Origin of the sequence: Paenibacillus sp. GXUN7292, assembly GCF_050864975.1 — a bacterium.
Classification (GTDB): Bacteria; Bacillota; Bacilli; order Paenibacillales; family Paenibacillaceae; genus Pristimantibacillus.
Genome location: NZ_JBOZWO010000013.1, coordinates 1 through 57,671 on the forward strand (window position 1 = coordinate 1; position 57,671 = coordinate 57,671).

45 protein-coding genes and 5 tRNA genes (1 of these 50 running past the window's edge) are annotated in these 57,671 nt (G+C 43.7%); 38 read left to right on the plus strand and 12 right to left on the minus strand.

Features of this window, described 5'->3' with window-relative positions:
* Positions 1-668 precede the first annotated feature (668 nt).
* The 14 genes from ACRRU2_RS12560 (at position 669) to ACRRU2_RS12625 (ending at position 24,076) form a co-directional block, all read left to right on the plus strand.
* Entirely contained in the window at positions 669-2,357 is a 1,689-nt protein-coding gene (locus ACRRU2_RS12560; protein WP_432502074.1) for a glycoside hydrolase family 10 protein, read from the plus strand.
* Positions 2,358-2,476: 119 nt separating this feature from the next.
* On the plus strand, positions 2,477-3,469 hold the full coding sequence (locus ACRRU2_RS12565) for a LacI family DNA-binding transcriptional regulator (protein WP_331699933.1): 993 nt from the start codon (positions 2,477-2,479) through the stop codon (positions 3,467-3,469).
* 67 nt (positions 3,470-3,536) lie between these two features.
* The gene (locus tag ACRRU2_RS12570; protein ID WP_331699934.1) at positions 3,537-4,532 is read left to right on the plus strand and encodes an N-acetylglucosamine kinase; all 996 of its coding nucleotides are present in this window, start codon (positions 3,537-3,539) and stop codon (positions 4,530-4,532) included.
* A gap of 14 nt (positions 4,533-4,546) precedes the next feature.
* A complete protein-coding gene (locus tag ACRRU2_RS12575; RefSeq protein ID WP_331699935.1) occupies positions 4,547-5,875 on the plus strand; it encodes a 6-phospho-beta-glucosidase in 1,329 nt (442 codons plus the stop codon).
* Complete coding sequence (locus tag ACRRU2_RS12580) at positions 5,875-6,801, plus strand: ABC transporter permease (RefSeq protein ID WP_331699936.1); 927 nt, start codon at positions 5,875-5,877, stop codon at positions 6,799-6,801. The genes ACRRU2_RS12575 and ACRRU2_RS12580 overlap by 1 nt, the downstream gene beginning before the upstream one ends.
* A gap of 27 nt (positions 6,802-6,828) precedes the next feature.
* A complete protein-coding gene (locus ACRRU2_RS12585; protein ID WP_331699937.1) occupies positions 6,829-7,722 on the plus strand; it encodes a carbohydrate ABC transporter permease in 894 nt (297 codons plus the stop codon).
* A gap of 32 nt (positions 7,723-7,754) precedes the next feature.
* Positions 7,755-9,410, plus strand: a complete 1,656-nt coding sequence (locus tag ACRRU2_RS12590; protein WP_432502077.1) for an extracellular solute-binding protein — start codon at positions 7,755-7,757, stop codon at positions 9,408-9,410.
* A 181-nt stretch (positions 9,411-9,591) separates the two neighbouring features.
* Positions 9,592-14,460: an endo-1,4-beta-xylanase gene (locus tag ACRRU2_RS12595; RefSeq protein ID WP_432502079.1), complete on the plus strand. Its 4,869-nt coding sequence runs from the start codon at positions 9,592-9,594 to the stop codon at positions 14,458-14,460.
* A 144-nt stretch (positions 14,461-14,604) separates the two neighbouring features.
* A complete protein-coding gene (locus ACRRU2_RS12600; RefSeq protein ID WP_432502081.1) occupies positions 14,605-16,356 on the plus strand; it encodes a sensor histidine kinase in 1,752 nt (583 codons plus the stop codon).
* Positions 16,349-17,911: a response regulator transcription factor gene (locus ACRRU2_RS12605; protein WP_432502083.1), complete on the plus strand. Its 1,563-nt coding sequence runs from the start codon at positions 16,349-16,351 to the stop codon at positions 17,909-17,911. Before ACRRU2_RS12600 ends, ACRRU2_RS12605 begins: the two co-directional genes overlap by 8 nt.
* A gap of 183 nt (positions 17,912-18,094) precedes the next feature.
* A complete protein-coding gene (locus ACRRU2_RS12610) occupies positions 18,095-19,402 on the plus strand; it encodes an ABC transporter substrate-binding protein (protein WP_331699943.1) in 1,308 nt (435 codons plus the stop codon).
* A gap of 154 nt (positions 19,403-19,556) precedes the next feature.
* Positions 19,557-20,480: a carbohydrate ABC transporter permease gene (locus ACRRU2_RS12615; RefSeq protein WP_432502085.1), complete on the plus strand. Its 924-nt coding sequence runs from the start codon at positions 19,557-19,559 to the stop codon at positions 20,478-20,480.
* Position 20,481: 1 nt separating this feature from the next.
* The gene (locus ACRRU2_RS12620; protein ID WP_432502087.1) at positions 20,482-21,309 is read left to right on the plus strand and encodes a carbohydrate ABC transporter permease; all 828 of its coding nucleotides are present in this window, start codon (positions 20,482-20,484) and stop codon (positions 21,307-21,309) included.
* A gap of 16 nt (positions 21,310-21,325) precedes the next feature.
* The gene (locus ACRRU2_RS12625) at positions 21,326-24,076 is read left to right on the plus strand and encodes a glycoside hydrolase family 78 protein (RefSeq protein ID WP_432502089.1); all 2,751 of its coding nucleotides are present in this window, start codon (positions 21,326-21,328) and stop codon (positions 24,074-24,076) included.
* Positions 24,077-24,667: 591 nt separating this feature from the next.
* Here the strand turns inward: ACRRU2_RS12625 and ACRRU2_RS12630 are convergent.
* From ACRRU2_RS12630 to ACRRU2_RS12660, 7 genes are all read right to left on the minus strand, one after another.
* Complete coding sequence (locus ACRRU2_RS12630; protein WP_432502091.1) at positions 24,668-25,126, minus strand: nucleoside deaminase; 459 nt, start codon at positions 25,124-25,126, stop codon at positions 24,668-24,670.
* Between the two features lie 20 nt (positions 25,127-25,146).
* Positions 25,147-26,097, minus strand: a complete 951-nt coding sequence (gene arcC / locus ACRRU2_RS12635; RefSeq protein ID WP_432502093.1) for a carbamate kinase — start codon at positions 26,095-26,097, stop codon at positions 25,147-25,149.
* 107 nt (positions 26,098-26,204) lie between these two features.
* Positions 26,205-27,653 carry a cytosine permease gene (locus tag ACRRU2_RS12640; protein ID WP_331699949.1) on the minus strand — a complete coding sequence of 483 codons (1,449 nt, stop codon included), beginning with the start codon at positions 27,651-27,653 and terminating at the stop codon, positions 26,205-26,207.
* A 64-nt stretch (positions 27,654-27,717) separates the two neighbouring features.
* On the minus strand, positions 27,718-28,893 hold the full coding sequence (locus tag ACRRU2_RS12645) for a tetratricopeptide repeat protein (RefSeq protein WP_331699950.1): 1,176 nt from the start codon (positions 28,891-28,893) through the stop codon (positions 27,718-27,720).
* Complete coding sequence (locus tag ACRRU2_RS12650) at positions 28,890-30,320, minus strand: DUF1116 domain-containing protein (protein ID WP_432502096.1); 1,431 nt, start codon at positions 30,318-30,320, stop codon at positions 28,890-28,892. Before ACRRU2_RS12650 ends, ACRRU2_RS12645 begins: the two co-directional genes overlap by 4 nt.
* Before the next feature lie 6 nt (positions 30,321-30,326).
* Positions 30,327-31,871 (minus strand): acyl-CoA synthetase FdrA, encoded by a 1,545-nt coding sequence (fdrA, locus tag ACRRU2_RS12655; RefSeq protein ID WP_432502098.1) that lies wholly within the window; start codon positions 31,869-31,871, stop codon positions 30,327-30,329.
* Between the two features lie 15 nt (positions 31,872-31,886).
* A complete protein-coding gene (locus ACRRU2_RS12660; protein ID WP_432502100.1) occupies positions 31,887-32,648 on the minus strand; it encodes a DUF2877 domain-containing protein in 762 nt (253 codons plus the stop codon).
* A gap of 488 nt (positions 32,649-33,136) precedes the next feature.
* On the opposite strand from ACRRU2_RS12660, the gene ACRRU2_RS12665 reads away from it, so the two are divergent.
* Both ACRRU2_RS12665 and ACRRU2_RS12670 read left to right on the plus strand, forming a co-directional pair.
* Positions 33,137-34,831 carry a PucR family transcriptional regulator gene (locus tag ACRRU2_RS12665; protein WP_432502102.1) on the plus strand — a complete coding sequence of 565 codons (1,695 nt, stop codon included), beginning with the start codon at positions 33,137-33,139 and terminating at the stop codon, positions 34,829-34,831.
* Positions 34,832-35,025: 194 nt separating this feature from the next.
* Complete coding sequence (locus tag ACRRU2_RS12670; protein WP_432502104.1) at positions 35,026-35,778, plus strand: uracil-DNA glycosylase family protein; 753 nt, start codon at positions 35,026-35,028, stop codon at positions 35,776-35,778.
* Between the two features lie 95 nt (positions 35,779-35,873).
* Here ACRRU2_RS12670 and ACRRU2_RS12675 read toward each other — a convergent pair whose 3' ends face one another.
* Positions 35,874-36,239, minus strand: coding sequence for a hydrolase/acyltransferase (locus ACRRU2_RS12675; RefSeq protein ID WP_331699956.1), 366 nt, complete (start codon positions 36,237-36,239; stop codon positions 35,874-35,876).
* A gap of 262 nt (positions 36,240-36,501) precedes the next feature.
* Positions 36,502-36,708, minus strand: a complete 207-nt coding sequence (locus ACRRU2_RS12680) for a hypothetical protein (protein ID WP_432502106.1) — start codon at positions 36,706-36,708, stop codon at positions 36,502-36,504.
* A 318-nt stretch (positions 36,709-37,026) separates the two neighbouring features.
* Here ACRRU2_RS12680 and ACRRU2_RS12685 point away from each other — a divergent pair, with 318 nt between their 5' ends.
* The 6 genes from ACRRU2_RS12685 (at position 37,027) to ACRRU2_RS12710 (ending at position 38,596) form a co-directional block, all read left to right on the plus strand.
* Positions 37,027-37,494, plus strand: coding sequence for a SprT family protein (locus ACRRU2_RS12685; protein ID WP_331699958.1), 468 nt, complete (start codon positions 37,027-37,029; stop codon positions 37,492-37,494).
* Positions 37,495-37,533: 39 nt separating this feature from the next.
* A tRNA-Asn gene (locus ACRRU2_RS12690) sits at positions 37,534-37,609 on the plus strand.
* A 5-nt stretch (positions 37,610-37,614) separates the two neighbouring features.
* Positions 37,615-37,705 (plus strand) — tRNA-Ser (locus tag ACRRU2_RS12695).
* Positions 37,706-38,267: 562 nt separating this feature from the next.
* A tRNA-Glu gene (locus ACRRU2_RS12700) sits at positions 38,268-38,342 on the plus strand.
* Between the two features lie 47 nt (positions 38,343-38,389).
* Positions 38,390-38,465: transfer RNA gene (locus ACRRU2_RS12705), tRNA-Lys, on the plus strand.
* 45 nt (positions 38,466-38,510) lie between these two features.
* Positions 38,511-38,596, plus strand: a tRNA-Leu gene (locus ACRRU2_RS12710).
* A gap of 212 nt (positions 38,597-38,808) precedes the next feature.
* On the opposite strand, the gene ACRRU2_RS12715 is transcribed toward ACRRU2_RS12710, so the two are convergent.
* Both ACRRU2_RS12715 and ACRRU2_RS12720 read right to left on the minus strand, forming a co-directional pair.
* Positions 38,809-40,002, minus strand: a complete 1,194-nt coding sequence (locus tag ACRRU2_RS12715; RefSeq protein ID WP_432502109.1) for a tyrosine-type recombinase/integrase — start codon at positions 40,000-40,002, stop codon at positions 38,809-38,811.
* A 40-nt stretch (positions 40,003-40,042) separates the two neighbouring features.
* Positions 40,043-40,618 (minus strand): helix-turn-helix domain-containing protein, encoded by a 576-nt coding sequence (locus ACRRU2_RS12720; protein WP_432502111.1) that lies wholly within the window; start codon positions 40,616-40,618, stop codon positions 40,043-40,045.
* A gap of 169 nt (positions 40,619-40,787) precedes the next feature.
* Here ACRRU2_RS12720 and ACRRU2_RS12725 point away from each other — a divergent pair, with 169 nt between their 5' ends.
* From ACRRU2_RS12725 to ACRRU2_RS12785, 13 genes are all read left to right on the plus strand, one after another.
* Entirely contained in the window at positions 40,788-41,030 is a 243-nt protein-coding gene (locus ACRRU2_RS12725; protein WP_432502113.1) for a helix-turn-helix transcriptional regulator, read from the plus strand.
* A gap of 255 nt (positions 41,031-41,285) precedes the next feature.
* Positions 41,286-41,618: a hypothetical protein gene (locus tag ACRRU2_RS12730; protein WP_432502116.1), complete on the plus strand. Its 333-nt coding sequence runs from the start codon at positions 41,286-41,288 to the stop codon at positions 41,616-41,618.
* 68 nt (positions 41,619-41,686) lie between these two features.
* Positions 41,687-41,986 carry a hypothetical protein gene (locus tag ACRRU2_RS12735; RefSeq protein WP_432502119.1) on the plus strand — a complete coding sequence of 100 codons (300 nt, stop codon included), beginning with the start codon at positions 41,687-41,689 and terminating at the stop codon, positions 41,984-41,986.
* Positions 41,983-42,216, plus strand: coding sequence for a hypothetical protein (locus tag ACRRU2_RS12740; RefSeq protein ID WP_432502122.1), 234 nt, complete (start codon positions 41,983-41,985; stop codon positions 42,214-42,216). Before ACRRU2_RS12735 ends, ACRRU2_RS12740 begins: the two co-directional genes overlap by 4 nt.
* Positions 42,217-42,227: 11 nt before the next feature.
* On the plus strand, positions 42,228-42,467 hold the full coding sequence (locus ACRRU2_RS12745; RefSeq protein WP_432502124.1) for a hypothetical protein: 240 nt from the start codon (positions 42,228-42,230) through the stop codon (positions 42,465-42,467).
* Positions 42,468-42,480: 13 nt separating this feature from the next.
* Complete coding sequence (locus ACRRU2_RS12750) at positions 42,481-42,672, plus strand: helix-turn-helix domain-containing protein (protein ID WP_432502126.1); 192 nt, start codon at positions 42,481-42,483, stop codon at positions 42,670-42,672.
* A 5-nt stretch (positions 42,673-42,677) separates the two neighbouring features.
* The gene (locus tag ACRRU2_RS12755; protein WP_432502128.1) at positions 42,678-45,062 is read left to right on the plus strand and encodes a phage/plasmid primase, P4 family; all 2,385 of its coding nucleotides are present in this window, start codon (positions 42,678-42,680) and stop codon (positions 45,060-45,062) included.
* A gap of 359 nt (positions 45,063-45,421) precedes the next feature.
* A complete protein-coding gene (locus tag ACRRU2_RS12760; RefSeq protein WP_432502130.1) occupies positions 45,422-45,649 on the plus strand; it encodes a hypothetical protein in 228 nt (75 codons plus the stop codon).
* A 680-nt stretch (positions 45,650-46,329) separates the two neighbouring features.
* Positions 46,330-46,893: a hypothetical protein gene (locus tag ACRRU2_RS12765; RefSeq protein WP_432502132.1), complete on the plus strand. Its 564-nt coding sequence runs from the start codon at positions 46,330-46,332 to the stop codon at positions 46,891-46,893.
* A 119-nt stretch (positions 46,894-47,012) separates the two neighbouring features.
* Positions 47,013-48,131 carry a hypothetical protein gene (locus ACRRU2_RS12770; RefSeq protein ID WP_432502134.1) on the plus strand — a complete coding sequence of 373 codons (1,119 nt, stop codon included), beginning with the start codon at positions 47,013-47,015 and terminating at the stop codon, positions 48,129-48,131.
* A 45-nt stretch (positions 48,132-48,176) separates the two neighbouring features.
* On the plus strand, positions 48,177-48,722 hold the full coding sequence (locus tag ACRRU2_RS12775) for a stalk domain-containing protein (RefSeq protein WP_432502136.1): 546 nt from the start codon (positions 48,177-48,179) through the stop codon (positions 48,720-48,722).
* Positions 48,723-48,772: 50 nt separating this feature from the next.
* Positions 48,773-49,234 carry a hypothetical protein gene (locus ACRRU2_RS12780; protein ID WP_432502138.1) on the plus strand — a complete coding sequence of 154 codons (462 nt, stop codon included), beginning with the start codon at positions 48,773-48,775 and terminating at the stop codon, positions 49,232-49,234.
* Between the two features lie 161 nt (positions 49,235-49,395).
* Entirely contained in the window at positions 49,396-49,941 is a 546-nt protein-coding gene (locus ACRRU2_RS12785) for an NYN domain-containing protein (RefSeq protein WP_432502140.1), read from the plus strand.
* Positions 49,942-49,981: 40 nt separating this feature from the next.
* Here the strand turns inward: ACRRU2_RS12785 and ACRRU2_RS12790 are convergent, their stop codons facing one another.
* Positions 49,982-50,728 carry a DUF5131 family protein gene (locus ACRRU2_RS12790; RefSeq protein WP_432502142.1) on the minus strand — a complete coding sequence of 249 codons (747 nt, stop codon included), beginning with the start codon at positions 50,726-50,728 and terminating at the stop codon, positions 49,982-49,984.
* 125 nt (positions 50,729-50,853) lie between these two features.
* On the opposite strand from ACRRU2_RS12790, the gene tcmP reads away from it, so the two are divergent.
* The 3 genes from tcmP to ACRRU2_RS12805 all read left to right on the plus strand — a co-directional run.
* The gene (gene tcmP / locus ACRRU2_RS12795; protein ID WP_432502144.1) at positions 50,854-52,041 is read left to right on the plus strand and encodes a three-Cys-motif partner protein TcmP; all 1,188 of its coding nucleotides are present in this window, start codon (positions 50,854-50,856) and stop codon (positions 52,039-52,041) included.
* Between the two features lie 852 nt (positions 52,042-52,893).
* Complete coding sequence (locus tag ACRRU2_RS12800) at positions 52,894-53,712, plus strand: alpha/beta hydrolase (RefSeq protein ID WP_432502146.1); 819 nt, start codon at positions 52,894-52,896, stop codon at positions 53,710-53,712.
* A gap of 358 nt (positions 53,713-54,070) precedes the next feature.
* Positions 54,071-57,671, plus strand: the 5' portion of a protein-coding gene (locus ACRRU2_RS12805; RefSeq protein ID WP_432502148.1) for an S-layer homology domain-containing protein. Its footprint extends 2,327 nt past the window's final position; only the first 3,601 of its 5,928 coding nucleotides appear in the window; its start codon is at positions 54,071-54,073; its stop codon lies off the right edge, out of view.

Consider the following 57,671-nt stretch of genomic DNA (forward strand, 5'->3'; position numbering starts at 1 on the left):
GAAATTTCATATACAATACGCTGAAATGCCCCAAAAAACACAAATGTATATGAAATATCATACAGAATCGGTCGGTGCTACCTCGAAATAGCTAAATGTATATGAAATTTCATATACAATAGGCTGAAATGCCCCAAAAAACACAAATGTATATGAAATATCATACAGAATCGGTCGGTGCTACCTCAAAACAGTTAAATGTATATGAAATATCATATACAATACGCTGAAATGCCTTGAAAAACAGAAATGTATATGAAATATCATACAGAATCGGTCGGTGCTACTTCAAAACAGCTAAACAACAGTGGCCGGAATCCCAAACTTGATCGCAGTAGTATTCCAAGCAGTAACATCCATTCTATTGCTTCTTGTTGCCCTATTCACAATTAATCGGTACCCTCCACAGTTCCACTACAAATTTTAATTGACGGATAGCGCGAGCGATGGTAATATCTAACTAAAGTTTAAACCTTTAAACTTTTATAACGTAAATGACCAACAAGACCAATCAAACGAAGAAAGCTGTTCTCTTATTGATTAATGTGTAGAAATATGTTGTTACTTGCAACAATTATGCCTATTACATTGATCAAGCAATTCGTATCAAGCATTTTTTTTAACTTGAAAGTTAAAGCCTTTAAACTTTTGTGAAGGGTGAGATGCTTATGGCGATTAGAAAAGGAAAGCTGATGAGGTTCGGTCTTATTCTGCTTGTAATCTGTTTTGTAATGCCAATGTACGCTCCAGCTGCAAGTGCAGCTAATACACCATTCGAAACAGAAGTTATTGTGAGGACAGTCAATCAGTTTAAAAATGCGGCAGACGTCACAACGTTTATCAACAAGGCCGTACAGTATAATGTCGACGTTATTAATTTGAATGTGAAGCAGGATGAGGATGACGAGGTGCCTTCAGGCTATGTATTTTACGACAGCGATATTGCGCCGATCGCCCCTGGCTATGCCACATTCGATGCTCTGCAGCACGTTATTACGGCAGCGCATGCCAACAACATTAAGGTCAGGGCATGGATACCGCAATTTCATGATCAGGCTGCCTTCAATTTTAACCCCGGCTGGCAAATGTATTCGCTAGTCGGCGGTGTCGCCAAACCGTTCAAAGGGTCGGGAGGCGACGAATATTTTGTCAATCCGATCCATCCCGATGTGCAGGCCTATCAGCGCTCCATCATTTCGGAGGTTGTAAGCAATTATGATGTCGACGGGGTTGTACTGGATTGGCTGCGATTTGATGATTACAACATGGATGTGAGCAGCTACACGGTAAATTTGTATCAGAGCCTGTATGGCTATTCGCCGCTCACGATCAATTTTGCGACAGATTCTACCCGCAGACAGGAGTGGAACGCATGGCGAACAGATAAAATCGGACAGTATGTCGCCGATGTGCGGGATGATATCGAAGCGGTGAAGCCGGGGCTGGAGCTAGGCGTATATATTTTGCCGCCTGAATTTACTGAGGTAGGGCAGGATGTATCGAAATTTCATGAATCGATAGATTTTGTTGCTCCGATGGCTTATTTCGATGATTGGGGCTTTACTCCGGATTGGGTGTACGGTACAAACGGGATTTTGGCGGATACAGCGGATTTAGCGGGTTCGGCCGTGCGCATCGTCCCGGCGCTCGATGATGATTGGACGACTGCTCAGTACAATCAGGTGTACGGCGGCATTCGAGATAACTATCCGAATGTTACACATTTATCATTTTTCTCTTATGGGGCATGGAGCGATACGACGCTGAGTCAAATAAACACGCGAAGAACCTGGCCGGATAATGGAGAGTATGATGCTGCGCTTCCTGCCGGCTGGAAAGCAAGAAATATCGGTTTAACAGCGGGCACAGCTTCCTACAGCAGCGGAGATTTTACGCTTACGAGCAAGAGCTCCGACATTTGGGGCACACAGGATAAGCTTAATTTTATTTATCAGACGATGACGGGCGATGGAACGATTGTTGCCAAAGTGAATGCTATGAGCAATATGAACAGCTGGGCTAAAGCTGGAGTCATGATGAGAGATACGCTGAATCCATCTGCAAAGCATGCAGATATGCTTATGACGCCTAGCAATGGCGCGACGTTCCAGTATCGCTCTGCAACCGGCGGCAGCATGACGGATGTCCTTTCATCTGCCAGTGTGCCGCGCTGGGTAAAGCTGGAGAGATCGGGCAATCAGTTTATCGGTTATATATCGTCCAACGGCACGAGCTGGACCGAGGTGAGCAGAAAAACGATTGCGATGAACAGTTCCGTGTACGTAGGCATTGCGCTGAGCAACCCAGGCAGCTCATCCTCGAACAAAGCCATGTTCAGCCAGGTCCAAATCTATTAAAAATTAGGATTCAAAACGCATCCATTCCCGAATTGACAACATTCGGGATGGATGCTAGCATCACAATTAAAGTTAAAACCTTTTAACTTTAATTCGGATTAAAGGAGAAGGCTGTATAGATGAACATTTATGATGTAGCAAAAAAATCAGGATTATCCGTTGTAACGGTTTCCAGGGTCATTAACAATTCCCCAACTGTGCGTGAAGGAAATAGACAAAAAGTACTAAAGGCGATGGAAGAGCTGAATTATCAGCCCAACTCGGCAGCACAGAGCTTAGTGCGCGGCAAGACAGGAATCATCGGCATGTCGATCACAAATTTGAATGACTCCTTTTATGACCGGGTTATTAAAGTCGCCAATCGCAAGCTGGCGGATCAAGGCTACTTTTTAGCATTGTCTATTTTGGAAAATGAAGGAGAAGGCGATATCAACAATTTTTTGTTTCAAAGAGACCGCGTGGACGGCATTATATTGCTGTCGCCTATCGAAGAGGAGCAGTACGTTGCCGAGCTGAAAAAGAAAAAAATCCCGTTTATTTTGCTGGATAACCAATTTGAGCACGACGATGTATCCAGTGTTGTTGTAGACAATTTCAAAGGGGGCTATGATGCGACGAAGCATTTGATTGAACTGGGACATACAAAAATCGCGCATATTGGGGGCCCAACTATTTTTCTAAGCGTTACAGAGAGAAAGAAAGGCTATGTGCAGGCTCTTGCCGATGCAGGACTGGCGCCATTTGCCATTGAATATAGCGGTTTTACCGTAAGCAATGGCTATGAGGTCGCGAAAAAATGGATAAGGGAGGATGCCTTGCCTACAGCCATTTTTGCAGGGGATGACTTTATCGCGCTGGGCGTCGTCCATGCACTGCGTGAGGAAGGCATCAAGGTGCCGCATGATATATCAGTAGTCGGTTTTGATGATCAGCAGCTCGCCGCAGAGTTTTTTCCGCGGCTGACAACGGTGCGGCAGCCAGAGGCGCAAATGGCGAGCATAGGTGTAGATTTGCTGCTGAAGCAAATTAATGGCCAGCTCGAGAAGCCGACGGTAACTAAGCTTAGCCCTCAGCTGCTTGTTAGAGAGTCTAGCGCTTATCTGAAAATATAATGTTTGAAGAAATTATGAGTCCGCGAAAGAGAACGACAGAAATAAATATTTAGGAGTGACTGAGCCTGTGAAATATTATTTGGGAGTCGATGCGGGTGGCAGCAAGACTTACGCAGTAATTGCCGATGAGCTGGGCCAAGTAGTCGGAATGGGAAAAGGAGGGAATGGCAATCATCAAACGAATCGCAAGCAGGCGGAAATTAGCTTGAACGAAGCGGTGGCCGGCGCGCTTGATGAAGCAGGCTTAACCGCCCAGCAAATTGCCCTTGCCTGGTTTGGCCTTGCCGGAGCAGATCGTGAAAGCGATTTCCGTATTCTTCGGCCGATTATTGCGGGGCTGAAGCTTCCGAAAACCGAAATATCATGTGATACAACGATTGCTTTGCGGGCAGGGACAGAGCATCCGTACGGCATTGTGCTTATTTGCGGCTCTGCAGTTAATTGCTCAGGAGTAAACCGGGCTGGCGAGACGTTCCAATGCGGAGGCTTTGGCTATCAATTCGGCGATTTCGGCGGCGGATATGATCTTAGCGTAGAAGTGTTCCGCAGTGTTATTCGCGCATTTGAAGGCAGGGAAGCTGAGACGCATCTATCAGATAAGCTTATCAAGCTGCTCGGGTACGCCAGCGTTGCAGAGCTAAGGGACGATTTTCTCGATCATTCCAGAAGCTTGCCGGTCAGTGCAGCAAGGCTGCTGTTTCAGGCTGCGGAGGAAGGGGATGCAACAGCAACCAAGCTGCTCATTAAACAGGGGGAGGAGCTTGGGCTTGCAGCATTAGCTACGATTAACCGCTTGAATATGAGCGGGGAAGCGTTTGATATTGTGCTCGCAGGCAGCTTGCTTGCAAAAGGCGATCGAGCAGGAATTATCCGTTCAGCTATTGAGAAAAAGGTCAAGCTGGCAGCCCCTGACTGTAAACTCAAGGCTTTGGATAAGGAGCCGGTTATCGGAGCGGTCATTTTGGCCATGGAGAGCAGTGGCTTGCAGCTGGACCGGGAGCGAATAGAAAGGCTTTCGCAAACGCAGCTTGGTTATATTCGAAAAATTCAAAATATTCAATAAAGGAATGGTTTGGCATGAAGAAAGCGTTGAAGCTGGTCGTTATTGGCGGCGGTTCCTCCTATACGCCGGAGCTGATGGAAGGTGTCATACAGCACTACAAGGAGTTGCCCGTAGAGGAAATATGGCTGGTTGATATTGAGGAAGGAATCGAGAAGCTTCATATTATTACGGAGCTGAGTAAACGCATGGTTGCAAAGTCACAGCTGCCGATTAAAGTGTACGGCACAACGAACCGCAGGGAAGCGATTGCCGGTGCTGATTTTGTTTGTACACAAATCAGAGTTGGTATGCTGGAGGCACGCAAATGGGATGAACGGATTCCTATTAAGTATAATGTCATTGGCCAGGAAACGACAGGCCCCGGCGGCATGATGAAAGGACTGCGCACGATTCCGGTCATCCTTGATATTTGCAAGGATATGGAGGAGCTGGCGCCGGACGCCTGGCTGCTTAATTTCACGAATCCGGCAGGGATGGTAACCGAGGCTGTGCACAAGTACTCATCGATTAAAAGTGTAGGCTTATGCAACTCGCCGATCGGCTTCAATAAGTGGCTGATGGAATTTTTCAAGCTTCCAGCCGAGCGCATTTATGCTGAGTTTGTAGGCATCAACCATTTGCACTGGGTGTCGGATGTCGTAATTGACGGGCAAAGCAAGCTGCAGGAGCTGATCGATTATCCACAAAGCTATAAAGCCGCCAATGTACCTTTTGAAGCTTGGAGCCACCGCTTTCTTGATTCCTTGCAAGCGATTCCATCTTATTATTTGAGCTACTTCTATATGACAGATAAGCTGCTGAAGGAGCAGCAGGAAGCAGCGAAGCAAAGCGGCTCGCGGGCTGAGGTTGTCAAAAAAGTAGAGGAAGAGCTGTTTGAGCTGTACCGCAATGTCGAGCTGGAGGAAAAGCCGAAGCAGCTGGAGCAGCGCGGCGGCGCTTACTATTCTGAGGCGGCAGTGCTGCTCATGCGTTCGATTTATAACGATGCCAGAGATATTCAAACGCTCAACGTAAGAAATGGCCGTATTATCGATTTTTTGCCGGAGGATGCTTCAATCGAAGTCAATTGCATCGTTACAAAGCAAGGGCCTATCCCGCTGCCTCTGCGTAAAATTCCGCCATCCGTCAAAGGCTTGCTGGCTGCTGTTAAGCAATATGAAAGCTTGGCGATTGAAGCAGCTGTACACGGCGACCGGAAAATAGCCTTGCAGGCGATGGTTCATCATCCGCTGGTGCCTTCTGTCGAAATAGCGGAGCAATTGCTCGATGAGATGCTCAAGCAAAATAAGCAATATTTGCCGAAATTTCAATGGGCCGCACAAGGCAGGGAGGACGAAAGCTGATGAAGGCAGCCCCTAAGCCGAGTAAACTGAACAAGTTTTGGAAGCAGTGGGATTTGCAATCTATGGTTTTGCCAGGCGTTATCTTTATATTCATTTTCAGCTACATTCCGATGTACGGGATTGTAATGGCTTTTCAGCAGTACGATATTTTTGCAGGAATATGGAAGAGCGAATGGACGGGGCTGGCCAATTTTCGGATGTTTTTCAATGCGCCGGAGTTTCTTAACATTATGCGCAATACAATTGCGATCAGCTTGTTCAAGCTCGTTATCTCTTTCCCTGCGCCTATCATTCTTGCGCTCATGCTCAATGAAGTAAGGCATATGGCGTTTAAGAGAATGATTCAAACAATAAGCTATCTGCCATATTTTTTGTCGTGGGTTATTGTGTCTGGCTTCGTGTTCTCTCTCCTCTCGGTTGATAATGGCACAATCAACATTCTTCTTCAGAAGCTCAATCTGATTGAGCATCCAATTAACTTCTTAGCGATTCCGGAATATTTTTGGACCATATTAGTAAGCGTAAATGTTTGGAAGGAAGTCGGCTTTGCCAGCATTGTCTATCTTGCAGCTATTGCAGGCGTAGATCCGACGCTGTATGAGGCTGCTTCCATCGACGGCGCAAGCCGATTGAAGCAAATTTATTTAATTACGCTGCCCAGCATAGCGCCTATCATTATTATTTTTATGATTTTAGCTATCGGCAATATTTTAAGCGCTGGCTTTGAGGATATATTGCTGCTTGCCAACAATCCTATTTTGCGGGAATACTCCGATGTTATTGATACTTACGTATACCGTGTCGGCATATTGAATTCGCGCTTCTCGTATGCCACAGCAGTGGGGTTATTTAAAGCGGTTATTAGCGTTAGCCTGCTCATTATTGCCAACAAAATAGCACGCAGAGCAGACGTCAGCCTTTGGTAGAAGTCTGTATTCTTAGGGGAGTGATTCATGATGCGGCTTAGTCTCGGAGACAGAATGCTGCAAAGAACAATCTACGTTTTTCTCACGCTGCTCGCCATCGTCATGCTCTATCCGTTCTGGAACTCGCTCGTCATTTCCTTCAATCTGGGAAGCGACACATCGCTTGGCGGAGTTACGCTATGGCCAAGGGCATTCACGCTGGAAAACTACTATATCGTTTTTCGCGATCAGAGGCTGCTGAATTCCTTCTGGATTTCCATTGCAAGAACATTAGCCGGGACGGTATTATCCGTATTTTTCACTGCGCTGCTTGCTTATGGCATGTCCAAAAAAGTGCTCTATTTGCGCAAATACTACATGGTTTTCTTTATCGTTACGATGTTTTTCAGCGGCGGCCTTATTCCTACCTTTATGCTTGTCCGTTCACTTGGCATGCTGAACACATTTTGGGTTTTTATTATTCCTGCTCTAATCAGCGTGTATCATATGATCGTGATTCGCACCTTTTTCTCGGCATTGCCTGATGGATTGGAGGAGTCTGCAAAAATAGACGGCTGCAGCAACTACGGCATTTTCTTTCGTATCGTAGTGCCGATCTCAGGCCCTGTGCTGGCGACCATCTCGCTGTTTACGGCGGTTGGGCACTGGAATGACTGGTTTACAGGGGCGATCTATGTGTCCAAGGATCATTTGCTGCCTATTCAGACGCTGCTCCGGCAAATTATGAATTCGAATATTATGACTGAAATATCCTCGTCCAATGCAATTGCGCTCGATCATATGAACCGTAATCGAACGGTTACGACCAAGTCATTGACGATGGCTACTATGATGGTTGCTACTATTCCGATTATTTTGACCTATCCGTTTTTACAGAAATATTTTGTCAAAGGGGTATTGATCGGGTCGATGAAGGAGTAGCTTCAATAAATTAATGGAAAGTAGGGGAAAAGATGACTAAAAAATTAAAGTGGGTGTCATTTGTTATTGCTGCCTTGCTTGTTTTCCTTGCTGCTTGCTCCAACAATGGGGGAGGCAAGGAGCCGAGCGCAGCGCCGCCGGCAACTGGCGGGCCTACGAGCGATGCCGGAGATGTGGAAAACAATTTAGGCGTTAAGCCTGTAACCTTCAGCTTCTACGGCCATTATGACTGGATGACGACGGCACCCTGGGGAGACAATGAGGCGACGAAATGGATACAGGAAAATTTAAAAGTGAATGTGAATCCCGTACAGGCAGGCGGAGCGCCTGAAGAGAAGCTCAACACGATGATCGTCGGCAACGATTTGCCGGATGTCATTTTTACAGATCGCGGAGCGGTAGTCGAACGCCTGATAAAGGCCGGCAAGCTTGTTGCACTCGACGAATATTACGATAAATACCCGAATTTCAAAAAGTATGTGAAGGAATCTACCTTTAACCTGCTTCGTTCCGAAGACGGTAAAATCTATCAAATTCCGAACTGGTACACAGCCGGCACCTTTGGCAACGGGGGCTGGATGGTAAATAAAGATATTTACAATGAGCTTGGCGGACCTAAGCTGGAAACCTTTGATGACTTATATGATTATTTATTGCAGGTTCGGGACAAGTATCCGAATGTTGTGCCTTTGGAGGTTGGCGAGAAGGGTGCCGGACTGGACATTATGTATGGCGGCTTTAAAGAAAATGCGACCAGTCATGATATCGGTCTCAAAGGGTATCCGGACGGCGACAAGCTGGTATCCATCTTTGAGGATCAAGCATATAAAGAGCTGGTGCTCTACATTAACAAGCTGTTCCGAGAAAGACTAATTACGCAGGACGCGCTGCAGCAAACACAGGATGCCGTGAAGGAAAAGGTGAATACGGGCCGTGTAGCCGTCATGATCGAATCCAATATTACGACTTACGGCGCTGAGGGTCATCGTGCACTGACCAATGCGAATCCAGACAGCGGCTATGAAATTATTTGGCCGATCCGCAAAGCGGGATTAGATAAGGATAAAATTTTTGTTAGCGGCTTTGAGAGCTTGGGCTGGAACGTAAATGTCATTACTACTGAAGCAAAAGATCCGGAAGCGATTTTTGCTTACTATGATTGGATCACCGGACCTGAAGGGCAAAAGGTACTGTTCTTCGGACCTAAAGGCTTGTTCTGGGATGAGGAAAATGCGGACGGCTCGCCAATTCCGAATGAAGCGTACAAAACGGGCGATGTCAACGAACGTACAGAGAAGATGAGAAAATTCGAGGACTTCAACTGGGCGGGCAATACGACATTTATTGATACAGCCAAAATGAGCCTGGAGATGGCACTCTCCGAAAATCAGCGTTCATGGGAGACGATCGCGCAATCTACTGTAACATGGGCGACTAGCAAGGACGTGACGGAATATGTGAATACGGAGCCGATTCCTGAAACAGAAATTGGCGTCATTTTACAAAATGTGAATGATATCTATACAGTAGCCTTTGCCAAAATGGTACATGCAAAGTCGGATGAGGAAGTGCTTGCTGTGCTGGAGCAGGCGAAAAAAGATTCAAACAAGGCAGGCCTTGATAAGCTGCTGCAATTCCGCACTGAAAAGTGGCAGGAGAACGTACAAAAAATTAATGCAGGCCATTAGTTTATTCGTATAACGCAGACAAAACGAGGACGATACACCTGAGTATGTATTTTGCACAATTGTTATCACTTATTTTTTTAATAAGTTTGTTTAACTATGGAGCGAAGTATATACCAGGTGATTTTTTTTGCCAAAAAAGCTGTATTGGCAGCACTAATAGACGAAACAGGAGGGGTAATTAATGAAATTAAGGCTAAAGAAGCGGCTCGCTTCAATTGCTGCGGCATCCTTGTTGTTCAGCTCAATTGGCCTGCAATTAGGCCATGCAGAACCGGCTTCAGCTGATGAAGCGGCGAACACGCCGTTTGAAACAGAGGTTATCGTAAGGACGGTCAATCAATTTAAAAATAACGCTGATGTGCAAAGCTTTGTGAATATGGCTGAGCAATATGGCGTTAATGTCATCAGTATGAATGTGAAGCAGGATGAAGATGACGAGGTTCGTTCCGGGCAGGTGTTTTACAACAGCAGCATTGCCCGGATAGCTGAAGGCTATGAAGATTTCGATGCCCTACAGGCTGTTATTGATGCTGCTCATGAAAAGGACATTAAGGTACATGCCTGGATTCCCCAGTTCCACGATCAGGAAGCTTTTTTGGAAAATAGTGATTGGCAAATGAAAGCTTTGGTTGACGGCGTACCGACACCTTTCACTGGCTGGAATGGAAGCGAATATTTCGTCAACCCGCTTCATCATGAGGTGCAGGCGTACGAGCGCTCTATTATATTAGAGGTTATCGAAAATTATGATGTCGATGGCGTCGTGCTCGATTGGATTCGCTTTGATGATTACAATATGGATGTAAGTGAGTATACAGTAGACAAATATGAAACAGAGTTTGGTTACTCGCCGCTTGAAATCGACTTCAGTACGGAATCTGCCCGGCGTTCGCAGTGGAATGAGTGGAGAACGGATCAGATTGGTGAATATGTAGGCGGTATTCGCAGTGATATTGCGCAATCCTCCAAACCGAATACGAAGCTGGGCGTGTACATCTTGCCGCCTGAATTCGTAGAGGTAGGACAGGATGTGTCCAAATTCAAGCAGCATATTGATTTTGTAGCGCCCATGGCTTATTTCGACGATTGGGGCTTTGAGAGCGATTGGGTATACAGCAATGAGTATGGCATTTTGAAGGATACATCGGATTTGACCAGCGGAGCGAACGTCGAAATTGTAGCTACGCTGGATAACGATTGGACGGATGATGAATATCAGGAAATTTATAAGGGCTTACGGGAAAATTATCCGGATGTAAAAAGGCTGTCCTTTTTTGCTTATCAAAAGTGGCCAGAATCTGAGTTGATTAAAATCAAAGAGCGCAAGGAATGGCCTATGGCTGGCTGGACACCGCCGGTCGAGCAGGATTATGGGGCTGAGCTGCCGGAAGGCTGGAAGGCTAGAAATATTGGACTTAAGCCGGGAGCTGCAAAGTATGAAGCTGCAAACGGTCAATTTATACTAAGCGGCCATTCAACGGACATCTGGGGCAATATGGATCAATTGAACTATGTCTACAAAGAGGCTTCGGGCGATATGACGATGATTGTTAAGGTCAAATCCATGGAGCAAATGAGCGGATGGGCCAAGGCGGGCGTCATGATTCGCGAATCACTCGATCGGGACTCGAAGCATGCCGACATGATGCTTACGCCGGAGAATGGCGCAACCTTTCAATATAGGCAACATACAAGAGGAGGCATGGCAGATCAAACCGCTGATGCAGCAGCGCCGTTATGGCTGAAGCTGAGCAGAAGCGGTGATGATTTTACTGGCTATATATCCGCCGATGGCGATTCTTGGGAGCCAGTAGGCAGTATTACGATTCCAATGGATGAGCAGGTGTATGTTGGCATCGCATTAAGCAACCCGGACGATAGCGAGTCCAATCAAGCAGTTATTGAAAATGTGGAACTGTTAGAGGAAGATTCGCCAACAAATCCTAATCCGGGCGGAGGAGAGATCCCTCAGCCTTGGACAGCAGCCAGTATTGGATCCGGCACAAGCAGCTCTCAATATGATGCGGCAAATGATAGCTTTACAGTAAAGAGCACAGGCACAGATATTTGGGGCACCAGCGATGCGATGCATTATATTTATCAGCCGCTTAATGGCGACGGGCATTTAATGGCCAAGGTTGCCGGAATGACAGATGTAAGCGAATGGGCAAAAGCGGGTGTCATGATCCGTGAATCCATTGCTGCCAATGCTGCGCATGCCGATATGATGATGACGCCGAATGTGGCCAGCTTTCAATTCCGTGAGCAAATGGAAGGCAGCACAGCTGACACGACCAGACCGGGAACGCTTCCTGCATGGGTGAAAATTGTGCGCACAGGCGATACGTTTATTGGATTCGTATCGTCAGACGGCAGCGAGTGGACGAAGGTGGGCGAGAAGCAGATTGCGATGCCGGACAATGCGTATGCAGGGCTGGCTGTCAGCAACCCGGGCGGCAGTTCTTTAAGCAAAATTATGTTCGAGGAGGTTTTGATTTACGAAGGAACGGATGCAGAGCCGCCAACCGCACCGGGTTCACCGCAGGTTACTGAGGTGACAAGCGATACGATTGCACTGTCCTGGATGGCGTCAACGGACAATATTGCCGTTTCGGGCTATGAGATCAGTTATGGAGAGCGCACTGTTTTTACAGCAAATACAGCAATTATATTGCAAGGCCTGACGGCTAATACGACGTATGATTTTTTGATTAAAGCTGTTGACCTGGCGGGCAACCGGTCTGGCGCAGTTGCGATAACGGCGTCTACTGAGGGGTATAATGTGCTGAAGGGGCATAACTGGAATCAAATGTCGGGTGCAACGATGGTAGGCAGCGAGCTGATTGTAAAAGGATTGGGAAGAGGGATCATTCCGCTAGGCAACCAGCCAAGTCAGCCTGCTGTTGCCAATCCGCCTATAAATTTGCGCGGGCCGCAGCTGAATGTATCTGGTAATTTTATGATAGATTTTGAGCTTCTAGCTTCGCAGCAGGCGCGCCCTTCTGTACAGCTGTACGGCGCCTTGCCGATCATTCAGGATGAATGGCGGGAAGAAGGCAAATATGTCAGCATGGAGCTGCATGGAGGCAAGCTGCATGTAAAGGTTTATGATGGCTTGTCCGCTTATCCGGATACAGCTGAGTACAGTTATAACGGAGCTAGCGAAACCAGAGTTTCCGTAGCAAGCAATGCTGGCAAGCTTGTATTTTATGTGAACCAGAATGAGGTCGGGCAGTTGGATGATCCAGGCGTATTCGATAGCCATAAGGTTTATTTCGGAGCAGATGCGGCTGTCGGCAAATCCTTCATGATTCAAGCCATCTATGCGAAGCCGCTGGATCCAGCTTCAACACTGGACGTCCAGGATCAGCAATTTAGCTTATCGGGCAGCAAGGCTGAGTCGCTGCGCAGCCTGGCGACCAAAAATTATTCGCATTTGTCTATCGGTACAGCCGTTTCTGTCAATGCGCTGATCAGCGACCCTCAATATGCGGAAATACTAGGGCGCGAATTCAATATGATTACGCCGGAAAATGATATGAAATTCCAATTCATACATCCGCAGCGCAATGAATATGCCTTTGCTGAAATGGACGCGCTGATGGAATATGCTGAGCTTCATAATATGAAAGTGCATGGCCATACGATGGCTTGGAGCGAAGCTGTACCGCGATGGGTAACCGACGGCAATTTCAGCAAGCAAGAGTTAAAGACGATATTGGAAGAGCATATTACAACTGTTGTGAGCCGATACCCGAAAATTATGAGCTGGGATATTATTAATGAGCCGATGGCAGGCCTGAATGTTGATCCCAATATTCGTCCGTCTATTTGGTATGATAAGCTTGGCGAGGAATATATTGAAATCGCATTAAGAGCGGCACATGCGGCTAATCCGGCAGCGAAGCTATATGTAAATGAGTATTGGATAGAAGAGGATAATATAAAAAGCAATGCTGTGTTTGAATTAGTCAAAGGGTTGAAGCAGCGCGGTGTGCCTGTGCATGGCGTAGGCTTTCAGATGCATGAGGATTTAACGGATCAGTGGGATCCTGTCAGCGCAGCAGAGTTTAAAGCAACAGCGACTAAATTCGCTAATATCGGCATCGAGGTTCGTGTTTCGGAGCTGGATATGAACATTCATAAACCTGTCAATGCGGCTACACTGCAAGAGCAAGCTGATTATTTCGGTGAAATTACCGATATGGTTAAAAAATTCAAAGTTAATGGTATAAAGTTCAATGCACTGTCGATGTGGGGCTTTACGGATCGTTACTCGTCCCTGCAGCCGCATCATTCCTACGGCAGCTTTGGAAATGGACTTATTTTTGATGAGAATTATGGAGCGAAGCCTGCATATGATGCTTTAGTTGATTCCTTGAAAGAGCCGGGTCCGGCAAATCCTAACCCTGATTCAAATCTAAACCCAACCCCAAATCCAAATCCGCCAAGTGAAACCGATGAGGACGAGGAAGAGGAGTCGGGTGAGAATGGGAAAACCGATGGAGATGGCAATGGGCAGTCCGGAAATCAGCTGAAGGACATAGGCAATCATTGGGCAAAGCGGGATATTGAGCAAGCGGTGCAAAAAGGCTTCGTGAAGGGGTATCCGGATGGAAGCTTCCAGCCGGATCGTCATGTAAGCCGGGCTGAGTTTGTGCATATGCTGGTGCAAGCTTTAAAAGTGCCGCAATCAGCTTCGGCATTCAGTTTTGCAGACCAAGCTGCTATCGGCAGTTGGGCGCAATCATCGATCGCAGCAGCGGCAGGCAAAGGGTGGATAACCGGCTATCAGGATGGCAGCCTGCGCCCTAACGATGGGCTGACAAGAGCGGAGCTCGCTGTTATTGTCGCCCGTGCGCTCCAGCTTGAACCATTAACTGCGCCAACAGAGTTTAGCGATGACAGCCAAATTCCTGACTGGGCGAGGGGATACGCAGCCGCGCTGCAAAGCAAAGGAGTTTTGCTTGGAAAAACAAATAAACGCTTCGCTCCTATTGAAGTAACGACTAGGGCGGAAGCCGTGAAAGTCATTTTATCGATCCTATAGTTTTATAAAATAAATAGAAGTGCAAAAAACCTTCTCCACGCCGTGCGCCAATGGAATCAACCTTCCATAACGTACTGCCGGGAAGGTTTTTTTAAATGAAAAAAAAGTAAAGGTTTTCGAATAATGTAGACGAAAAGGAGGCGGATGAACTATGATAGCAAAAAAACGCTGAAGGGGAGTTCGGCCATGCTCCGTCTCATTCGTAAATTTAATAGCCGCTGGAATCGCATTCGTGTTCCTTACAAGCTCATGCTTATTTATATTCCGCTTATTATCGGTCCGGCCTTGCTAAGCATGTATTATTTGACGAATAATTACGCGAATGAAGCAAAAGTAAACAGAATCTCTAACATGACAGACCTGTTAAATGTGCTGGGCAAGAAATTAGATGACCAGGTGCATACCTTTGAAAAGCTGTCCCGTCAAATTATGACAGATACTGAAATTATGACATTGGCTACGAAGCAGCCTGAAACGACATATGACCGCTTTTTAATAGAAAGTGCAATTAACAATAAACTGAATGCAATCTGGCTCAACGCAGACAACAATAGTTACATTCGCGCCATTATTATTGCAACGGACGATCAAATATACACGTATGGAAAAAGCTCTATCTTGAATTACGATGTGCTTGATCCAGTGTATCAAGAAAAGGTTGAACAGAAAAAGGGAGGGGCAGTCTGGTTCGAACCGCAAGCTTTTTCGGACGGTTTTTCGGAAACGCTGTCATTTCGATTGGCCAGAGCGATAAAAGACCCGAAGCTTCATCATTTAGGCCACTTAACGTTAATCATCGATACGAAGTTATTTACGGATCAATTTGATGCGACCGTGCAGGATATACCTATTAAACTGCTGGATGCTGACGGCGAAGTGCTGTTATCTAATGAAATTGTATTGGACTCCAATAAATATCAAGCAGACACCTACTCGCAAGAGCCGATGTATACAGGATGGTCGCTGTCGGCAGAGCTGCCCCTGCAGCAGCTCTATGCTTCAATCTACGATACTGTAAAGACCGCAGTCATTTTAATTTCTATTTGCGCAGTCATAGGTTTGCTTGTTACTCATTTGCTAGTAAAGGATCTTGTTATCCCCATCCGCAAGCTATTGCGGAACATGAAGCAAAGCATTCGCGGCGTTAAAGCCGAGAAGCTGCAGCATTTCGCAGGCGCGGTAGAGATTGTTGAAATGAATGATACGCTTATCTCCTTAATGTATGAAATAGAAAATTTGATTGAAGAAAAGACGAAGCAAGAGCATAAAAAGAAAAATGCAGAGCTGCGCGCTTTGCAGCAGCAATTGTCCCCCCATTTTTTATACAACACATTAAACTCTATACGCTGGATGGCTATTATTCAAAAGCAGGATCATATAAAAGATATGCTGGATGCACTGAACCGGCTTTTAACCTATGGACTAAGGGGAGATGAGAAGCTAGTTCCGATGCGCACAGATTTTGCTATTTTAGATGATTATGTGAAAATACAACGTGTCCGCTATCAGCATTTCGAATTAATTTGCCAAATACCAGAGGAGCTTCTGGATATACGAATTCCAAAGTTTTTATTGCAGCCGTTAATTGAAAATTCGCTTATTCATGCGCTCGCTCATGCCGATCGTCCTGGAGTCATTACGATTCAAGCTAGGGCGGAACGAGATTATATTTGGCTGGATGTGATAGATAACGGGATTGGGATGAGCGAAGAGCAATTGTTAAAATTAAAACAGAGCAAGCATAGTGAGGATAAGCATTTTGGTTTTCATAGCGTTGTCGAACGTGTGCAGCTTCATTATGGAGAACAATATGGAGTATTTATTAATAGTGAACAACAGAAAGGGACAATAGTTACATTAAAAATACCGAAGCAGGAGGGAGCTCTGTATGCGTAAAGTAATGATCGTAGATGACGAATCACTTGTGCGGATCGGTCTTCAATCGATGATCGACTGGGAAAGCCGCGGTTACCGTATAGAAGGTGTTTTTAAAAACGGGGCAGAAGCGCTCGAAGCAGCTAAAAGAGAACATTACGATATTGTTTTGACAGATATTAAAATGCCGGGCATGGGCGGCTTGGAGCTGATCAGCCATTTGCGGCAAGTAAGCCCAAGCACGAGTGTCATCATTCTTAGCAGCTACAATGACTTTGAATACACTAGAAAGGCAATTCAATTAGGCGTCAAAGATTATATTTCAAAATATCAAATAGAGCCGGAAGAGTTATTTCGGGTACTAGACAGCTTGAACGTTTCTTATCACGAGGCTGGCGCTGTCTCCCGCCCTGACGCTGCGGGCGCACTGTCTTCGTTAGAAGCCGAAAAGGCCAGACTGCTTGTGGAAAGCAGGCAGCCGGATGCTTGCTTTGAATACCCGCTGCTCAGTGCGTGGATGGACAAGCTTCATGCCAGCAGCTGCCGCTGGATTATGATAGAGCCGCTAGAGCGCCAAGATGGCTATGAAAACGGAGAAATACGCGTTCTTTCCTTGCTTATAGCCGAAATGTTTGCACGTATTAAAAACCCGATTTTTTTAGGCGAGGATAAAGGCAGGCTGCACGGACTGCTTGCTGTTGCGGAAACGCCGTTCACGACAGAAGTATTGGAAGAAATGACTACAGAGTGGTGCGCCACCAGTCATGAAAAGTTAAATATAAAAATAGCTGTCTTTTGGAGCTCGCCCCGCTCTATTAAGGACGGCTGGCATGAAGCAAGATCGGCAGCTTTGCAATTGAGCCGCTTAACTTTCCATAAAGAAGCTTCATGGATGATAGAGGACCTATATCCGGTGCCTCGCTCCTTTGAGCATGAAGAATGGCTGGAGCTCCATCAGCTTATTCGCAAACGCATTGCCTTTTATCAATTTCATGAGCTGGCTGCAGATTTACAGCAGCATTTGGATGAAGGCAAGCATATAGAGCCGGAGGAATGGCTGCGGTTATACAAGCAAGCCGCTCATCAATTATCCGATCATTTGCTGAATGACTGCCGGATTGCAACAGAATATATAGAAACATTTTTTAAAGGATTATGGCCGCTGCCTGACTATATTTCAAAAGTGAAATCCAGTACGCAGCTTTTGCGGCATTTTTCCCAAATGACAGCAGCTGCCGAGCAGTACACCCAGTCTGGCGCCAATACAGCAGTCTGGATTGCTAAAGTTAATGAGTACGTCGCCAATCATTACGCTTCATTGCGGCTTGAAGATGTTGCCGAGCATGTTCATCTGAGCGTCAATTATTTCAGTCAAAAATTCAGACAAGAAACTGGAGAAGCCTTTATCGATTATTTGACGAGAATTCGTATTCAAGAAGCGATTAAGCTGTTTAGAAGCACCTCATTGTCCACTGAGGAGATTGCCGAGCAGGTTGGGTACATGAATGCGAACTATTTCACAAAAGTGTTTAAAAAGGTTACAGGCCAAACGATTAAACATTTTAAATTAAAATAAGCAGCATCGTAAAAAATGGAAGGTTTACCGATAAATTTGGCATGCGGGTTCGCATGTTATTGAAAAGTGGAATAAAAACCATCGATTTGACGATGGCTCGAGTTATCGTGAAGCGCTTACAATATATTCGAAAGCGTTGATAAAAGCAGCTTGCACGATCGATAACGAAGGGGGATTAAAAGGATGAGAAAAAAATCAATCATACTTCTTGCCTCAATCATCATGGCAGCAATAGTGCTGCAAGCGTGTGGCGGGGGCAACTCTGGCGGAGGAAAAGATAAGAATAACACCGGCAGTAATGCTACAAAACAGCCTAATACAGAAAATGTATCTTTAAAGGTATGGGGGGATCTGGGTAATCAAGCTGTTTTGGAAGAGCCTTTTAAAGAAATAAACGCACTCTTCGCTACAAAACATCCGAACATCAAAATCGAGTTTGATTTTGCTCAAAACGATCAAAGCTTGAATGTGGCGCTGCAAGCAAATGAGCTGCCGGACTTATTTATGGTTCAAGGCGATAAAACATCAAAAATGAAAGAAATGCAGCAGAACGGTTTTATAACGGACCTGACTTCTTACAATATGGATCTCAGCCGTTTCTCCGAATCCGAAAAGTCTTACTGTATGATTGATGGCAAAATTTATTGCTCCTTGCCTGCATTTTTTGATACGAACGTTGTCTACTATAACAAAGATATTTTTGCTAAAAATAGTTTGAGTGTTCCTGCTAACTGGGAGGAATTTATGTCCATTATGAGCACGCTTAAAAGCGCAGGCGTAACCCCTATTGCATTAGCGGGCAAAAACGAATGGGATCGCGCTTGGCCGGTATTTGCCTTCGCTCCTGCCTTTGCTAATGACGGATTGAAGGCTGCCATGAATGGGGACGGCAAATTAACGGACGATAAAAATCTGGCGGATATGTTCCAATTCATTCGAGATTTTTCAGAAAAGGGCTATTTTGATAAAGACTTTTTAGCCACGGATAGTGCCGGCGCACAGTTTGCTTTTACAAATGGCAAAGCCGCTATGATTATTGACGGAACCTGGAACAACTCCACGTATAGCGAGTCGGGACTCAACCTGGGCCGATTCTCCGTACCGAATAATGATGGCAAGCGTATAGTTCAATCCAGCTATAGCAATTTTATGACGTATGCTATTTCCTCCGGCTCGAAGCATCCAGACGCAGCAGTACAGTATTTGAACTTCTTGAATAGCGTGGAGGCGCAGCAAATTATGGAGAACTATACTGGCCTCGTTCCAACGCTCAAAGATATAACAGCTAAAGATGAGGGAGTTAAGGAATTAGCGCAATTTGACGAGGCAGGATTAAATATATACTCCGTCCTGACAGCTCTATCAACTCCAGAGTCCAACGCAGCAGATATTATGATGAAGGATGTTATTCCGAAGCTGCTATCTCTATCCATTTCAGGAGAGGAAGCGGTGCAAATCTTAGATAAGGCCGCTTCTTATCCAACAAAGTAAACCTTAACCGGCTTATATGGTGAAAAAGCAGGCAGCTGTACAGTTTTACAAATACTCTTGGCCAATACAGGCAGCGTTCCTTGGGCACGCTGCTTGTTGTTAAAGAGGAAGCCGTTTTATTGTTGTGAAGGAATGAAATGAGGTGCTTGCAGCTATGGGAACCTGGCTTAAAAAACGTCCTTTTATTTGGTTTATATTGCCCGGTTTACTTCTCTATTCGTTATTTTCTATTTATCCTATTTTTTCAGCAGCACAGCTAAGCTTAACGAAGTGGGATGGCATTGGCGTAAAACAATTTATCGGGTTTCAGAACTATATGGAACTATTCAGCAATCCCGAACTATCCAGCCAATTAGTAAATGCGTTGAAAAATAGCGGAACGATTTTTTTACTAAATACAGTCGTCGTTTTACCTTTGCAGATTATTATCGCCTATATTTTATTTTCACAAATTAAAGGGCACCGCTTTTTTCAAGCGATGATCTTTTCGCCGCAATTTATTTCCACGCCAGTTATTGTGTTTATGGGTGTCCTTATTTTTGACGGCAATATTGGCGTATTTAATAAGCTGCTTGAAGCGATTGGGATGGGCGAGTATACAAGACCGTGGATGGGAGTTCCGGAGTTCGGCATCTATATTGTGTGGCTGCTCATTGCATGGTCGGGAATTGGAGTAGGGATGGTTTTCTTTTTAGGGGCTATGAAAATGATTTCGCATGAAATTATGGAGGCTGCCTTGCTTGAGGGGGCGAGCTATTGGAGACGCTTTTGGTCCATTATCGTTCCGCAAATTAAAACGACTATATTCAATATGTTGATATTGACCTATATATTCGCTATGACCACCTTTGATTTCAGCTTTATGCTAGGCGGTGTGTCCGGCGGCATAAACCGAAGTGTCGATGTGATGTCGCTGTTTTTCTATCGTATCGCTTTCGGTGAAAATAGTGCGGTAGGCGGCACTACAAACGTAAATGCAATGGGAATGGGCACTACGATAGCCTGTGTCATGTTTGTCATTATTTTTGTCGTTGCCTTGCTGCAGCTTTCCTTAACGTATCGGAAATCGGAGGACTGATATGAACATACTGCGTCCAAAAAAGATGATTACGAGCTCCATTTTATTATGGGGGACATCGCTTTTCACCCTCTTTCTGCTAGGCTATATGTCTTTTCAGTCTTTAAGGGACAAAAAGGATTTGCTGTCCAACACATTCGGCATCCCGGATGCTTTGAGCTTTGCCAACTATATCAAGCTATTTGCCGAGGCGAAATTTTTCGTCTATTTTTTCAATAGTGTATTCATTCTCATCGCCGCACTGCTTCTGGTTGTTATTTTATCTACAATGGCTGCATACGGGATCGGCAGATTTCAATTTAAAGGCAAGCAAGGCGTGCTGCTTTATTTTCTTGTCGGATTAATGTTTCCTGTTCAGCTCGGGATCGTTCCCGTCTTTCTGCTTATCCGGCAGCTGGGCTTAATTAATACTCCTTGGGCGGTAGTGCTTGTATTGGCGGCTGGACTGTCCATGCCCGTCTTTCTGCTAACTATTTTTTTTGAAAAGCTGCCAAAGGATATGTACGAATCTGCCAAAATAGACGGAGCGAATGAATGGACAACCTTTTATAAAATAATGTTTCCACTCGCGAGCCCGGTTGTTTTCAGCGTATGTATCATTATGTCCGTGCAAATATGGAATCAATTTTTTATTCCGATTATTTTTCTGCAAAGTGAAAGCAATAAAACATTGCCGCTTATGATCGTTAAATTCACGAATAATATGATGTATAACTTTGATCTGGCGCTGGCTGGTTCCGTTATGGCTACCATTCCATTATTGATTTTATTCTTTTTCTTCTCCGGCAAAGTGATGGAAGGCATGGCATCCGGCGGAGTAAAAGGATAGAGGAGGAGGCTTTCCGTTGAATTCCATACAATTGACTTCTTTACGTACCGAATATTTAATCAATCCGCTGGGTATTGATAGCCCCCGGCCCCGCTTCAGCTGGATCATTGATTCTGCTAACCGCCGCGGGGTTATGCAATCCGCCTTTCAAATTATCGCCTCATCCAATGAAGGATTACTGCATGCTGATACAGGCGATTTATGGGACACAGGCAAGGTGTTCTCCGACAATTCATTGCATGTAAAGTACGAAGGCGATCCCCTTTCTTCTGAGCAGCAGGTATATTGGAAAGTACGCATTTGGGATGAGAAAAATGAAGTGACCTCATATAGTGAGCCTGCCTTTTTCAGTATGGGGCTGCTCCGGCGCGATGAATGGCATGGCTGCTGGATCGGTCTAAAAAGCGGTCTTCGCCCGACTAGGGAGAGGCCTAATCCGGTTGTTTATTTCCGCAAATCGTTGAATTTGCAGCAGGCCGTTCGCCGTGCAACGATATATGCAACCGCGCTTGGCGTATACCGCCTTCATGTTAACGGTGAAAAGCTGGGCAGACATCTTTTTGCACCAGAATGGACAGATTATCATGTTCGCACGCAGTATCAAACTTATGACGCTACTTCAGCATTTCAGCAAAGCAGCGGTGAAATTGCATTAAGCGTTATGCTGGGCCATGGCTGGTATACAGGCTATCTTGGCATGTATGGCTTTCAAAAATACGGCATGGAGCCCTCCTTCTTCATGCAGTGCAATATTGAGTTTGAAGATGGAACAGGCATGTCCGTTTCCAGCGATGAGAGCTGGAAAGCGTCTTTCGGCCCGATTACCGCATCAGACCTGCAAATGGGCGAAACCTATGATGCGAATAAAGCAATGGAGGGATGGATGCTGCCGTCTTTTGAAGAACATACTTGGTATCCGGCAGAGCGGATGTACGACTATCGCGGCAAGCTGGTTGCTCAGATGGTTCCGCCTGTTGCCCAAACCCGCGAGCATTCAATCCGTTCTATTAGACAATTGCCAAATGGAAGCTGGTTAGTCGATATCGGTCAAAATCTGACCGGCTGGCTGGCGCTGCAGCTGGAGGAGGAAGCGCAGCAAACCATCACGCTTCGTTATGCTGAGGCGCTAGATGCAGAAGGAAATTTATATACGGATAATTTGCGTTTAGCGCTGCAAACGGATCGTTTTAAAACAGCAGAAGCGGGTGCTTATCAATTTGAAACTGCGTTTACTTGCCATGGCTTTCAATACGTTGAGATTAGCGGGTTAACGAAGCCATTGACGAAGGAGCAGCTTACCTGCAAGGTTGTTCATTCCAATCTTACGGAAACAGGGGAGCTTACAACCTCCAATCCGCTGATAAATAAATTGTTCCAAAATATACTTTGGTCGCAGCGCAATAATTATATGAGTGTGCCAACCGATTGCCCGCAGCGTGATGAGCGGCATGGCTGGACGGGGGATGCGCAAATTTTCGCAAGAACAGCGGCTTACAATATGGATATTGCTTCTTTTATGACGAAGTGGATGACGGATCTGGCGGACGGACAGCAGCCAACCGGCGCTTACAGCGACTTTGCACCATTTGTGTTTGGGCCCAAAACAGCCTATAACAATGATTTTACGTATACCCATATTGGTTCTGCCGGCTGGGCGGATGCACCGGTTATCATTAGCTGGCTCATGTATGAGGTATATGGAGACAGGGAGATTTTAAGGCGCCACTATGACAGCATGAAGCGCTGGATGGATTATAACGATCAGCTCTATGCAAGCGGCATACGCTGCGACGCTCCGCAATACGGGGACTGGTTATCTGTCCATGAACGTCCGCTTGAGGAAATGAAAGAACAATATGGCTGGCTCGTCGCTGAAAATTCTTCTACCCCGTATGACGTTTTTTCTACCTTGTATTGGGCCTATGATGCTCAGATCATGATAAAGATCGCCAGCTTGATAGGAAGCAGGGAGGAGGTTTCACACTATGAAGCCTTATACCGAAAAATCGTAGCAGCATTTCATGCTGAATTTATTACTAGTGATGGCGAGATCAAGGGGGATACACAGACTGTATATGCCATGGCGCTCGATTTCAATTTAATTCATAATAAACAGCTGGAAGAGAAAGCATTGAACCGGCTCATTCGTAAAGTGACCTCGGCAGGCATGGCTACTACCGGCTTTCATGGCACCCGCTCCTTGATGCGCGTGCTGTCCAGATATGGTCATCATGAATTGGCATTTTCTCTATTATTAAAAGAAAGCTATCCTTCATGGCTATATTCTGTAGTGAATGGAGCTACTACGATTTGGGAACGCTGGGACGGCTGGACGAAGGAGAAAGGGTTTCAGCGACCGGGAATGAACTCCCTTTGTCATTACGCTTTTGGCTCTGTTGGAGAGTGGCTGTATGAGCAGATCGGAGGAATTAGGGGCAAGGAAGCAGGCTGCCGGCAAATAACTATAGCACCCAAGCCTTTAGGCGGCTTAACCTATTCGAAAGCAAGCTATGAAACTCCTTATGGCAAAGTAAAGTCTGAGTGGAAACTTGAGGGCAATACCTTCCATTTATCCGTCTGTATTCCTGCAAACACTCGTGCTTATATCCATATTCCGTCTGCTTACTCTGGTCAAATAGAAGAGAATGGTCAGCCTGTTAATAATGAGACAGAAAACCTGTCACTTTATGAGGAAAGCGATGCTGAAGTCGTTTATTATGCAGGCTCCGGCACCTATAGCTTTACATCGAAACTTGCTAGAACGTAGTGATGAAAATCGCTAGAACGTAGCAAATGAAAATTGCTATAACCTAGCAAATGAAAATTGCTATAACCTAGCAAGTTGCAAAAAAACCTCTCTTTGCAGATGAGCTGCAAGGAGAGGTTTGTTCCATATGCTTAGCCAATTGGGAATGAAGCAGCGGCTGCGTCCGCCTAAACTGGAATACAGTGCCCGCCTAAACATGATTGCAGTCCCCGCCTAAACATGATTGCAGCGACCGCCATTTCGCATTGCTTGTTTCCCTATTCACAATGATCAACAACATCCCTAGCTGGTCAGTCGTTCCGTTATTACGCCCAAAATCGCAGTTTTGAGGCTGCAAAGTGACAGACGTTCCGCTATTGATCCATAAATCGCAGAAAAAGCTTCTTCTAGACCCGAATAGCGGAATGTGTGGCCGCGAAATTACAAAAATGACGCTTTTAAGGCAAATAACGGAACGTGTGACCATGCCGAGACATAGTGTGCAGCCTTTGGCAAGCAATAATAAGACTCTACAATGACTCGTTATTTTTTGAGAACCGTTCGCCGAACGGGCAGCAGAAAATTGTAATTTGCAGCGAAAGCGTCAAGCTGTTACTTGTTTTCTTCTTGAAGCTTATCGAAATGCTCGAACAGGTAGTCGCAATCATCGCGTTGCGGCACTTTAACCATATTAATTACGCTGTCATCAATGCCTTTCAAATACTTGCGCAAATGCATGTCGCTGAAGCCAAACTTGTCTGCATCTTCAGAAGTATTGCAGTAGTATACTTCTTTGATGCCTGCCCAGATCATAACAGAAACGCACATTGGACAAGGCTCGCAAGTGGCATACACGGTACAGCCTTCCAAATTCATCGTGCCCAATTTTTTGCATGCCTCGCGAACGGCAACCATCTCTGCATGTGCTGAAGGATCTGTGTCGCGCATCATCGTATTGCTGACTACTGCAATAATTTCGTCGCCTTTCACGATCGTAGCGCCAAATGGGCCGCCTACCTTTGCGTTCATGCCTTCAATTGTTTTTTCAGCTGCCATTTTCATGTAATCCATTGTAATAGCCTCCCTAAAAATTAGTTAATGATATGGGTTCCTGCTTGCTTCTTGATGGCATCCTGTAAGCTTTCAGGATTTGTAATAATAACACGGCGGCCTTGCTTCTCAAGGAATTTGAGGCTGGCTTCGATTTTTGGCAGCATGCTGCCTTTCGGGAAATGGCCTTCAGCTGCATATTGCTTGATTTCTTCAACGGACACCTCATCCAGCGCTTTCTGCTCAGGCGTGCCGAAGTGGACGAATACTTTTGGAACACCAGTTGTAATGACAAGCGCTTCTGCATCGATCTGCTCTGCGAGCAAGCTCGTAGCAAAGTCTTTATCGATTACAGCATCAATACCTTCATACGTTTGCTCGGCTGTCTTCACGACCGGAATGCCGCCGCCGCCAACTGCGATTACGACATAGCCGGATTCGATCAGCGATTTGATAACATCCTTTTCTACAATATCAACCGGTACAGGTGATGGCACAACTCTGCGATATCCGCGGCCGGAGTCTTCAATCATTGTCCATTCCGGATAAGATTTCTTCAGCTCTTCGGCTTGCTCGGCAGTGAAGAAGGAGCCTACCGGCTTCGTTGGGTTTTGGAAGTTTGGATCATCGCTGCTAACCTCTACTTGCGTAATTACTGTAGCGACTTTTTTAGTAATGCCGCGGTTAATAAACTCATTGGTTAACGCTTGCTGAACCAAATAGCCGATTCCGCCTTGTGTATCGGCAACGCAATTGACGAGCGGAACAGCGCTCATGCCGATTACTTCGTGGGCAACCTCGCTGCGTCTCAGCTCAAAGCCGACCTGCGGCCCGTTGCCATGAGTAACGACCACATCGGTGCCTTCCTGTACCATATCTGCAATATTGGCAGCAATTTCGCGAACGGCTTCGGATTGATCCTGAATAGAATCACGGTCATTGTCCTTGACGAGCGAGTTGCCGCCAATAGCTACTACTACATATTTCCCCATTGTCTCCTCCTGCATGTTTGACTGAATCATCAAGAATAGGTGTGAAGCTTGAACTATTGAATCGGTTAACGTGCCTCCTTCGTTTACGCGAAGAACGGCGGAGCCGTTTATCCTTGTGTAACGGCATTCGATTTTTTGTAGAATAAAGTGTAAAGAATAAACGAAATAATGAACCCGGTGAAGAAGGCAAAATCTTTGAATGTGACGAGCAATGGCACATTAGTAAATACGACACCGGACATTGGGATCAGGAAGCTTATGATCAGCACGGTCATAGCAACTTTGTTATAACCGCCTTTGAATTCGCCGTTAGAGCCCGGCTTTACATACATATGGCGAAGGTCTAACACCTGCTTGCGTTGAATGAAGAAGCTGGCAAGCATAATACCTGCTATTGGACCATACATCGAGCCGATAAAGCTATAGAACAGATACAGCATTGTTGTATCGGACACAAGCTTCCAAGGCAGGATAATCGTACCGATTACAGCTGTGAGAATACCTGCGCTTTTAACGGTAAACAGCTTAGGGAACAGCGCTGTCATTTGCAAGCCTGCTGGCTGCAAATTACCGAATACGACGAATGCAGTCGCACCCAAATTGAGTGCCAAAAGCAAGATAATAACAGCAAAGGTGCTACCCATTTTGCCAATAGCGTCTACGATGTTGAAGATTGGCTCTCCAAATGCGATTTCTACACCTGCAATCAAAGCGATACTTGTAATCGCAAATAATATATAGGATGCGATAAAACCGATCGGAAGTCCCCATTTTGGAGCGTTGATTGATTTGGCGCGCTGTGTAAAGTCAGAAATATTGACGATAGGGCCGGCCCAGTTTGATACTAATGCGCTTACGCAAGCGATAAAGACAAGCGGGTTATCCATAGGCTGCGAAGGCACGTAGTCCATAATAGGTCCGATGCCGCCTGCGACGTAAATGCCCCAAATAGCAGCGCCGATAATAAACACGTATACGATAGGCGATGAGTATGCGCTGAATTTGCTAAGCGCCTTCATGCCAGTCAAGAAAAGCAGTACGGTTATGACCCATAGAATGATATACGAAAGCATCGTTGGAAAGTCTAAACCGAATAGGTTGAAGCCACCGCCCCAGGACATATAATCCGGGAATATGCGGGTGAATATGACGTTGAACGCCTGTGCACCGACGACTGTTGTTGTTCCGAAAAAAACAAGGCCAGAGATCAAGCCTCTGCTAAGAGCTGGAATAATGGAGCCTTTGACGCCAAAGGAATCTCTGAGCAGCATGGCAAAAGGAATACCATATTTAGCTGCAGCAATACCGTTAAGGGCATAGCCGGCAGAAACGATTAGAGCTGACAGCATAACTGCCCAAAACACTTGTGTTACATTTAAACCGAGAACAAAAAATCCTGCTACGGTCATATACGACATAATGTTGTGTACAGGACCCATCCAAACGGTGATATAGTTGAACATGCCCCAATCGCGCTTTTCTTGCGGAATTGGCAAAATATCATCTGCATAGCCGTAGGATTTAAATTCCTCGATCATTTTATTATCGTCACTCATTGTGAGTTCCCCAATCTCCCTTATGGGCGTTTTAATTGGATAACGATTCACTTGCCAATTAACATCATGATTTTTGCTGTTCTTCTAACAAATGCAGCGACTGATTTTTATGCTGGTGATAAAGCGGATTGGAAGGATCACTGGCAATTGCATTTTCTATAGCGTCAATAGCCTCCTGATGCCTGCCCAACGAACGCAAGCTGTTAGCTTTGTGGAACGAGAAATCATAACGATGAGGCTGCTGCTCAAGCAGCTTATCCATCTCGGCTACAGCTTCTTCATGCCTGCCCAATTCTCTTAAATAATTGGATTTGTGATACCGATAAAATGTCTCGTCAGGATTAAGCTCGATCGCTTTATTGTACTCAGAGAGCGCTTCCTCAGGCTTTTTCAGCATCCGCCAGCTATTGGCTGTATAGAAATAAAAGTCGAGATCGTCAGGCTGTAACGACAATGCTTGATTGTACAACGCAATTGCATTCCCATATTCGCCAAGCTCTCCAAGGAAATAGCCCTTATAGTAGTACAAGTCTGTGTTTTGCTTATTTTCGCTTAGCGCTGCGTCAATAAGCTGGATGGCTTCCTTATACTTGTCCTGGCGAGCCAGTTCCTTGGCTTCAGTAATATTCGGGTGGCTGTCAACGTTCTCATTGTTTAATATCCGGATGACATTTTGCTGCTCCATTTGTTCGGCATGCTGAAGGGAAGATTTGCCGTCACGGTCTTTCAGATGAATATCAGCGCCAGCCTTAACTAGCAGCTGGATAATATCCGAATACAACCGGCCGCCGTTGCCCAGGATGACTGATTCCAATAAAGCGGACCAGCCTAGATTGTTGATATGATTAACTGCAACGCCTGCATCCAAACAAACTTGAACGGTTTTCAGGTAGCCCTTCTCGCTGGAAGGAAGCAGCGCCGTGCCGCCAAATCGATTCACGCTTTTTATATCTGCACCCGCTTGAATCGTGAGGCGCAAAATATGATAAAAGCCATTCGCTCCCGCACAAAGGTAAGGCGTGAGCTGTGTAATATCTCTTGCATTTACATCGCTGCCAGCGTCAATTAAACGCTTGGCTATTGCCATATTGTTCTTTTGGGTAGCGGCCATTAGAGCTGTACGGCCATTGGCATCCTTAAAATGAACATCTGCGCCGCCCGAAAGCAGCTGCTCAACAGCAGCTGCATCCTCGCGGTCACAAGCATTTATAAGCTCTTGACTGATCAAATTCTCGCTCATAGATTGTCTCCGGAGCTTAGCGCAAGCAAGGCTTTCTCGAAGCAATCAACTGGCGGATTGGTAATCCCTGCGCCGATCATACCGATTCCAGCTTCTTTGTGGGCAATCGCAGTATTGATAACCGGCATAATTCCAGTTTGTATCACTTTGCGAATATCTATGCCTGTTGGAATGCCGTGGAAATTCAACAATGGAATCGTCACATTAGGATTTTCAGTCGTAGTAATTTCTCTCATCTTTGTTGAATAGCCTAATGCTTCATCCACCGTACCGCCGACTAAAGCAACGATAGCTGGCGCAGTAGCCATTGCGAAGCCGCCGATTCCGTAAGTTTCTGTTATCGCGCTGTCGCCGATATCCAGTCCTGCATCTTCAGGTTTGTAGCCGGCAAACATCGGTCCGATAACTTTTTGTGAGGGGCCTGTAAACCAAGTATTTCCAGGCATGCCGCTTACGCGAATACCAAATTCTACGCCGTTGCGCGCCATTGTCGTAACGATCGTGCTGTTCTCGATGCCGTGTGCTGCATCAAGCGCGCATTTACACATTGCCATCCAAGTCGGGCCAGAAAAGTAGTCACTGCTTGCTACGAAATTAAATACTTCGATTTTTTGTTCCGTTGTAAAGTCCGTTTGCAAAATCAAAGGTGTAAGTGCTTGAATCAGCATTGTTGTACCGGCGTTGTTACGGTTATGACACTCATCACCCATGTGAAGCGCTTGAGCCAGCATGAGACGCAGATCGATACCATTCGTAGAGAATTTCATGGCGTCGCGCAGCATCGGTCCAAGCACGTCTCTCATCCAGTTAAGACGCGCGATAACTGTTTCATCGTTAGCGCCCATACGAAGAATTTTGGAAAGCTGTTCACTTAAGTTTGTGAATGCGATATTTCCGTAAGTTTTATTTTCGACAATATGCATAAACATGGAAGCTGAAGTTACGCCTGCCATGGATCCAACACAGTTATGCTCGTGGCATGGAGAGAAGGTGATTTCACCGGATGCCGCTACTCTTTCAGCATCTTCCAAATCCTTGGCCAAGCCTTCAAAAACAAGTGCGCCCGTAACTGCGCCTTTCATTGGACCGCTCATTTTCTCCCAAGTTATTGGAGAACCTGCATGTAAAATAGTCGTTTTGGTCATGCCAGGAACGACGTTAATCGCTTGATCGAAGCCAATCAGCACAGGCTGTGAATTAATAATGCGTTCAACCGCCAGCTTGTTGGCTGCTTCAATCTTTTCCAATATTTCTGGTTGTTCCAGTTTATCTAGAGCAGCAATCAGCTCAGGCTTGCCGCCGCCTGGCGGCTTCCATTCCAAGTGGCTGACGCTTGTTTTTTGTTTTAATAGATCATCTTTAAACATTTCAAGACCGACATTGATAACATGCAGATCACTGTTGAAAAGCGTATTCGTTTTGCTCATATCTATTTAAACCCCTTTCTCCACAAAGCCTCTAGCCAATAGTCCAGCGTTCGTGCTGCTGCTCGCATAAGTAACGCCTGCATCAACCAGTTTTTTCAACTGCTCATCTACGGAAGGTGTATCCAAATCCGTACCTAGCACATAACCGACAATTTCAAGATGTCTTCCTTCTTGCTCTGCAAGCTGCTTAGCTTCAATAATGGCAGGAACCATAACGCCTACAGGGTCTTCATGGGAGCCGTAGCCGAGTACAAAATCCATCAAAATAACGCCTACAGACGGATCTTTAGCTTCTTGCTTGAAGCGATCTATGCGAGTAGAAGGGTCAATCATTGGATGCGGCTTGCCATTCGTAAATTCGTCATCACCGAAATCGATAAAGGTATGAGCTTCGCTGACTTGAATGTTTATCAGGCGCTTTTCTGGATCTTTAGGGATATTGCTATAAACGTCATCATACTTTTCCATTGCCAAATACATGGATTCGTCACAAAGTGTGCCGCCGCAAAATAGACCGCGAATATATTTTTGCTCTGGTGTAAGCTTAGCTTTAACTTCTTCAATAAGCGGCAAATTAAGCGGATGCTTGTCAATTTTACTTTCATCAACGCCAGATAAAATGACAGCTTTAAGCGCAGCTTCTTTTGTTGTTTTGGCAAAATGTCCGCCTGCAGCTACAACCGCTTCTTCGGAGCCGCCAATAAAGCAAACGACAACGGGCTTATTCATATTTTTAATTTCGGCAAGCACTTTTTGCTCAACGCTTTTTGCTGGCGGCTTCGAAATAAGAACGATAACCTTCGTTGCATCATCCTCATTTAGTGCTTTCATTCCATCTAACATCATGATTCCGCCAACTTTTTCACTTAGGTCGCGTCCGCCTGTACCGATAAGCTGGGTTATGCCGCCGCCAAAGTCATGGATGCGTACACTAACTTCTTGACTGCCTGTACCAGAAGCGCCAACAATACCGATGCTTCCCTTACGAACCTTGTTAGCAAAGCACAAGCCGATATTATTAATAATGGCAGTACCACAGTCTGGACCCATCAAGAACAGTCCTCGCTCATGAGCCATCTGCTTCAATTCAATTTCTTCCTCAACGCTGACATTATCGCTGAACAGCATGACGTGAAGATCATTTTCCAACGCTTTTTTAGCTTCTCTCGCTGCAAAAGCGCCGTTTACTGAAATGACAGCCAGATTGGCACCTGGAATGCTTTTAGCTGCGGAATCAATAGTTGGATATTTGATATCGCTTGCGCCGATAGCCTCGTCCTTTTTGATAAACAGCTCTTCAACAGCCTCGTAGCTTTGCTCAGCCAAATCATCTGTTGCAGCCTTGATAACAATCATAAGATCACTGTTTTTCGCTTCTTCCAGCTCGGCAGTCATAAGGCCGACATTTTGCAGCACTTCTTTGTTCATTTTAGTTCCCATTGCAATAAAGGCTTGTTCGATGCCTTCGATCTGATTCGCTTTAGTCGTTAATGACATAAGGGAGACGGAATCGAAATATGTGTTCTTTTTAATGACTACTTTGGTTGCCATATTCTACCTCCAGCATTAATTTAAGTGAAGCTCCAATCCGTGAATAAGTCCGAGAGCGATATCCGTTCCAGAAGAGGAACCGATGCTCAATACGGCAGCAAGCCTGTCTTTTGTTTCTTCTGAGGTGCTATGAATCACAGCTTGCATAAATTGAACAATTTTCTCTCTAACTTGTCCGGCGGCAGCTTTTTTCATAGTTATGCAACTGATCTGATTTGTGAGTTTCGATGCATGCAAAACGACATCCATGCAAAAAGACCGATAGGGCCAAAGCGGACTATCTGGCATATTGAATACCGTAAACAATCCTGTTAAATAGTCATCACCTGAAGGGGTGAGGCCTGGACCAAGTCCTATCAATGAAACAGCTTGTTGAGCTGCGCTTTCCCATCTGACCAGGGATAGCTGCCCAAGCAGGTTTCGCGATCGTTCCTCGAGCATTCTTGCAAATTCGGTTTGAATGATATTATCAGTTGTTATTGACTTTTTCATTCCGCCTGCTTGGCCATGCTCCTGAATAAATAATTTTGCTTCGAAAATATTTTGTTTCAAAAGCGCAGTATCGGCAGGATAAGCAGGCAAGAGGCATTGCCAAGGTTCCGTTTGCCTGATGGATATATTCAACTTATTTTCTACTTTTATACACTTGTTGCTGACAAAAATCCGATCGCCAACGGCTAGCTCCAGTGTGGAACAACTGTCGAGATCGGTTATCAAAGTATTGGGTCCATTATCCAAATGCCGAGCTGCTATTGTATAGAGCTCGCCATTTTCCAAGCAAGTTACGTTAAATGTACGCTCAAAGCTGCTGTGAATGATTCCTTGAAAAGATCCTTTCCCAAGAAGCCGAAGAAATTCGAGATCGCCGGAAATCGCGTTACAAGCATAGGCTGCCTTTTGGTTTGATTTGTTCGTCATGATCAGTCAGAGAATCTCCTCCTTACATGATGTGATGAGTTGCATAACTGTACTGGACGGATACTAATGAGGGTGCTCATTTCACCTAGACCGTAAAGTCGCTTATCCTTGGCATTCCAATTCTTAGATGCTACACTAGTGAAGTTGATGGAATGAAAGTCCCTGGAATGGTGAACCTAAAAACGTGAGAATTTTGTGAAATACTTCACATTTATTGGTAATATCCGCCCATTACCTTAATTATAATTCTGCTGCTATGAAGCGGTCATCATTCACCGAAACTAAAAATACATATTACTTATTGTGCACATTGCATAATGGGTCAGCAAAGGAAGGGGAGGGTCGTAATGTTAACCGTCAATGATTTATTGCATATAAAGGCGATTGAAGGTATTAAGCTGGCTGCAGGTCATACTGGTATGACCAATCAAATTTCGATCGTTAATATTATCGAGAATCCTGATGTGTTTGACTGGCTGTCTCCTAACGAGCTGATTTTATCGACAGGCTATATTTTTAAAGACAGCGCAGAGCTGCAAGATAGAGTCATTCAAGAGCTTGCAGAAAGCAATTGTGCAGGTTTGGTCATCAAGATGAAACGATATTTCGATAAGCTTCCGCAAAATATGATTGATCTGGCTGACAAGCTGGGCTTTCCGCTTTTAGAGCTGCCCTTCCAATATACGTTATCGCAGGTTATCGCAATTATTAATGAAAAAACGAATGCGGGCTATGATAGCTTGAACCGGCGTTCGCTGGATCTGCACAACGCCTTATTCAAGATCGCACTTGAAGGAGGCGGGATTGAGCAAATTACGGCGGAGCTGTCCGCTACGATTCATAATCCGGTCGTCATATTGGATCGCGACTGGAATTTACTCTGCTATAAGGAGCATGCGGAAGCCATTACTCCGCTTGAGCAAATGATACCGCTAGTCATTAGCAAGCCTGTGTTCGGTGCAGATTTTACCGATCGTATTCCTAACTATATGAGTGAAATCAAACGATCCATTAAACGCAGTTATTTTCATAATGGACAGGAATTCAAATGCCGCATTATGCCCGTGGCGGTGTCGAGCTTTGTATATGGGTTTATCGTTGTTTTTCAAACCGTACGCAAGCTGGTCGAATTTGATTATTTGGCGCTGGAAAATGTATCGACTATTTTGGCGTTGGATCGCATTAAGGCAAGAGAAATTGAAGAAGTGAAGCTGAAAATCAGACAGGACTTTTTTGATGTGCTATTGTCCGGCAATCCGATATCCGCCAAAATGATCGATACCTTATCTGATATGCATGGCCTGCAGGAAAAATATGCTTACTACTGCTTGCTTGTCCATATGGAAACCAAGGATCCGGAAAGCTATTCCAATATGGTGATTCACAAGTACGAGCTGGAGCATATCGCCAAAAAATGCGTGCAGCTTATAAATGAATGGTCTGAGTCAGCAAACGGGGAAGTAACTTGCTATTATCGTAACCAGCAAATCGTCATTTTAGTGGGAAGAAGTGAAAATAAAGCAGCAATAACGAAAAATGAAGCGAAGAGCTATGCACAGGAAATTTATGACCGGCTGCATCATCAGCAAAAGGGTATTGCTTTTTTCATTGGCGTTGGCGGCCAATACAAGACGATCCATATGCTGTACAAAAGCTTTTTCGAGGCGCAGGAGGTGCTGCGGCTGCAGCAGCGCTTGAAATATAATCGCATCGTATCCCACTATGAAGATTTTGCAGTTTATCATTTTTTGGATAACAATGTGAATGCAGTAGAGATGGAACGTTTTTTCCAAAAGACTTTGAACGCGGTAGCGGAGCATGATCATTTGTTTGGTACAAGCTTCATGTCTACGCTAGAATATTATTTTAAATACAATCACAATGTATCAGAGGCTGCCAAAGCGATGTATATTCACCGCAATACTTTTATTTATAGGATAGACAAGACGAAGGAGCTGCTGCATAGTGATTTGAAGGATGCCGATGAGCTTCTGCAAATCCAGCTTGCTTTGAAGCTGTACCGATTATTGAATAAAACATAAGCGAATATAAGTAAAACGTCAGGGCGGCAGCTCTGGCGTTTTTTAATGATATGAAAGCATAAGTTTACACTTCATACCTGATCCAATATTTCATTGGTAAACGAGCTTGTTCAAAGGACGGCGGAGCCGTTTATCCTTGTTGGATGAATTTTTGGGATGCTCGTATGCATGAATGGACAAGTTAGGAGGTAGAGGTGAGAAAATTTATGCTTATTACACAGCATTTAAATACGTATAGACGAGCCATTCTTTCACTTCCTAAGCATAAAGCATGGCGAAAAGAAGAGCTGCTGACTGATGATTTGCTGATGGCTCGCAGCGGGAAGCTGGAAGTATACTACGCGCCGCATAATGAATATTTCAATCCTTTAGCAAAGATTATGATTATCGGACTAACGCCGGGTTTTGCACAAATGAGAATAGCAATACAAGCCGTAAAGGCTGCATTAGAAAAAGGGCTTTGTGTTGAAGAAGCATGCAGACAAGCAAAAGAGAAGGCAAGATTTGCAGGAAGCATGAGGAGCAACTTGATGGACATGCTGGATGCTATAAATTTGCATAAGTATTTGAATACTTCGAGCAGTTCCGAGCTGTTTCATGCGCAGCAAAGTCTGCTGCATACAACATCTATGCTGCGTTTTCCGGTTTTTATGAATAAGAAAAACTATAGTGGCGCACATCCTGGCTTAATGTCCAGCCAAATGCTGAAGAAAGCTGCATTAGCGTATGTAGAAGAAGAAATTCAATTAACGAATGCTGCGCTCATTATTCCGCTCGGCAAAACAGTAGAAAGTGCACTGAATATTCTTATTAAAGAAGGCAAGCTGGATGAAAACCGATGCCTATGGGGGTTTCCACATCCTTCGGGGGCCAATGGGCACAGGCATAAGCAGTTCGCTCTTCACAAAGAGCGGATGAGAAATAAGTTAACGGAAATTCAATGGTAACGGAAGCGGACGATTTCAACTTTACGATCACAACTGCGCTGAAAACAAAAACCGCCGGTTAATAAACCAGCGGTTCACATGTCACTTGATTGATTTTACGCGTCGTATAACCCTTCTTCAAGCTCCTCGTACCATTGCTCCAGCTGTGCTTGCAGTGCGCGAATTTCGGTCAGCAATGAAATGAGTGGATAGGACTGCTCCTTAACTGCAGAAAAATCGCGTTCCAGCTCATTGATATAGTCCAGACCGGAAATGATGGATACGTTCTCGCTATGAAGCTCAACATTATCGCATTCTGCTATCGCATATGGTAAGCTTGGAATATGCTCAGCCGTTAATTTGTCAATTTCCTTGTGTAAACGAAGATTAAGCGCGCTTAGCTGGTAGGCATGCGTTTGAGGCATTTCTACGAATGAAATGCGGTCTTCCTGCTTCATAACTACAAATCTCATCGTTGCCATAATAAAATGTTTCCCCCTTGGTATCGTACAAATTGATCGTATAGTAAAACATATAGTAAATCGTTTAGTAAATCGCATAGTAAATCGTAAAGTAAATCGTAAAGTAAATCGTATAGCAAATTGTAAAGTAAATAGAGAAATCTATTTCAATATAGAGGCTGTTGGATAGCTCGGTAGCAGCGGCCTAATAGCTTGGATAACAAAGCTATAACGGAGTTCGAGAAGCTATTTATTATTGTAACGAATCGTAGTAGGGTGTCGATTAATTGTGGATAGGGCAATAAGCAATCGAAAAGGGTACTACTACGATCAAGGTTGGGATTCCGACCGCTGTTGTAGTCCAATTTTTTTGATGAAATAACCCCTGTAAAGGATAAAATTGGCCTACAAAGGCGGACGCTGCCGCTTCTCCATTCCCAATCTTGCTCTTCGTTCCCCTTTCGTTTTGCTTGCCAATCGTTGCCCACAATTAATCGACACCCTCCGTAGAGACGCTATCTGCGAACAAATGCTCATTTGGGGAGTGTTTTACAGCCAATAAGCATGCTAGGATTCGTTGCAAATTTAAAACAAGCTTTTTCGGCACAATAGCGCTACTAGCATTCGTTAAAGTTTCCAAACAAGTTTTCAACAGCCTTAATTTAGAACATTAGCAAGCTTCATTATAGCATTAATACTATAAATTAATGAACATTTTCAATTATTTTATAGGTAATAATATACGTTCCTACATGACAGTGTAGCTTAAAGCCTGCTGACAATTCAAGTAGCAGAAGGAGAAAGCAAAATGACAGACGAAGAGCTTCAGCTTTGGGTTGAACAAATATCGCTGCAATACTTCAATCGCCCTTTTGTTCATCGGGCAACCTTCAACAGCCGACTAAAGGCGACAGGAGGGAGATACTTTACTAAAAGCCATAATATCGAAATAAGTCCGCATCAGCTGCAAGCTTTTGGAGTGGAGGAAACGGAGAAAATAATCAAGCATGAGCTGTGCCATTATCATCTGCATATAGCCAAACGGGGCTATCAGCATCGTGATGCTGACTTTAAAGCGCTGCTTGCCCATGTGGGAGGATCGCGCTACTGCCAGACCTTGCCAGAAAGGCAGCAGCGCAAGCCGCAGCCTTATCGCTACAAGCTCGTCTGTATTCGTTGCCAGACAAGCTATTTACGCAAAAGACGGCTCGATCCGGCGCGATATGCATGTGGAAAATGCAGGGGAAAATTAAAGCTGATAGCGCTTGACATTTAAGTTTGGGCATGATAAATTTAGTATTGTCGATTTTACTTTTCCCTGATAGCTCAGTCGGTAGAGCACTCGACTGTTAATCGAGTTGTCACAGGTTCGAGTCCTGTTCGGGGAGCCATTCATGGAGAGATACCCAAGTGGCTCAAGGGGACCCTCTGCTAAGGGGTTAGACTGCGTAAGTGGTGCGAGGGTTCGAATCCCTCTCTCTCCGCCATATTTTTATAGTAAATACGACAAGCTGGAGACCGTTTAGCGGTCTTTTTTTATTTTGCTAATGATGAAAGTGCTAGTCGCGTTGGTGGTCTGTTGAGTGTACCTAGGAAGGTGCTGTTGGTGCCGATGAAATGTGAGCGTATCTAGGAAGGTGCTGGTGGTGCCGATAGTATGTTGAGCGTATCTAGGAAGGTGCTAGTCGCGTCGAGGTACGTCGTCGATCAAGTGGTCAGACGTTCCGCTATTTAGGCAAGATTGCCTGTATTCGATCGAGAAAGTGACACACGTTCCGTTATTGGCATTAAAAATCGAAAAACCGCTCTCTAGACCCGAATAGCGGAACGTGTGACCATTAAATCCAGAGAACAGTTATTTTTTCGCGAATAACGGAATGAGTGTCCAAGTAACTCAGTATTTTAAGTCGTCGCGGAGTATTTTTGTTAATTCTGCTGTTTAAAAGCAGTTGAAAAATAGCTCAAAAGAAATTTAAAAAAAATACTTGCAACAATCTCGTATTCTAGTTATAATATAACTTGTCGCCAAAACGATGAAGCTTGTACAATGGCCCGTTGGTCAAGGGGTTAAGACACCTCCCTTTCACGGAGGTAACAGGGGTTCGAATCCCCTACGGGTCACCATTACCTCATTTTTGGAGCAGCTCTTAGGAGTTAGTTTCATGTCTTGAGAGCCATTAGCTCAGTTGGTAGAGCACCTGACTTTTAATCAGGGAGTCGAAGGTTCGAGTCCTTCATGGCTCACCAGTTTTACTGGAATGAAGCCGATTATAGGATCGGAATTTTATAATTGCGGTCGTGGTGGAATGGCAGACACGCTAGCTTGAGGGGCTAGTGGTAGCAATACCGTGGAGGTTCGAGTCCTCTCGACCGCACCATAACAAAAACAGCTGAAACCCTTGATACATAAGGGTTTTTTATTGTTATATAACAGGTGTTTGGAAAACTATATAACAGATGTGATTTTAATGATTGATGTAAAATTGATGTAAAAATTGTTTATAGTAAACTTAAATACAAAGGGAAACATAATAAATAAGCAGAAACGGCTAAGGCATGAAATAATGTCTTAACCGTTTTTTTTATGCACTTATTTTGTTTTAATGGATAGCAGATCATCAAACTTATTGGCAGCTGCTTCGTCTGCTGTTTTCAAAGTGTGGGCATAGATGTTCAGTGTTGTGGTAATGTCAGCATGGCCAAGTCTATCTGATATGACTTTTGCATGAACACCGCTATTAAGCAGCAGTGTAGCTGATGTATGGCGAAGATCATGGAAGCGAATATAGCGAAGGTTATGTTTTTTGGTGAAGCTTGTCCAAAAGCCATTTACGCTATATGGACTCATCGGTTTACCGTCCAGGACAGTGAATACAAAGTTTCTATCCCCGCCTTTCCATAGATCACCTAGTTTTAGCCGTTCTTTATTACAGTGGGTTTTGTATTCCTTGAGTTCTTTTATGACAGAAGCAGGTAGGGATACAGTTCGTATCGAGTTCTCTGTCTTAGGCTCGCTAATTAGGAAACGATTTTGTTTAGTTGTACTTAAAGCTTGCTCTACACGTAAAGTTCCTGCTTCTAGATCAATATGTTTCCATTCTAGCCCCAATAACTCCCCTCTACGCAGACCTGTAGTGAGCGCCAAAGTGATAAGCACTCGCCAATAGGGGAATTCACCTTTCAGCGCTGCAAGGAGCTCCTGTGCTTCCTCCGCTGTGTATACATTAACCTTTGTCTTTTCACCTTTTGGCTTTTTCACGCCGTTGAGAGGGTTTTCTTTAATCAGCTTCCACTCCACTGCTCGATTAAACACATTTCTAAGCGCTCGTAGGATATACTGAACAGTTCCAGCAGCAATCTTGCCGGTACCGTCCGCTTTCTCCGAATTCTGCAACTCTCCCACAAAGTTAATCATTTTGTATGTGGTTATATCTTCTATACGCATATGCCCAATAGCTGGAATGACTCGATTGTTCAAATAGATCATGTAAATTTCTAGCGTTGTAGGTTGTAAATGCTTCACAGCATACTTTTGTTCCCATTCCTCAACAAATGCCGCAAAAGTCATTTTCTGCGGTGCGATATATTCCCCTGCTTCAACCTCTGCTTTAAACTTCACATACTCTGCATCTAGGTAATCCTGTAAACGCTTCTTTGTTTTAAGTAGCACCTGATCTTCGACTTTTAACGTTTTGGTACGCCTTATATATTTACCGTCCGGACCTCTACCGGCGTTTACAGTAAAGAACCAGCTGTTTTCGCCACGTTTTTGAATGTTCGCCATGTGGATTCACTCCTTTCGATAATGATTTAAATGCACTATTTTAAAAATCCCACTTTTGAGAGAAAGAGACAGCACGATTGTTTCCGGATGTTGGCAAGCCCATTAAAAAGTCAAAAATATCTTGTTCTACCGCATCTGTTATATGCTCTCTGGATGTGTATGGTAGTTTCTGTAGGTATGAATACAAGTTGGAATCGACTAAGTTACTTGTATAGTCCACAGTATTATTGATGTAATTAACAGAGGCATGTATAATTCCGGAAATATTTCCTGTGAAAAGAGAATCTTCACAACGGATGTTTATTGTTAGTAGTATGACATAATCTTTTTCGATTTCTACAGCGTTACCTTCATCATCGCCAAATATAACCTCCTCGTCATTTTCCCCTTTTAATTCAATTGTCGCATCAATTTTTATTAGAACGTAAGAAAAAAGCTCTCCAGGTGAAACTTTTAACAGTTCGCAGAGCACATCCATGGTGTCAAACTGAATTCCTTTTCCGTTTTCGTTAACCAACGCTGAAATTGTGGTTCTTGAAAGTCCTGTATTGTCCGCAACATCTTGTATCGAGAGTTTCCGTTCGGCCATTAAAACTGCAAGATTACACTTTATCATGCACATCCCTCCTGTAACCATTATAACACCTAATGCAATCAAATCAATCAACAGTCTGGTTATTAAGGGTTGACAAGTAATCATTTAAAACATATCATTGTCTTATCGAAATAACCAGACAATTGGTTAAAATGATTTTTATGTTGATTGAAATGAGGTGAATTTCTTTATGAAAGTAGTTGTAAAAGATCTTTGCCGACTCAACGAACTAATCATTCGCAAAGGATTGACCAGACGTGGATTAGCTCAAGTCGCAAATATCGGAACTTCCACAGTACTTCATATTTGTGGTGGTTCCCGCAACCCGGGTCCAGCTGTCGCGAAAAAGATTGTCGATACCCTCGGTGTGGATTTTGACGAGATTTTTGAAATCGTCTCAGCAGAAGAAGCCAAAGAAGGTGTTTATGTATGAAGCTATACGGCGTTGTAATCGGCGGTAGGCTATATGCCAGGACAAAGTTGGGTAATCTTATTGCGCTACAGCTATTGGCAATCCAAGGTTGAAGCTGATCGCTCTTTGATAACTACATATGGAAAGTGGTGAGGACACTAGTCAGCTTAAGCATGATTTGAAAGCAACAATTAAACTATGCTGACTAACGGCATTCAGAGCGTGGAAGTAGCCTAAGAACTTGGCCTTAACTAAATTGAAAGGGTGACACGGGTTATGGATGGTCAAACAATGTTGTTCAGTGTAAAGTGCCGCGTGGATCTGCACCGTAAACATTTCCCCAATGGTGCGACTTCAGCTGAAATTAAGCTATTGGACGATGTACAAGAGGTTATCAGCTGGGCATACCAAGCAGGAAGGGAAGCAGAGGGCGTTGTGAGTCCACAAGATAGTAGTAATAATGCCTCTCTTGGTTATGTCATTATGGCGGCTGAGCGTGTTGGGCTCAAGCAAGTACAGATTTATCAGATGGTTCAATGGCTTCATCGTTTATTCGATGAAATTACACTTGAAGAGGCTGCTGAGCATTATATGCAATCGGATTATTAAATGTAGTGTATACCCCGTTGTTGGTAATCAGATTAAACCGAAAATGCTTATTACTGGAGGATTATTTCATGGGACAGGCAATTAAGGATTCTATCTTTAAACTGGAAGGTTACATTGGGAACATAGGATTAAAAGTCGAAACCTTGCAAGATGTTCAAGCACTTTTATATCGTTTGCGAACGGATATGGACGATGCAGTTCACAAAGGATGTGAAAGGCATTATTTTTCTGAATACCATAGAAGTGTAAGAGTTCTATCTGAATTAATGAATCACCTGGTTGATGAGTTGGCTTCAAACTATAAACAAGCACACGAATTGCACTCATCTATGCACGAAAAATTTGTAAGAGGTGGAGCGGTATCATGAAAAAACACTTTGATAATGCCACATGGAAAGCTATGCACAGCGATCATGCCGCTGAGCTACTAGCAGGAGCGTTAGAAGAAGATATGTTGCTGGATAAGCTTCCCGCTCCTGTATCGCAATTCATGGCTCAGGGCGGTATTGACCCGCAAAAAGGGATCAGGGCGATTATAGCTGCCCGTATCGAACAGATCAGGCAGCGGCGCCAGTCAATCATGAGGAACTATGAATAGGGGGCTTTATCTTGCAAGCAGTTGGAGCTATTGAACAAGAACTTAAGTTAGATCAGGAGCTTATCGTCTCATTGGTAAAGCGAGGGCAATTAAAAGAACTGATTTCATTCGCAGAGGAATTCATTCAATCTTATAACAATTTTGAAGATGATTTTACGGAAATAATGCGAGATGAGTGCCGTCGTATGGTCATAAATGCAGTAAAGAAGCAGATTATTTCAGCTATAAGCGCGCTGAAACAAGGTGCATAAGGAGGCGGAAAGTATGCAACGCATTACAATTGAAGTCAAAGAAGTAGCAGCGCTGCTTGGCGTATCTACTGGAACCATCTATACAATGTGTCGTTTGGGGGAAATACCTCATTTGAAGGTTCGCGGGCGCATTTTGTTCAACCGTCATGTTATTGAAGCCTGGACACGTGGCGAAGTGCCAGTGCAGCAGGTACAAGGGGGTTAAAACGATTGAATCAATTTAACATCGAGAATATACCAGATGAATTAAAACGGAGAAATCAATGGGTATTATGGAAGTTGGAGAAGCGTCAGAATGCAGGCAAGCCCACAAAGGTTATGTACTCAGTTAACGGGAATAAGGCTGCTTCGAATAAGCCTGAAACTTGGTCAAGCTTTCAAACAGTACTAGACGAATACCATAAGCTGCCTGGGAGCTATAGCGGAATAGGTTACGTGTTCAGCGAAGTTGACCCTTATACAGGAGTCGATCTTGATGATTGCGTTATAGAGCAAAAGCTTGTAGGCGGGGCACGGGATATTATTTTGAAACTAGATAGCTACACTGAGCGCAGCCAGTCCGGAAACGGGGTACACGTACTTGTGAAAGCAGAGAAGCCCGGAAAGAAGTGCAAGAACACAAAGGCTGGTTTTGAAATGTACGATCGGGAGCGGTTCTTCGTCGTAACAGGTGATCATGTAGCCGGTTCTCCTTTGACGATAGAGTCAAGGCAGAAAGAGATAGACGATTTATATGATCGCATGTTTAGCAATAAAAAAGAAAGCCAGCAAAAGCCAGCCCTCTCCAGCACAGATAAAGAAGATTCCCATATTATCAGTTTAGCACAGAAGGCTAAAAATGGCGAAAAATTTATGCGATTATACCGTGGCGACTGGAGCGGATACGGCAGCCAGTCTGAGGCAGACCAAGCATTGTGCAATATTCTGGCCTTCTATACGCAGCAGCCGGAACAGGTTGACCGATTATTTCGGGGAAGTGGCTTAATGCGTGAGAAGTGGGAACGAGAGGATTATGCAACGGAAACGATCCGGAAAGCGGTCGAACTCGTCGAGGAAACACAGATAAACAATAAAGCGAAACGTGAAGACATTCCGACCTTTGATATAGAGGACAAGGGAAATGCTGAGCGGCTGGTGCACTATTTCGGTTCGCAGATTCTGTATTGTGCTGGTGCATGGTACATATGGGAGGGAAAGCGCTGGTTAAGAGATGATATGAAGGCAATCAAGACATTTGGTATGGAACTCGCTGAATTAATAGATCGCCATGAATACTTTCCTCTGTGGGATTCCATTGATGAAAACGATCAGATGGCAATTCTGACCGCACAGCCGAAAGACCTGGACCCGGAACAACGGGCGCTGAAAGCTCGCTTGGACGCATTGAAGCGACAAGGAAAGTTGATGCGAACGGATAAGGGGATTAATGCGGCGTTGTCTCTCGCGGCTTCCCTGCGGGCTGTACAGGCTGAGGAATTGGATGCTGATCAGTGGCTATTGAACGTCAATAATGGCACAATCGATCTTCGAACGGGTATGCTACTGCCGCATAATCCTAGTATGCTGCTTACAAAATTGGCTCCAGTGGATTATATTCCCGATGCCCCACGTCCACTGTGGACTTCCACGCTATACCGAATATTTGAAGATGAACAAGGACAGCCGCGAATGCCTGAGCTCTTCTTTTTGAAAAAGATGCTTGGTTATTGTCTTACAGGATCCGTAACGGAACATGCTTTTTTTATCTTTCATGGTCGGCGCGGACGGAACGGGAAAGGAGTAATTAACCAAGCAGTTGAGGCGATCCTAGGCGACTATGCGCAGCAGATTCCGGCCGATGCGCTCCTGGCGAAACGGTCAGATGGCGGTGGCGCCTCACCTAGTATTGCAAAGATACGTGGATCCCGATTGGTATTCGCCAAAGAAACAGATCGCGGCAGGCGCTTAGATGAAGCACTCATTAAATCGCTAACTGGTGGCGATTCTATTACAGCTCGATTTCTACATGAAAATGAGTTTACCTTTCGGCCAACGTTCAAAATTATTCTGGAGACAAATTATAATCCACACGTCGATGGTTCAGACGACGGCATTTGGGACCGAATCAAAAAGCTAGACTTCCTTCGGCATTTCCAAGCTCATGAACGTGATAAGGCGCTGGGAGAGAAGCTCCAGGAAGAATATGCTGGCATACTGGCCTGGATGGTGGAAGGTTGTCTCATGTGGCAGCATGAAGGCTTGGAGGAAACCGCAGATATGAAAGCATATAAAGAGCAGACCCGCTCTGATGGTGATCCAGTTATAAGTTATGCGGATGAGCGAATATTGTTTAATGTTGAAGCATGGGTAAGACCTAAAGAGCTTTATGATGATTATGAACAGTGGACTTATAGGAATAATGAGCACTTATTCAAAAAAAGCGAATTCAAAATTAGACTCCAGGCTATTGCAGACCGGAAGAACCATCGAATTCAATGGAACGGTCGAGATTCCACTGGAACAATCAGAGCAGTGCGCGGTGTTGGAATTACAAGCGCTTGGATTTCTGATCAACCGTTTGCCACAGTGGCACCAATAGAAGCTTATCGACGTTGATATTCTGACAATCTGACAAATGTCTGACAAAATCTTAAATAATTTTGTCAGACGAAAAAGTCAATGTTTATGCGGGTTTATAAGTCTTTTCTGACAATCTGACAAATTTAAAACCAAACTATTGTATATAGTGAAAACAGGCTCATGCATAAAAGCACATATACGTAAATGCATATACACGCTATATATAATAGTTACACAAAAATTTTGTCAGATTTGTCAGAAGTCGCTGAGATGCCTTGATATGACTGGGTTTGTCGTCTGACAAAACAGGAGAAAAAGTTGTCAGTAGAAATGTCAGATTGTCAGAAAAATGTCTACTCAACAGCTTTGTGGGCAAGAACTTGCATTCGGGTCTTTTGGCCAGAAGTAGGAAAGGAGTAAAAGATATTCGTACAGAGCTTTTAGACAAGCTGCTATTCAACGTTAGGGAGCAGCGAGCTATTCTGCAACATATCGAGGAAGCCAGGACAACTGGCTGCATCGGCATTAAGGCAATGGGCCAGTTAATTGATCAAATTGAACAACTGCAAGAAGATCGACAGCAAATGATCGTAGCGCTTGAAGTTGAGCTGCTGGCGTTGTAGCTGCATACAAAAGTATAACATCTACAAAACGAACTCAATTCAAACACTTGTGTGCAACGTTTACAAAACAACTCAATTAACGTTGCATGCATGTACCCTCGGAAACCCTCGGAATATTGTTGGTATGTTCAGATTTTTCAGGCCCTAAAAAAGGATAGATACAGGGCAATTGTATGCAACGCTTGCAACGTTTTGTACTACAGAAAACTTCAGGTTACGAAACCGAACAGCGTTGTAGCGTTGCAACGATTTGTATGCAACGCCACCTAGTAAAACCTAGTATTTTAGCAGTGTATTCATGCAACGGATGCTTGCATTTGCTAGCATTTTTTGTGTGCAGTGTTGCACCCTTTTTGAAACGTCTGATACTCAGAAATGCTCTGATTTTTTTAAGTAATGTTGAGTATCCGGACATTTCGGACGCCCTAAAAAGGACGACACGAAACAGCCATATGTAACATGTTGTATCACTTTGCTGTTATCTTTTGTTAACATTTCGGCACTTTCGGCAGCCATAAAAAAGAGGAAATCGGCTGTTTCGGCTCCCTAAAAAGGAAGCAACGCTTGTAACGCAATGAACCTCAGAAAACCTCAGATTAGAAACGATAAAATATATCGGAGTTATCAGAGGCCCTAAAAAAGAAGATGAACTAAAATATTATACCAGGAGGCTATACATTATGAGAAAACACATTGAATACTTTATTAACGAATATCGGAAGCTAATCGACCAAACACATGAGGAGAGCACAGCATTAAAGGTTGATGCCCGCTATACCACTGAATATAAAGTGGAGCTGCTAAAGCAAGTTATAGAGCGCTTTGATGCAAAACGTGAAGGCTATCTGACGCATATCAATTCACAGATCGAGCAGCAACGGAAGATTATCGCTGATCGCCAGCAGCTCGTTGATCGCGGAGCCGACTATGATCGCAAGTTCGGTAATGCTTTGAAAGTACTGGAGCTGACAATGTACGATATGACAGATCAAGAAATTATAAATCTTGTCGAGCCTTTCAAGGGTGATTATCACACGATGAATATACTTCGACGAGTGCTGCAAAAATCGAAGAAAGAGGATCTAATCCCTGTGGACTTTGCAATGAATCAACTAACCGCGGCATTAATTGAAATCGAGCGAACGACACAGGACGCCTTTACAGCGCCGTTTGAGCAGAGCGGTACGGCTCTTACAAAAGTAAGTATAGCGATGCACTATTACGGTGCTGCCCTGCCTGAATAGACGACTATTAGCCGGCAGCTCTCCATTAAGGGGAGCTGCTCAACCTAACCTGACATTCTACACAAATATGATGTTGAGTTTTGTTAAGGTTCATACGCACATATGAGAGGATGAAGAATATGAGTTTATGCTTTTATATACAAGTGAAAGATCAAATTTTTGTTGGTGCTGATTCAGCAGTAACTTTGAATGGCAAGAGATCTATATATAATATCCAGAAGTTAACACCCTTAAATGGCGGTGGATTAATGTTCTTGGCAGGCACTGTTAATTGTACCGCTGCAGTAGTAAATGAAGTAGCACAATTGTTTTATGTGGACGCGGAGGACGTTCAGAGAATATTGCGCAATCAATATCCGATTGAACTTTCACTTAATCCTGAGTATGAGGAGAAAGGCGAAAAAGATTTATTATCGGCTGTAGTATTTAAAATGGGGGTGGATGGCCTAGCCCGATCCTATACCATGCGGTCAGTTGATAATTTCGAAATAATCGAGGTTTTTTCACCTAATGGGATCCATGTATCGGCTGCTGGGTTTGAAGCAAACAAAGCCCATGCTGCAGGCCGTAAATTATGTGAAACTGGAGCAGTGGATGCCCATTTCGTCATTCGTAGAGTATTCGAACATGTTAGCGGTGCTGAAGTTGGTGGTTCCCTATCTATGTATAACATTAATCGAAAAGGAACAACGTTGATTTCTGAAGAGAAGATTAATGAACAATTAAGGTTTCCTATTACGAAAGATCCTATTTACACTCCGAATGCACATTTAGTAGCCGGTGAAGTTATTGGATCAGTCGTACAAGGAAGTACAGTAAAAGGTTCAATAATTGAAGGTGGATTGATTAATGGAGCTTCCATTTTTGGCGGCAGCATTGAGATCGGTAGCGGGAATAACGTTTTTAAAGCGAATCAAGAGGGCATATGGGCAGGGCATAGTAACTTTGGAGCTGCTCCATTTAAAGTTAATATGCTTGGCCAACTGCAAGCAAGTAATGCCCACATATCAGGAGGCAATATAACAGGTGCAGCCAATATTAATGTTACCTCTGATTTGAATGCAGGGAATAATGTTTTTGCCGGAAAACAATTTAGATTGCGAGATAACGACTATGGAAACGGAATTAGATGGGGTACTGGAATGGGATTAGAGATTTATATTGATCCTTTTGCAAAAGCGATGCATTTAATAGCCCCAGGAGGCGTATTCGTTAATGGAGTTCAAATAGGAGTTTAGTTGGTGTATACTGGAAGCAAAACTCACATTTGGAGGTTTGCTTCCTTGAAAAAAGTCGCATTAGGAATTATTATCGGAATATTTTTAGTAACAGCAATCCCAGCAGCTGCAGAAGAAATTAACAAGCGGGTTACTGCTACAGTCAGAAATGATTTTACTGTAGAAGTGGACGGTAAGAAAGCTAAACTGGAGAATGCTCCTTTGGCATATGATGGATCTTCTTACTTGCCAGTTCGTGAAGTAGCCAATTTGCTGGGTAAAGAAGTCGATTTTAAAGATGGGGTGATTAAACTGAATACACCAGCTGCAGCTTTAGTAGAGATCCAACACAAAGGACTCAGGGCAGTTAAAGTAGATAGCGAAACATATTTCAGCGCTAAAGATTATAATGATAAGTACGAGCCAATTCTATGGGGATTTGATCTTGAAATGGGGATCATATTTCTTGCAGATAACAGGCCCACAGAGAGCAAATTAGTCCATTTGGAGATAGACCAGGACGAACCAGGTGCCGTAACTATCTACAAAGGTGAAACTTACATCAACGTTAAATATTATAAAGAACCTGCAGATTTAAAGCCCGCTGAATAAGCGGGTTTCTGTGTATAGACAGCACGATTAACATCAGAGGACGTGAGGCTATGTATTGGGTGAAAAGGGTACGGCGGGAGCTGATGGCTTATAGTTCACTCCAGCTGAGACGTACAGAGTTGCTAGAGCGGCTGAGGACGATGGATGAGGGCATTACTCCAAGAATTAGTAAACTGGACGATATGCCAAGAGCTAAAAGCGGGCGGCCGAATTCCACTGTGGAGTTTATGGCAGTTAAGCGGGAAGAAGATCGACAGGTGATCGAATGGGAGCTGAAGGTTACGGAGCGGCTGCTGGATCCGATCGAACGAGGGCTGAAAGTATTATCCGACTTAGAGCGAGAAGTGATTAACTTGGTATACTTCAATTTCGATGTTCCTGAGCATGAGATTGCTAACTCTCTTGGGTTGTCACAAGTGCAGTTTGAAGATATTAAGCTGAATGCATTGAGTATACTGGATGTCCACTTGATGAAGCCTAAGAGGACAGAATTATATAACAGGTATGGTTGAGTGAAAAAAAATTGCGTTTGATGTTGCTTTTTATAAAAATTTGAATATACTGTTATTAGAGCTAAACGCTACCGTTCACTTACTGGATGGTGGGTCAAGAGTAACAAGGAAAGCGGGAGAGGCCAACGCGGCCCTCCCGCTTTTTATTAGGGAGGATAAAAATGAGACTAGCAATATTTATTGATGGCGGCTATCTAGACAGTGTTCTATTAGATTTTAAAAAAGCACGTATCGATTATGAAAAATTATGCGATGAATTAAAAGAAGAATTATCTTTACTTCGTACATATTACTATCATTGCTTGCCTTATCAAAGTTCCGCCCCAACGGATATAGAGAAACGAGAATTTTCAAATGCAGAAAAATTTCAACGTAAACTAAGTAGACTTGAGAGTTTTACAGTAAGAAGAGGAAAATTAGCATATAGGGGTATAGATGATAACGGCAAATCAATTTTTGAGCAAAAGCGGGTTGACGTAGCGTTGGCCACTGATTTAGTTATGCATAGTACTAAAAGGCTTATTACACATGCAATTCTTATCACGGGGGACAGCGATTTCATACCTGCTGTAGAAATAGCACAATCAGAAGGGGTACACGTCAAATTATTTTATGCCGATAGCAAACGTCCACATGATGAACTTATGGATTCTGTTGATTCTCTTAAGTTGATAACTCAGGAAATGATAGATAGAATTAAGAGATAGTAAATAATGTAGTGCAAGGAACAAACTCGACTTTTATTCGCTAGTCGAGTTTGTTTTTTTTTACATTTATATCTGCAAGAATATTAGGATACTCGCTCCATAGTCTACCGTCCAATACACGACCATTTCGGTGTTTCTGAACGCCGCCCCATTGTTTAAAAAAGAAAGCTACGTTGTCAGATATGCATTGATCTCTGATTGTACGTACCCATTCAGGATCCATTGGTCGAGCTCCAGGACCACTTTCCCCTCCTACGATTACCCAATGTATACCTTGAAGATTTAATTGATCTATAGGCCCGATAAGCGGTTCCACGGAAAGAAATCTAATTTGAGCAGGTACATTTCTTAAATCATCTATTCGGTGTAATACCTTACTATCCTCAACACTTACGCCTTGCCATACATTTTGTGGCCAAGGTAATTGATTTGAAAGTTCTAACAATCGATCGGAGCGTTTAGTAAGAATCTGAAATGTATGCCAATGAGCTTTTTCCATTGTTTCAAAGACAGACCGAATGAAATCTATAGGCACGTCCTTATGAAAAAGATCAGACATTGAATTAACGAATATACGACGAGGTTTTTTCCACTTCAAAGGTGTGCTTATTAAATCATTATGAAGGGTTACCTTAAATTCATTAATATATCTAGGATTGTTCATTGCATGTAATCGTTTAGCCATAGTAGCTGCATAACAGTGTTTACAGCCAGCAGATATTTTATTGCAACCAGTTACGGGGTTCCATGTTACTTCTGTCCATTCTATATTTGATGTGGTAGCCAATTTGAAACCTCCTAAAATTCATAGATAAAGATTAGTCATACACCGATTGCTATATTTTTGGAAATTTAATTATATTTATTATATAATACATTTTAATACAAGTCATATAATTGGGGGAGGTACTTATGGGTCAAACTAAAACTTTCTTTAAGCGGAAAAAAGGTTGGTCAATTATTAAAGACGAAATTTTCAGTTCTTACATGACTCCGTATATTGCAAAATTACTAACATCTAGAAGGCCCCTATACATAATAGATTGTTTTGCAGGCCAAGGTTTATTTGATGATGGCAAAGTAGGATCTCCCATTATAATAGCTAGAAAAATAGCAGATGTGCTCAAACAGAATCCTTATGCTAAAGTTACAGGTGCTTTCATTGAGAAAAAATACTATAGACAGCTAGAGAAAAACATGGTCGGATTTAAAAATTGTACTATACATAGAGGATCTTTTGAAGACAATATTAATAACGTTCTACCAAAGGACCCTAAAAGCAGTGTATTTTTATATGTTGATCCATACGGGATCAAAAGTTTAGATTTTGATAGATTTAAAAAAATTAAAGATTGCAATTATAGCAGCATTGAGATGCTATTAAATTTTAATACTTTTGGATTTTTACGTGAGGGTTGCAGATTGCTAAAGACCGCGAGATCCTTCGAAGAAGAGTATGATGAGGATTATGAAGTGGATGAAGCTAATACAGTAAGTAACATGAATTTAATCGCCAAGGGTGAATACTGGATAGACATTTTAGATAGATATAACGCTGGCGAAATTAGTATGTTTGAAGCAGAAGAATTGTTTACGCACGAATACACAAAAATGATTAAAACAATATTTAGATATGTACTGAGCATACCTATAAAAACTAAGTCTCAAAACATTCCTAAGTACAGATTAATCTTTGCGAGTGATAATGAAGATGGGTTAATATTAATGGCCGATAATATGAGTAGACAATGGAAGAAAATGATAGAAGAAGAATTAAACGGCCAAATGACTTTGTTTGGATATGATTTCCCGGACATGTCATTAAAACAAGGTTATGATATCGAAAAGGACATTATTATGGAGGCGAAGAAGTCTCTTGATCTGAAAGATCTATTAGTGAATATAATACAAAAATACGGGGTATCTTTTACGGTAAAGGAATACATAGATAAGTTAAAAGATATGGAGGGAAAGCATATAGAAGTTAATCGAAATCCAGCAACAACTCCAACAGGCAGGATTGCAATATCGTGGGATTATAATAAGTATAAAATCACTATTAGTTCTCTGGATGCTTTATTTGATGTAAAATTGATGTAAAAATTGATGTTAAGCCTTTAAAAAAGATAATAAATATACGTAATGAAGCCGTCAAAACCTTGATAATATGCGGTTTCTTGGCACTATAACAGAATTGGAAATAAAGGCTCTAATACTTTGAGGGGCTAGTGGTAGCAATACCGTGGAGGTTCGAGTCCTCTCGACCGCACCATAATATTAGATGATGAAAACCCTTGCGGAGCAAGGGTTTTTTTGTGTTGTCTTTTTTCATATGAGCATTCTAAAATAGGTGGAATTTCTCTAAAAAATCATATTGGGGTCGAATGGGGGATGAATGGTTATTGTGCAAGTTATCCAGGGGTTGAAAATTTAGATTGAAGCAAATTACATAAATCCTCAATAATTCCACTATGATTCCTCCAAACGATTTTGCTGCATATTGAATTCCACTCAACCGTGAATTGTAGATTAATTATTATCACATAAGTTAAAAACGGTGCGGATCTCGATTTAGTCTTATCAATCAAATGTTAAATTAAGTCCCCTTTGTTTAATATTTGGAATGTTGCTTTGGTCATGGAATTAATAGAATTTAGATATTACGCGAAGCAGGAGGTGATGGACTACGGGATGGAGGCTGATAAAAAGCTTGAAGCAGTACTTGATGACAGTTACGTGATTACCGATCAGAATGCATTCTCGAAGTTCTAAAAAATGGAGATGCACCGAGCCTTTCACTATAGAGTTGCAACTGCTGCGCGGCCGAGGACAGGGGATTTTGTACCTAAGGCAGCGTTAACACGGGCTGAAGCAGTGCAAGCACTTGTTAACTTGCTTGATAAGCAATATTTTAAAGAAAGGAGAATTTGTATTCGTAAGGAGCTTATATACTTGACGGACGACCATAGAGTTTCATTAACAGCTTATTTGTATGAAAGCTTCTCCGGCAATACCGAAGCGCGGGCGGCAGTTGTTGTGCTGCCCGGCGGAGGGTACCGCAGCATATCGGAAAGCGAGGCGGATCCGATCGCATTAAGCTACTTGTCGAGAGGGTATCATGCATTTGTGCTTCGTTATTCTATTGGCGAATTTGCAGCTTTTCCGGCTCCGCTAATTGAGGTTTCGCGCGCATTGTCTACCATAAGGCGCAATGGAGCAAGCTGGGGAGTGGACGTTAATCGAATAGCGGTATGCGGTTTGTCTGCCGGGGGACATTTGGCAGCCTCGCTTGGCACGATGTGGCAGGACAAAGAAATTGCCGCAGCTGCGGGCATCGATTCCGGCGAGAATAGACCTAATGCGCTTATTCTCGGATATCCGGTAATTACCTGTTCCCTTGGTCAGCACAGTCCGCTCAACAAAATGTGGACTCAGGCAGCCGGCAAGCCGCCGCTCCCGGACATGCAAAGTCGGCTTTCTTGTGAGCTGCTTGTCGACGGGCATACGCCGCCCTGTTTTATTTTTCATACTTTTGCAGATCAGGTAGTGCCTGTACAGCATGCTTTGTTGTTCAGTACGGCGCTTGCCGATCATCAAGTGCCGTTCGAGCTTCATGTTTATCCGGACGGACCGCATGGCCTGTCCCTTGCCAATGCTGTAACGGCAGGCGGAAAAGTGCAGTATATGAATGAAACGGTTGCGCAGTGGATGGAACAAAGCTGCCGCTGGCTGCAAAGTGTTTTTAAAGATAATGATCAAGTAAATGATTAGAATTTGAAGAAGGGCTGTCCAATAAGCCCCAAAAATAAAAGTTGGTCGGAAAAACGTCATGTTTTCCGTCCAACTTTTTTTGTGCTTTCACTTTTTTAGAAAAAGCAGCAAAGCGGATGGCCGCCGCCTTAAATTGTGAGACAAGCCTCAATCCAAACTCGTTAACATAGTTAACAAGGTAAAGAATGGTTACATTGGTTAATAAAGCTGCGTATTTCGTGTTTTTATCCATATGCTTTAGTTGAAAAAACCCACAAATATTGAAAGTTTGCAATATTTACCTATTAAGAAGTTCAATAGAATGAAAAGTAAGCGCATTCACATCGCGTTTTTTTAATTATGAGAGGAGTGACATGGTATGAAAATGAAGTATCAACGCTTGTTTGCGTGTCTCCTGGTGTTCACCATGATGATGATGGTGCTGCCGCCGATAGGGACATCGATTGCAAGCGCTCAATCCACTGCATTTGGCTTTACGGCAGAGAAGTTTAATTATCTGGCAGACACAAAGTTGAATACTACCGAAGCTAAGAATGGCTGGTCTAGCGGCTGGAAGCAAGACTGGGAGCTGACGGGAGAGCTGCCAGACAGCTACGTGGTAACAGATGAGAATTCTTTCCGTATGACTAACAAACTGCTTGCTTATCGGGGATTGGACACGCCTATTCGAGTGGATGCCAACCAGGACTACTATGTATTTTGGAAGATGAGAGTAGATGGGACTACCAATACGATAGGTTCAACTAGAGCAAATTTAGCACTTTCCAGTAATACCTTCTTTGGGATGTCGAGAATGGAAAACGATGGATTGCATAGACTCGTCGGAAGATTTCTTGGCAATCATATTACGACTGAGACAGAGTTTAAACTGAATCAGGAATACAGCTTTCTATTGAAAATTGGAACTAATAATGAAAACAAACGGTTTGCCGGTCTCAAAGTGTATGGTCCAGGAGTGGCGGAAATTACGGAGCCTCAATCCCAACAGGATTGGACACTATACTGGAACATAACATCTAAGAATGTATTTGATACGATCGGGCTGCAAGCTGATTTGTACAGTGACAAGGGAAGCACAACATTTGACGATATTATACTTAGTTCAAGATGGGAGGATATTGAAGGAACAGCTGCATTCAAGGCGATCGAAGACTTTGCCTATGCGGAAGGAACAAAGCTGCAAACGACAACTGCAGATGACGGCTGGAAAACGGGATGGAAGGCAGATATTGATCTACGGACTGAACTGGACCCCTCTATACAGGTGAACCAATTCGCTACAGTGGAGCATCAGAAGCAAATGAATCTGTATCGAGGGATGATTGTACCATTAGATCTGGCTAAGGAAGACAGTTATTATTTAAAATCCGTATTTTCAATTCAAGATAACGGCAGCGGGACGGAAGGAAAAGCTTTGCTTATGCTTAATAGCGACAATTATTTTGGAGCCGAGTTCGATTCAGCAAGCTCCAGTTATCGCTTGAAAGCCAAATTTCTCGGCGATGAGCAAACGGGTGCAGTGCTGGAAAACGGAGAAATGTACTCCATGGTAGTTAAAGTAAAGAAAGAAACGGGGGCGGTAAATAAAGCGTACGTGAAAATATATGCTAGTAACGAAGAAATTGGTAATGAGCCGGTTGGCGATTGGGATTTGATATTGGAAGGAACGGGTGACACAAGCACAAGTTTTGATGTATTAGGCTTTGAGGCTGACCTTACGAATGACGCAGCAGTTATTACACTGGACAGTATTTATGCAGCACCCAGCTGGGATACTGTTACAGCTAAAAGAACGTTTTTTATGGAAGATTGGTTTGATCAGGGAGCAGGGAAAAAGCTCAATGAGACAATTGCAGCGGGCGGCTGGACAAGTGGCTGGAAGCAAGATATACAGCTCCAGCAAGCATTATCAGACGATGTTCAAATTTCAGGACAAAGAAGCGTCAAGCTAAAGCAAGATGAAAGTATATATCGCGGGATTATGCCGATGACATTAAGCAGCTCGGACGTCTATTATATGAGCTGGAGACTGGGAACGGAACTTGGCACGGATGAAGAGGTGGTTGAATCCAAATTTTCCCCAACTTCTCAAGCGGCTGTATATTTGGATGAAAATCATTATTTTACAATGAAGTATGATTCAGATAATCAGTTAAAATGGGCATTTTACTCCAATGGTGAAGAGACAGAAGCAGATACAGTACTGGAAAAAGACAAAATCTATACACTTGCAGTGAAAATAGCTGCCGCAGGACAATCTGATGAGGCGCAATTATTTGCTAAATTGTATCCGAGAAATGAATCGCTTGTTCATGAGCCTGACAATGAGGAAGTAAACTGGGATATTCAGCTTATGTTGCCTAAGCAGCTAGTGATTGAATCGGTTGGAGCTGAATCAAAGCTTGGCATAAATAATGCTCTTGTTATAGACCAGGTTATTATGGGTTCAACTTGGGATGAAATTAATCGATCCGAAGATAATGAAGTAGCACAGGCGCTTTTTAAACTTATTACATTTCCAGATAGTGCTAATGCTACAGATGCTTTGGGCAATCAATTGCTAGAAGTGAAGAGGCTGAAGGAAGCTGGCAATTACGCAGCCGCTTTGGATCGCTTTAAGGATTATTATATTGATAAAATGAGCGGATTTGAATTTGGCGTGGAGAAACCAGGTTTTGGGGCACGTGGAACAGCCGAGCAAGCGATGAATGGAATTATTGTAACCTATGTACCGCCTGATGGCACAGCCGAACATATAATTGGAGAGCCAGGCTACGTGGAGTGGTACAAGTTATCTCCTGAAGATCCAAACTTTACGGGATCGTTAGCTGAGATGGACTTTACAATGCTGCTTAGTCATGCTTTCAGAAAAACCGAAGATCCGAAATATCTGAAGCGCTGGAATGATTATTGGGATGATTTCGCCAGACATAATAATGAGCAGTGGCATGCAGCCATTGCATTACCTGATCGAGCAGAATTTAAACGAGTAAATAACACATGGGACTCAAAGCTTCGTTTGGCTAACCGCAGCGATATGTTTATACAACAGATGAGCAATATAACAAGGCCTTTATCTGAGGATGGTAAATATGTACCGGTTGATAAAGAGATTAATTTAGAGGATGTAAAGAAGAGCATTGATCCGGTTACGTTAGCTTTGACACTTATTTTGTTGGAAGATAAACATTTGAATAAGCTGGAAATTATTCAAAGTAAACCAGGCGGAGCGCCTAATCAAAACTTCCAGGCAGGCATTTCGATGTATCGTGCAAGTTTGGCGTTAAGTGAATTCAATAATGCATCCGTTTGGGGGAATAGAGCTAACAAAATAATTACCGATTACATTGATCCTACTATCGGGGCAATGATGAAGGATGGCTCTGACTTGGAGCAATCTTTCAATTACAATGGTACGGCAATTGAATTGGGGCAGCAATTGAAAGATCTCTACGAAAAGAATGGAATTGCTTTTGATAATAAGTTTCAAAAAGACCGCTTGCGTTTTATGGCAAGCTTAATTCGTCCGTCCGGAAATATGCCTGGCCTTTCGAAAATGGATAACCGTCCTTTTTTTGAGAAAGTGAATGGATGGCAAGAGTTTGTTCAGGATTATACCGTTCAGCAGATTTTGGATAATGTAACTTGGCTGGATGAAGAGAAAAAAGTGATTGTAAATGATAGGGAAAATCCAAAACCGGCACCTGCATTTAATTCCATCTATTATCCATACGGCGGGTTTACTATTATGCGATCTGGATGGGATAGCAATGCCTATCATCTCTTTATGAAGTCGAGTCGCAGAGGAACTGGTCATTCGGATGAAAGCGGGAACCAAATCCAGCTAACAGCGTTTGGCAAAACGATGCTGGTTGATGCAGGTCCTGATACTTACAGTCCAACAGATAAGGAAATGACGCTATATTTATTAAATAGTTATAGCCATAACACGATGATCG

Excerpts from the sequence above, each read along its gene's own strand:
- ACRRU2_RS12560 (WP_432502074.1), top strand. The coding sequence starts at position 669 with ATGGCGATTAGAAAAGGAAAGCTGATGAGGTTCGGTCTTATTCTGCTT.
- ACRRU2_RS12565 (WP_331699933.1), top strand. The coding sequence starts at position 2,477 with ATGAACATTTATGATGTAGCAAAAAAATCAGGATTATCCGTTGTAACG.
- ACRRU2_RS12575 (WP_331699935.1), top strand. The coding sequence starts at position 4,547 with ATGAAGAAAGCGTTGAAGCTGGTCGTTATTGGCGGCGGTTCCTCCTAT.
- ACRRU2_RS12580 (WP_331699936.1), top strand. The coding sequence starts at position 5,875 with ATGAAGGCAGCCCCTAAGCCGAGTAAACTGAACAAGTTTTGGAAGCAG.
- ACRRU2_RS12585 (WP_331699937.1), top strand. The coding sequence starts at position 6,829 with ATGATGCGGCTTAGTCTCGGAGACAGAATGCTGCAAAGAACAATCTAC.
- ACRRU2_RS12590 (WP_432502077.1), top strand. The coding sequence starts at position 7,755 with ATGACTAAAAAATTAAAGTGGGTGTCATTTGTTATTGCTGCCTTGCTT.
- ACRRU2_RS12595 (WP_432502079.1), top strand. The coding sequence starts at position 9,592 with ATGAAATTAAGGCTAAAGAAGCGGCTCGCTTCAATTGCTGCGGCATCC.
- ACRRU2_RS12600 (WP_432502081.1), top strand. The coding sequence starts at position 14,605 with ATGAACTATGATAGCAAAAAAACGCTGAAGGGGAGTTCGGCCATGCTC.
- ACRRU2_RS12605 (WP_432502083.1), top strand. The coding sequence starts at position 16,349 with ATGCGTAAAGTAATGATCGTAGATGACGAATCACTTGTGCGGATCGGT.
- ACRRU2_RS12610 (WP_331699943.1), top strand. The coding sequence starts at position 18,095 with ATGAGAAAAAAATCAATCATACTTCTTGCCTCAATCATCATGGCAGCA.
- ACRRU2_RS12615 (WP_432502085.1), top strand. The coding sequence starts at position 19,557 with ATGGGAACCTGGCTTAAAAAACGTCCTTTTATTTGGTTTATATTGCCC.
- ACRRU2_RS12620 (WP_432502087.1), top strand. The coding sequence starts at position 20,482 with ATGAACATACTGCGTCCAAAAAAGATGATTACGAGCTCCATTTTATTA.
- ACRRU2_RS12630 (WP_432502091.1), bottom strand. The coding sequence starts at position 25,126 with ATGGATTACATGAAAATGGCAGCTGAAAAAACAATTGAAGGCATGAAC.
- arcC (WP_432502093.1), bottom strand. The coding sequence starts at position 26,097 with ATGGGGAAATATGTAGTAGTAGCTATTGGCGGCAACTCGCTCGTCAAG.
- ACRRU2_RS12640 (WP_331699949.1), bottom strand. The coding sequence starts at position 27,653 with ATGAGTGACGATAATAAAATGATCGAGGAATTTAAATCCTACGGCTAT.
- ACRRU2_RS12645 (WP_331699950.1), bottom strand. The coding sequence starts at position 28,893 with ATGAGCGAGAATTTGATCAGTCAAGAGCTTATAAATGCTTGTGACCGC.
- ACRRU2_RS12650 (WP_432502096.1), bottom strand. The coding sequence starts at position 30,320 with ATGAGCAAAACGAATACGCTTTTCAACAGTGATCTGCATGTTATCAAT.
- fdrA (WP_432502098.1), bottom strand. The coding sequence starts at position 31,871 with ATGGCAACCAAAGTAGTCATTAAAAAGAACACATATTTCGATTCCGTC.
- ACRRU2_RS12665 (WP_432502102.1), top strand. The coding sequence starts at position 33,137 with ATGTTAACCGTCAATGATTTATTGCATATAAAGGCGATTGAAGGTATT.
- ACRRU2_RS12675 (WP_331699956.1), bottom strand. The coding sequence starts at position 36,239 with ATGGCAACGATGAGATTTGTAGTTATGAAGCAGGAAGACCGCATTTCA.
- ACRRU2_RS12685 (WP_331699958.1), top strand. The coding sequence starts at position 37,027 with ATGACAGACGAAGAGCTTCAGCTTTGGGTTGAACAAATATCGCTGCAA.
- ACRRU2_RS12715 (WP_432502109.1), bottom strand. The coding sequence starts at position 40,002 with ATGGCGAACATTCAAAAACGTGGCGAAAACAGCTGGTTCTTTACTGTA.
- ACRRU2_RS12720 (WP_432502111.1), bottom strand. The coding sequence starts at position 40,618 with ATGATAAAGTGTAATCTTGCAGTTTTAATGGCCGAACGGAAACTCTCG.
- ACRRU2_RS12725 (WP_432502113.1), top strand. The coding sequence starts at position 40,788 with ATGAAAGTAGTTGTAAAAGATCTTTGCCGACTCAACGAACTAATCATT.
- ACRRU2_RS12730 (WP_432502116.1), top strand. The coding sequence starts at position 41,286 with ATGGATGGTCAAACAATGTTGTTCAGTGTAAAGTGCCGCGTGGATCTG.
- ACRRU2_RS12735 (WP_432502119.1), top strand. The coding sequence starts at position 41,687 with ATGGGACAGGCAATTAAGGATTCTATCTTTAAACTGGAAGGTTACATT.
- ACRRU2_RS12740 (WP_432502122.1), top strand. The coding sequence starts at position 41,983 with ATGAAAAAACACTTTGATAATGCCACATGGAAAGCTATGCACAGCGAT.
- ACRRU2_RS12750 (WP_432502126.1), top strand. The coding sequence starts at position 42,481 with ATGCAACGCATTACAATTGAAGTCAAAGAAGTAGCAGCGCTGCTTGGC.
- ACRRU2_RS12765 (WP_432502132.1), top strand. The coding sequence starts at position 46,330 with ATGAGAAAACACATTGAATACTTTATTAACGAATATCGGAAGCTAATC.
- ACRRU2_RS12770 (WP_432502134.1), top strand. The coding sequence starts at position 47,013 with ATGAGTTTATGCTTTTATATACAAGTGAAAGATCAAATTTTTGTTGGT.
- ACRRU2_RS12780 (WP_432502138.1), top strand. The coding sequence starts at position 48,773 with ATGTATTGGGTGAAAAGGGTACGGCGGGAGCTGATGGCTTATAGTTCA.
- ACRRU2_RS12785 (WP_432502140.1), top strand. The coding sequence starts at position 49,396 with ATGAGACTAGCAATATTTATTGATGGCGGCTATCTAGACAGTGTTCTA.
- tcmP (WP_432502144.1), top strand. The coding sequence starts at position 50,854 with ATGGGTCAAACTAAAACTTTCTTTAAGCGGAAAAAAGGTTGGTCAATT.